Here is a 51,168-nt window from a genome sequence, read left to right on the forward strand (position 1 = left end):
TCGCCGCTGTCGGCTCGGCTATCCCTCGAACTTGTAGCCGAGGCCGCGGACCGTGATCAGGTAGCGCGGGTCCGCCGGATCGGGCTCGACCTTCGAGCGCAGCCGCTTGACGTGCACGTCCAGCGTCTTGGTGTCGCCGACGTAGTCCGCGCCCCACACCCGGTCGATGAGCTGCCCGCGGGTCAGCACCCGGCCGACATTGCGCAGCAGGTACTCCAGCAGGTCGAACTCCTTGAGCGGGAGGTTGACGTCGACACCGTCGACGGTCACCACGTGGCGCTCCACGTCCATCCGCACCGGCCCAGCCGCCAGCACCTGTGGCTGCAGCTCCTCCGCCTCGCCGCGGCGGCGCAACACCGCGCGCACCCGCGCGATCAGCTCCCGCGCCGAGTACGGCTTCGTGACGTAGTCGTCAGCGCCGAGCTCCAGGCCCACGACCTTGTCGATCTCGCTGTCCCGGGCAGTCACCATGATCACCGGCACCGACGAGCGCTGGCGGAGCTGCTTGCACACATCGGTGCCGCTCATACCGGGCAGCATCAGGTCGAGCAGCACGATGTCCGCGCCGTTGCGGTCGAATTCGTCCAACGCCTCCGGCCCGTTCGCGGCGACTGCCGCCGTGAAGCCCTCCTTGCGCAGCAGGAAAGCAAGCGGGTCGGCGAAGGACTCCTCGTCCTCCACGATCAGCACCCTGGTCACCGGACTCCTCCCGTTTCGACGGTTGCGACCCCGTCCGCACTTTCAGTCCCGGAGCGGGCGGCACTGCCCGCCGCGCGGTCCGCTGATGTCACCGGCTCTGCTGTGGCCGGATGGCCGTCGGTCGTGCCGTGCCTGGGCACGCGAAGTGTGAAGGTGGAGCCCGTACCGGTGCGACTCCACAGCTTGACCTCGCCGCCGTGGTTCGCGGCGACGTGCTTGACGATGGCCAGGCCCAGCCCGGTGCCACCGGTGGCGCGAGACCTCGCCGGATCCACCCGGAAGAACCGCTCGAACACCCGCTCGTGGTACTCGGGTTCGATCCCGATGCCCCGGTCGGTGACCGCGATCTCCACGAAGTCGCCGGACAGCCGACGGCTGATCGACACCGGGCTGCCCGGCGGCGAGTACGACGCAGCGTTGTTGATCAGGTTGCTCAGCGCGGTCACCAGCAGGGTCCGATCACCGTCCAGCAGGTAGCCGGTGGGCTCGTCAACGGCGATCTCGATCCCGGCCGACTCGGCGGCCAGTCGGCAACGGCCCAGCGCCTCCTCGACCACGGCGTCGACGTCGACCGTGGTCAGCTCGGGCAGCCGCTCGGCGCCCTGCAGCCGGGACAGCGCGATCAGCTCGGAGACCAGCGTCCCGAGCCGGGTCGACTCGTGCAGGATCTTGGTAGAGAACCGCCGCACCTCGCCGGCGTCGTCGGCGGCGTCCAGCACCGCCTCGGCGAGCAGCGCGAGCGCCCCGACCGGGGTCTTCAGCTCGTGGCTGACGTTCGCGACGAAGTCGCGGCGGGTGGCCTCCAGGCGCACCGAATCGGACTCGTCGGCGGCGTCGACGACGGCGAAGCCGTCGCCGAGCGGGCGTACCTCGCCGAGCACCGCGGCCGGACCGCGACCGCGCAGCGCAGTGCCTGCTCGGTTAAGCGGGGAAAGGTCGACGGGCACCGACTCACCGGCCAGCAGGGCCCGTTCGGCGGCCTTGCGGGCACGGGGGTCGGCCTGGTGGTCGCGGATGAGCCCGAGTTCGTCGGCCCGCGGGTTGTGCAGCACGACGTCGCCGAACTTGTTGAGCACGACCACCCCACTGTCGCTGGTGTGCACCAGCCGCTGGAGCAGTTCGGCGACGGTCGGGCCTTCGGGCCTGGCGCGACGCCGGGATTCCCGAGCTGCGACGAAGCCGCCGACCGCGCCCAGTACGAGCGCGCCGATGATCAGGGCGGTACAGCCCAATGCGGTCACGTCAGCATCGTAAGCAAGCCGGGGTGGGGAAAGGCCAGTCTACGAGGGCATTCAGTGATACCCGCGACACGAAAAGGGGGCTTCTTCACCTCTGCTTCACCCCCTGCTGGGAGCCAGTTCACGTACCGCCCGGTCGACCGTCGCGCTCCGTTCGCCACCCCGGCGAATTCTCGCCACCCGTCACCCATCTAGGTGCGGAAAGAAGGGCACCCGCGATCCGGTTGATCGGTCGCGGGTGCTCCTCATCGCAGAACCGCTCGGGTCAGCGGCCCTGGTTGGCGACGGCTGCCGCGGCGGTGGCGGCGGCCTCCGGGTCGAGGTAGGTGCCGCCCGGGTTGGTGGGCTTCAAGTCGGTGTCGAGGTCGTAGCGCAGCGGGATGCCGGTGGGGATGTTCAGGCCCGCGATGTCGTTGTCGGAGATGCCGTCCAGGTGCTTGACCAGGGCGCGCAGCGAGTTGCCGTGCGCGGCGACCAGCACCGTCCGGCCGGTCCGCAGGTCCGGCACGATCGCCGACTCCCAGTACGGCAGCAGCCGGGCCACCACATCCTTCAGGCACTCGGTGCGCGGGAGGCCTGCGCCGAGGTCGGCGTAGCGCGGGTCGGCGTCCTGGCTGAACTCGCTGCCAAGCTCGATCTCCGGCGGCGGCGTGTCGTAGGAGCGGCGCCAGAGCATGAACTGCTCCTCGCCGTAGGCCTCCAGGGTCTGCTTCTTGTTCTTGCCCTGCAGCGCGCCGTAGTGGCGCTCGTTGAGTCGCCAGTCGCGGCGGACCGGGATCCAGTGCCGGTCCGCGACGTCGAGGGCTATGTTCGCCGTCGAGATGGCTCGCCGCAGCAGCGAGGTGTGCAGCACGTCCGGCAGCACCCCGCTCTCGCGCAGCAGCACACCGCCGCGCTTCGCCTCGGTCTCGCCCTTCTCCGACAGCGGGACGTCCACCCAGCCGGTGAACAGGTTCTCGGCGTTCCACGTGCTCTCACCGTGCCGCAGCAGCACCAGGGTCGCAGTCATAACCCCAGGCTATATAAGCCCTGTTTCCAGACTTGTCCTGCGTGGCCGCCGCCTCAGTCCAGGACGGCGTCGAGGGTGATCGTGATCCCGGTGAGGGCCGCCGAGACCGGGCAGATCTCCTTGGCCTTCAGGGCCGCCTGGTGGAACACATCCGCGTCAATGCTCGGTACCTTCGCCCGCACGGTGAGCGCGATCCCGGTGATGGCGAAGCCTTCGCCGCGCGGACCGAAGCCGACCTCGGCGCTGGTATCGATCCGCTCCGGCGGAGTGCCTGCCGCGGTGAGCAGACCGGACAACTGCATCGAGTAGCAGGCCGAGTGGGCCGCGGCTATCAGCTCCTCGGGGCTGGTGCGCCCGTCGGGGTCCTCGGCGCGGGACGCCCAGGTGACCGGGAACTCGCCGACGTTGGACGAGTCGAGGGTGACGGTGCCGGAACCGTTCTTGAGGTCTCCGGTCCACTGCGTGGTGGCGTTGCGATCGGTCATCTCGCCGCTCCTCATCGGGTGCGCGGAGGCCGCTCCCCTCCGCCGCGTACACCCTCCCGCAGCGCGCAGCGACCCGCAGTTTTCGTTGTGCGCTTCACCCGACAGTTATGTGATCACCGCAGGTCCGTGACACGAAAGTGGCGACAATCACCCACGTTCACGAAACGAAGGCCTTTCGACTCCTATGCGTTACTTTTCGCTGAAAACATCACACGAATGGAGGAATGCGGCGGTCTTGTGGCCGCTGCCGGACTCTGCGAAGTTGTCAACGCTCTCCTTGATCGGCTCCCACGCACTCCCCGATCTCGCGAGAGCGTCCGCGCGGCTCACATCCCCCAAAGAGCCGCGCCCCGCCGGGCCCAGGGTGTCCCCCGCCCACCGGCCCGCAGCGGGACCCCCACGCGGGGCGGCTCGTGCTCGTGACTCCCCCTCTCTCCCGAGCCGCCCCGCGCGGTCCCTCTTTTTAGGCCAGGACCCGTGAGTGGTTTTTGGGGCTATCGCGCCGAGAAACGCGCACGGGACTTACCGGCTCTGGTCAGATGCTGGGCCCGCGGAGGCCCTTTCGGCGGCGGCGCAGGAGCCAGGCCGCCGTTCCCGGTACCGCGAGCACGGCGGCGAACGGCAGGACCGCTCCGAAGGCCGTCAGCAGGAACGCTCCGATCGACGACAAGGTCCGCCAGCCGCCGAAGAGTCCCGCCACGAAGCCCGTGTCGTCGGCGGCGACCGCGTTCGGGCGCTCCAGCCGCACCGTGACCGTGGCCAGCTCGACCTGGCCGGAAAGGGCCGCCGCGCGCCGTTCGAGGGAGTCCAGTTCGGTTTCCCGCGAGGTCAGCTCGCTCTCGATCGACACGATCTCGTCGACCGTCGCCGCGCGGTCCATCAGTACGCGCAGCCGCTGCACGCTCGTGCGCTGCGAATCGATCCGGCTCCGGGTGTCGACGAGCTGGTCGGTGACGTCCTGGGTCTGCTGGCTGCGCGCCGTGACCCGCCCCAGTCCGGATAGCTCGCCCAGCACCTGGTCCAGCCGCTCCGCCGGAACCCGCACCGTCATCGTCGTGCCCGACCGGTAGGCGTCCTCCTGCTGCAGGCGGAGAGCGATCTTCCGGTTGCACCGAGGGCGACGAAGCCGGTCAGCTCATGCGGATCAGCGGCGATGCCTGGCCCTACGGCCGGTCGTGGAGGGGCTGGACCGGGCCGTCGCGTGCCACCAGATGCCGGAACGGCTGGAGGTTCGCCAGAGACTCGCCGCGCGACTCGCGCCAGCCCCACTCGCGCCGGATGGCGGTGGCGAAGCCGAGCTCCAGCAGGGTGTTGAAGTCTCCGTCGGCGGCCTCCAAGACCTGGCCGAGCACCCTGTCGAGCTCGTCGGTGGTCACCGCGTGCAGGCCGATCCGGCCCACCAGGTAGATGTCGCCGTTGCCGTCGATCGTGTAGTGCACGCCGTAGAGCCGGGCGTTGCGGCGAAGCAGGAACCGGTACACGTCCTCGTGAGCGTCGTCCGGCTGCCTGCACACGAACGCCTCGACGACCAGGGCGTGCTCGGCGACGATGAGCCAGCAGTTGGTCTGCAGCTTCTTGCTGCCGGGCAGGGTCACGAAGAACCGCCCCGCACCCTTCGAGGCGTACTCCAGCCCGCTGGCGTCCAATGTGGACTTTATTATCCCATCGACGCTCACGCCGTCACCTCCCGGATGCGCGACTGCGCGTGGAAGGCCATCTTCGCCTGCGCGTAGGTGTCGAGCAGCGACTCGGTGGTGCGTTCCCACGAGAACCGCGCGGCGTGCGCGGGGGCGTTCGCCGTCAGCCGGGCGCGGAGCTTCGGCGCCAGCACCAGCGAGCCGAGGGCCTCCGCCCACTGCCCGGTGCCGTGCCCGTCCACCAGCAGCCCGGAAACCCCGTCGTCGACCGCGACCGGCAGGCCGCCGACGGCGGCCGCCACCACCGGCGTGCCGCAGGCCTGCGCCTCCAGCGCGACCATCCCGAAGGACTCGTTGTGGCTCGGCACCGCCACGACGTCGGCCGCCCGGTACACGTCGGCCAGCGCGACACCGTTGCGCGGCGGGAGGAACCGCACCACGTCGGTTATGCCCAGCTGCACCGCGAGCTCCTGCAGCGCCCGAGGGCGCTCCAGCCCGCTGCCGGACGGCCCGCCGACCACCAGCACCACCAGGCGATCGCGGATCTCCGGGTGCCGCGCGAGCAGTTCCGCCGTGGCCCGCAGCAGCACGTCCGGGGCCTTCAGCGGCTGGATGCGGCCGACGAAGGCGAGCACCATGGCGTCCGGCGGCAGGTCCAGCCCGGCCCGGACGGCCTGGCGGTCGCCGGGGGTGAAGCATCCGAGGTCGACGCCGGGCGGGATCGTCACGACCTCGTCCGGATCGGCGCCATAGCGGGTGATCAGGTCGGCTGCCTCGAACTCGGTGTTCGCCACCAGCACGTCCGCCTCGGCGACCACCTGCTCCTCGCCGAGCACCCGGACCCGCGGCTCAGGGCTGTCGCCCGCAGCGAGGTTGGCGTTCTTGACCTTGGCGAGAGTGTGCGCGGTGTGCACCAGCGGGACGCCCCAGCGCTCCCGAGCCAGCCAGCCGACCTGCCCGGACAGCCAGTAGTGCGAGTGCACGATGTCGTAGTAGCCGGGTTCGTGGCGGGCTTCCACGCGCAGCGCACCGGCGGCGAAGGCGCACAGCTGCGACGGCAGGTCGTTCTTGTCGAGCCCTTCGAACGGGCCGGCGACCACGTTCCGGACCAGGACCCCGGGGGCAAGCTCCGCGATCGGCGGGATGTCTGAGGAGGTCGCCCTGGTGAAGATCTCGACCTCGGTACCCGCATCGGCCAGCCGCTTGGCGGTCTGCGCGATGTAGACGTTCATGCCCCCGGCGTCGCCGGTGCCCGGCTGCTCCAGCGGGGAGGTGTGCAACGAGAAGACGGCGGCGCGGCGTGGCCGCATGCGTAACGTTCTGGAGGTCATCTGCTGCCCATCGCAAGCCGGTCGGCCCGAAGTTTTCGGACGCACGTCAACCCCGACACCCGCCGTGGCGGAAACATTCCCGCCACGGTGCCGAAACCACGACATTCGCGGGCGGTGGTGGTCACACCGCTCACGACCCCGTCCGGGCCGACGCTCGACGCTACCGCCCTGGGGCCGCCAAACCGCACGGCCCGTCGGCCCCGGGTGGCGCTACTCACACCGCCGTCGACCGGCCCGTGAGCGTTTCTGGGGGCTATCGCACCCACAAACGCTCACGGGCACCCACCTGCTGAAACCTCGCGTCAGAGCGCCGACTTCTTGGTCCACTGGTCCCAGCTGAGGAGCCAGTCGTAGACGTCGAACTGCGGCGGCATCGAACTGGCCGAACCCGTCACCTCGATCGGGTCGCCGATCAGCGCGCTGTCGTAGTACGCCTTCGCATCCGCCGCGCTGAGGTTGATGCAGCCATGCGAGTTGTTGACCTTGCCGAGCGCGGCCGCGTTCTCCTGGTTCTCGTGGATGAACTCGCCGTGGTTCGAGAAGCGAGCCGCCCAGGTCTTGCGCACGTCGTGGTACCCGTACCGGGGGTTGTCCATGATCTCCACCGGGTTCTTCTGCATGACCATGAAGATGCCGTTGGGGGTGTTCCGGCCCGGGTCGTACTCCTCGCCGTAGCTCGCCGCGTAATTGGCCACCTGCTGGCCGTTCCGGATCACGACCAGCCGGTGGGTGCCCACGGCGGCCTTCACGATCTGCGACCGGCCGATGTCGAAGTCGGTGCTCAGGTCCGCCAGCCCGTACGCGCCGTCGCCGTAGGACTGGCCGTAGAGCTTGGCGTTCACGCTGACGTGGGTGTGCGCCGGCCAGTACTCCTTCGGCCGCCAGTCGACCTGCCGGTCCGACAGCCACGCCCAGGAGCCCTCCACCGGCACCGAGGTCTGCACAGTCAGCGCGCGCTGGATCGCCGCCTTGTCCTTGACCGGCTCGTCGAACTTCACGCTGATCGGCATCGCGATGCCGACCTCGGCGTTGTCCGTCGGGTTGATCGTGGCGCGGATCGTCTTCTTCGGCTGCAGCGTGCTGAACTGGCCCTGCACCGGCACCTGCTGGCCGTCCTCGCCGATGGCCTGGCCCGACCAGGAGTAGCTCTTGCCGTAGCCGAGCGACTCGGTGGCCTGCCAGGTCCTGCCGTCCTTGGACAGCTCGCCGGCGACCTGCTTGCCGTCGGCGTTGGTCAACGCGATGGAGTCGAACTTGCCGCGGTCCACGGTGACCTTGATCGGCGCCGTCGGGTTGACCTCGCCCGCACCGGCGCCCGGTTCGAAGGTCACCTTGGCTACCGGGTCCGCGGGTTCCTGATCCTGCGGCGCGGGCGAACCGCAGCCCGAAATCAGCAGCAGTGCAGCCAAAGCCCCCGCCAGCGCAGCCCACAGCGACCGCAGCTTGGAACCACTCACCTTCTGACCCCGATCCCTTCTGAAATTGCCGCACGCCCGTCCGTTTGCCCCGAACGCAAGGACGGTCGTCGAAAAATGACCCCTCGTACCCAGAGACGCTCGAGGGGCGGAAAAGATGTCCTGATCCCCCAGTGTGTCGTGTCACATCGTGGGGCGAACGAGAGCCCCCGCCGAACCGCCGTCCACGTGCGCCGGCCGGACGTGGTCGGATGGGAGCGGGCAATCGGCCGTTTCCAGGAGGAAGAAGACGTGAGCACAAACTCTGCAGTTCGCTGGGCCGTGGTCACCGGGGCGAGCTCCGGCATCGGCGCGGCCACCGCGCGCCAACTCGCCGCCGCCGGTTTCCGCGTGGTGCTGGGCGCCCGGCGGCTCGACCGGCTGACCGAGCTGGCCGAGGAGATCGGCGGCACCGCGCTGCCACTGGACATCACCGACCCGGACTCGGTGGCGGCGTTTGTCGCACAGGTGCCGGAATGCCACGTGCTGATCAACAACGCCGGCGGCGCGAAGGGCCTGGCCAAGATCGCCGCCGCCGACGAGGACGACTGGCGCTGGATGTGGGAGACCAACGTGCTCGGCACGCTGCGGGTCACCAAGGCGCTGCTGCCCAAGCTGATCGCCTCCGGCGACGGGCACGTGGTGACGGTGACCTCGGTGGCCGCCTCGCAGGTCTACGACAACGGCGCGGGCTACACCTCGGCCAAGCACGCCCAGGGTGCGCTGCACCGCACGCTCCGCGGCGAGCACCTGGGCGAGCCGGTTCGGTTCACCGAGGTCGCGCCGGGTGCGGTGGAGACGGAGTTCTCCGAGGTGCGCTTCGGCGGCGACAAGGAGCGCGCGGCGACGGTCTACCAAGGCATCACGCCGCTGACCGCCGACGACATCGCGGACATCATCACCTTCGTGGTGACCCGCCCATCGCACGTCAACCTGGACTACATCGAGGTCAAGCCCCGCGACCAGCACTCGGCGACCCGAATGCACCGCCACGAGTGACCCACCAGACCGTCCGCAATTTCAAATTTTCAAATGGAAATCGAAGGGGCGGGTTCAAGGGTTCGTTGCAACTCCGGTCTTCGGTTCTAGGGGTTGTCGCAACACCCGGACTTCGGGGTTGTGATGGGTTTCGAGATCCGTCGAATCCGCCCGACTTGGCAGGTCGAAGGTGCCCTTCACCCGTTCCAGTCTCAGACGCGGATGCGTTGGTATTCGGTGCAGAGTTCCACGTCGAGCTCCGCCAGCACATCGGCGATCGGGCTGGCGAAACCGAACGCGCCATCCCGGCTGCCCGCCACGTGCAGGCCGATGATCCGACCGCCCGGATCGATCACCGCTGCCCCGGCGTCCCCCGGACCGCAGAACCGCAGGTCCGCGGCGGTGATGCGGATCTGCTCCCGCAGCACCCGGACGCCCAGGGCTTCGCCGTGGTCAAGTCGCACGGTCGCATCGACCGAGGTGATGATGCCGACCGTCACGCCGGTGCCGAAGCCGTTCTTGCGGACCCGCTCGCCCGGGTAGGCCGTGGCGTGCCCGGTGACCGGCCCGATGCCGTCGACCACGCACGACGTCTCCGAACCGGGCGCGATGGCGACCGCGGCCGCGTCGACCCGGCCGGACAGCGCCGCCCGCGCCAGCTCGGTGTGCATCCAGCCGCCCTCCGGGTCGGCCATCCGGTCGCCCACCGCCCAGGCGTCGTCCAGACAACCCACGTCGAAGGTGGTCAGCCCCATCGGCACCACCGTCGGCGAGGTGCCGGTGACGATCGCCCCGAGCGTGCCGATCCGGCGGTACTCGCCGGCGTTCGACACCGCGGGCGGCGACAGGTGGACGGCGCGGCACGGCACGATCCCGCTGCCGCCACGCACCACCCCGGCGCGCTCGCTGCGCGGCTGGCACGACGCCAGCGGCTTGTCACGGGCGCAGTGGATGTGCTGCAGGACCGGCTGCTCCTCGATGACGTCCGTCGGGATGCCGAAGATGTCACTCGGGACGCAGGTGCCCGCGCCCAGCTGCTCGCGCGGAATCTTGCGGATCACCGACACCACGATGACCTGCTGACCGGTGGGCTCTCCTGCGCGGTGCTGCACACCGATGTCCACGGCAGTCACCCCGGGCAGGTCCAGGAGCTGGTCCTCGACCGCCCGCTTGATCGGACGTATGACCGCCCGGTCTCTAAGCTCCCTGATGCTCAGCATGGTGGCCCCCTCCACCTACACCATTTAACACTCAGGGTTACGCATCAGTCACGAAGAGTCACTCTTACGGCCGTTCGGCTCTTCGGCTGCTACAGCGAACAGTCCACCAACACAGGCTCGGGTGCCAGCGAAACGCCGAAGGCCACGCGTACTCCGTCCCGAACTTCACGCGCAAGAAGTAGCAGGTCGCGGGTCGTCGCGGCGCCGCGGTTGGTCAGCGCGAGGGTGTGCTTGGTTGACAACCTCACCCGACCGACGGGGCCCGGATGCCCCTTGGCGAACCCAGCCCGCTCGATCAACCACGCCGCGGACAGCTTGGTCCGGCCGTCGTCCCCCGGGTACTGCGGAATCCGCTGGTCGGGACCGACCTTGGCGACGATGCGGGCCAGCACCTCGGGCAGCTCGTCGGCGCCGACGATCGGGTTCGTGAAGAACGAGCCGGCGCTCCAGGTGTCGTGGTCGGCCGGGTCGAGCACCATGCCCTTGCCGCGCCGCAGCGCCAGGACCGCTTCGCGGGCGCTGGCCACGTCGACCTGCCAGCCGGGTTCAGCGTCGAGCGCACGTGCGAGCTCGGCGTAGCGGATCGGGGCCGACCGGCCGCCGTCGCGCAGCAGGAACCGCGCGCGCAGCACGACCGCGACGTCGCTGTGCTTGAGCACGCTGTTCCGGTAGGTCAGCCCGAGCTCGCTGGCCGGGACCGTGCGCACGCGTCCGGTACTGCGGTCCAGCAGGTCGACCGAGACCAGCAGCTCGGAAACCTCGACGCCGTAGGCGCCGACGTTCTGCACCGGCGTCGCCCCGGTCAGGCCGGGGATGCCGGACAGGCATTCGAGCCCGCCCAGTCCCTGGCGGACCGTGTCGGCCACGACCTCGTCCCAGTCCTCGCCAGCCTCCGCGGTGAGCTGCACCAGCCCGTCGCCGACGCCGTCGTACTGGCGTCCCTTGGTCGCGATCCGCACCACGTGCCCGGCGAAACCCTCGTCCGCCACCACGACGTTCGAACCTCCACCGAGTACCAGCAGCCGCTGCCCGGCCGAATCGGCGGCCCGCACCGCGGCGGTCAGCTCTTCGGGGCGGCGGGCGATCATCAGTTCCGTCGCCGGGCCGCCCAGCCGCAGCGTGGTGTAGTCGGCCAGCGGCAGGTCACCACCGCGTTCACCGGCGTGCGCGCCCGACAACAGAGTGTCGTCGCGCACTTCTTCGGCACCGGACGTGGAGGGGTTCACGGTTGCCAACGGTAACCTCCGCTGCATGGCACGCCGCATCGAGCACCGGAGCACCTCCGAGTGGCCCGCCGCCCGGGTGTACGAGGCGCTGATCGACATCGATTACCTCACCGACCGGCTGGCGGAGATCGGCGGCTCGAACGCGGCGCTGCTCCAGCACGTCACCACCGAGGACGGCGCCCGGTTCCAGGTGCGCCAGGGGGCGCACGCCGACGCGTTGCCGTCGGTGGCCCGCACCGTCGTCGGCGATGATCTGAAGATCGACCGCAGCGAGTCGTGGCGGCGACGGGAGGACGGGAGCTACACCGGCGAGATCGCCGCCGAGATCGCCGGAGCGCCCTGCTCGATCACCGGCTCGATGTGGCTGCGCGACCTGGCCGAACCGGCAGGGTCGGCAGTCAGCGAGTTCGTGGTGTCCGGCAGCGTCCGGGTCAACGTGCCGTTCCTGGGCGGCAAGCTGGAAGACCTGATCGTCGACCAGGTGCAGAAGTTGCTGTCCGACGAGGAGAACTTCACCACCGATTGGCTGGCCCGCCGGGGATGAATTCGGTCCCGAAGAAGCGGGCGCCCCGGCTCGCGGCCGGTCGGGCCCGCGCCTTGGGCATGCCCACCCGGGGTACCACCAACCCGAACCGGCTGCGGCGCATCGACCGGTGGATCGCCGGCACCCCGTGGGTCGCTCGCGCGCTGCGCGACGCCGCCGAGCCGGTCGTCATCGACCTCGGCTACGGCGCCAGCCCGGTGACCACCGTGGAACTGGCAGCACGGCTCAGGGCGCTGCGCCCGGACGCGCGGGTGGTGGGGCTGGAGATCGACCCGGACCGGGTCGCGGCCGGCAAGCTCGTCGCGGACCCGCCTGCGCTGGAGTTCCGCCGCGGCGGGTTCGAGCTGGCCGGGCTGGCCGCCGGGGTACGCGACTTCCCCGGACCCGCGCTGGTGCGGGCGCTGAACGTGCTGCGCCAGTACACCGAGCCCGAGGCGTGGAAGGCGTGGGACGAGCTGTGCTCCCGGCTCGCGCCGGACGGGTTGCTGGTGGAGGGCACCTGCGACGAGATCGGGCGGCGCTGCTGCTGGGTGACGTTGGACCGGGGCGGGCCGCGGACCCTGACGCTCGCCTGCCGGCCGGCCGACATCGAACGGCCTTCGGACCTCGCCGAGCGGCTGCCCAAGACCTTGATCCACCGCAACGTGCCGGGCGAGAAGGTGCACGCGATGCTGGGCGAGCTAGACATGTGCTGGGCGAAGGCGGCCCCGATGGCACCGTTCGGGCCGCGCACCCGGTGGGCGCACGCCGCGCAGTTGTTCGCGGAGCTGGGCTGGCCGGTGCTGGACCGGCGGCGGCGGTGGCGGTGGGGGGAACTCACCGTCGACTGGGCCGCGATCGCGCCCTGAAAATTCTCGTCCGATCACGCTCGGAGCTTTTACGGTTGAGGCATGGATAGCGACTTCCACCTCCGCGCGTTCCAGGACCAGGCGGCCGCGTTCCGCAGCGCCGTCATGCAGGCCGGTCCCGACGCCGAGGTGTCGACCTGCCCGGGCTGGGACGTCCGGAAGCTCGTGCGGCACCTCGCCCGGGTGTACGCGATGGCGCGCCTCTCGCTGGCTCTGGGGCCGGACAGCGACCGGCCGCAACCCCCACGTCCGCCCGCGGAGTTCGACGACGCGCTGGCCTGGTGGGAAGACCAGCTGGCGGCGCTGCGTCACGAACTGTCCATTTCGGACCCCGATCGCCCGGTGCGGGCGTTCTTCCCCGGCGGCACGGCGCGTACCTGGGCCCGGCGGATGGCGCATGAGACGGCGATCCACCGGCTCGACGCGGAGCACGCGCTCGCCAGGCTCGGCCCGGACCACGTGCACGAGCTGATCTTCGATCCGGAGCTGGCCGCCGACGGCATCGACGAGCTGCTAACCGTGTTGCTGCAGGTGCCTAGCTGGGCGGAGCGGGAGAGCAAGGGGAGGGTGCTCTACCACGCTCCCGACGCGGGCCGCGCGTGGTTGGTCGAGTACCGGCCGGGCCTGCCGCCGCTGGCCGGGGCGCCGACGGACGCCGCACTGGAGGTCGACGCGACCGTGGCGGGCACCGCAGACGCGGTGTACCGGCGGGCCTGGGGCCGCCCGAGCACGGCCCTGGTCACCGGTGACGCCGCCCTCGCGGCCCTCACCTCCGGTCTCTGACATCGCACTCTGGAGCACCGTTTCCGCTGCTGTAGTACGTGAATGCTTGGCTGCTATAGAGCTATAGAGCGTGTGTTGAGAACTTGTTGTGCGTGTACCTGGCTTCGCTGGTGTGAAGCGAACGGACTGTCCGTTCGCGTCAATAGACGGGATGAATGGAATGTCCGTTCGCTCATACCGGCTATGCCCTGGATAGTTCGGGGCTCCCCGGCCGATGAAGGCACCCGACGAGCCTGGGCGCTTCACAGACTGTCAACAGACACGAGCGGCCCCACAACAACGTCGCGCCACATCCAAACCAGCCACTCCAGCGCACGAAAGCACTCATAGCACCTGACCAGGTGAAACAGTGCGTCCCAGCGGGTGTGCCACGGTGCGGCCGGTTTCCGGCACGGCCTTTGCTACCTGCGATAATGACCGACCGTGAGCCCTTCCGAACGTCGTTTCGTCATCAGCCTGGGATGCCCGGACCGCACCGGGATCGTCGCCCGCATCGCGACCTTCATCGCCGAGCACGGCGGTTGGATCGTCGAGGCCGGCTACCACACCGACACCAACACCGGCTGGTTCTTCACGCGACAGGAGGTCCTGGCGGACTCGCTGCCGTTCGGCATCGACGAGCTGCGGCGCCGCTTCACCACCGTCGCCGAGGAACTCGGCAGCCGCACCGACTGGCGGGTCACCGACACCGGCGAGCGACGGCGCGTGGTGATCCTGGTGTCGAAGGAAGGTCACTGCCTGCACGACCTGCTCGGCCGTATCGGCTCCGGCGAGCTCGACGTCGATCTGCGCGCGGTGATCGGCAACCACCCAGATCTCGGCCCGATCACCGAGGCGCACGGCATCCCGTTCCACCACGTGCCGTTCCCCAAGGCCCCCGAGGCGAAGGCCGCGGCGTTCCAGGAGGTCCGGAAGCTGGTGGACGACCACGACCCGAACGCGATCGTGCTCGCCCGCTTCATGCAGGTGCTGCCGCCCGAGCTGTGCGAAGTATGGGCCGGTCGGGCGCTGAACATCCACCACAGCTTCCTGCCGTCGTTCGCCGGAGCCCGCCCGTACCACCAGGCCTACGAGCGCGGCGTGAAGCTCATCGGCGCGACCTGCCACTACGTGACCGCGGAGCTCGACGCCGGCCCGATCGTCGAGCAGGACGTGATCCGCGTCGACCACACCGACGACGTGTCCGACATGGTCCGCAAGGGTCGCGACGCCGAGAAGCTCGTGCTGGCCAGGGGTTTGCGCGCGCACCTCGAAGACCGGGTCTTGGTCCACGGCCGCCGCACCGTCGTCTTCTGATGCGGTGGCCGGGCGCGCTGGGAGGGGGAGGCTCGCCGCCCGGCCACCGGGGTGGGCCGCTGCGGCGGGGTCGGGGGATGGGGGCACCGCAGCGGCCCGTTCTTGGGGGGGTTGATCAGGTGCGCAGGTGGTGTCGGCCGGTGGGCTCGTCGGGGTCGCGCGTCGGGAACGTCGGTATCGGCGGAGGCTCCCGTTCGGCGCGGCGTTCGGCTTCGACGTCGGCGATCAGGTGCCAGACGGTGTACCCACCTTCGCCGCCTCCGGCGTGTTGGGCTGCGGACAGCGAGAACCCGGGCACCGGAACGCGACTGACCAGCATGGCCAGGATCAGCAGGTTGAAGAGGACGAAAGTGGCCAGTTGAAGCCAGAACATAAGGATTTCCTTCCGAAATCTGTAGCGGTCTCAGGTAAATCAGGCACGGTCACGATCGGCGAGGATGCGCCAGCAGCGCATGCACGACTCCTCGCGAATCCAGTCCACTTCGGACCGATCGTGCAACTCCGCCGCGTCGGCTTCCACCCTGCAGTAGGCAGTGACGGTCTCTCCGGACGCAGCTTTCTTCGCAGCGATGGGGAAAGCGTGCCGACCACCGGTAACCGGCCGCCAGATGTAGGTCAGGTACTCGCTCATGGAGCTCTCCAAGCAACGGGCTTGATCACTGGGAACCGTACTAGGATTCCCAGTTGAGTTCCTAGCGTCGGTCATGATGTTCGCCGGATAGAGGGAAGGCACACTGATGCGCATGACCAGCAACGACCCAGGTCCGCTCGTGCAACGCCTCGTTCTCGGAGCCGAGTTGCGAGAACTCCGCGAGAGCTTCGGCCTGTCTGCCGACGAAGCTGCGGTTCAGCTCGGCTGGTATCGGAACAAGATCAGCAAGATCGAGACCGGCGAAAGCAAGCTGTCCCATAAGGACGCTCAAGCTCTCGTGGCCCTCTACGGCGCGAAGGACAACGCCGTGGAGAAGGTCCTGGTGCTTGCGAAGGAAGCTCGCCGCAAGGTTCCTCCTACGCGTGTCCCCGACTGGGCGAAGAAGTACGTCAATCTGGAAGCGAACGCATCCGAGATCAAGCTCTTCTTCGGGGACTCGATCCCTGGAGTGCTGCAGACCCGCGATTACGCTCGTGAACTGCTTTCTGCTTCTGTAGTTGTGCCCTCGGTGGACGTGAACGAGATGGCGGAGTCGCGTGCGCGACGGGCTCAGAGGTTCTTCGAACCGGGTGCGCCGTTGCTTTGGGTGGTTCTAGGCGAAGAGGCCATCCGCCGACGAGTAGGCGGGCGACCAGTGCATCGGGACCAGCTGGAGCAGCTTCGATCTCTGGCCGAGCTTGATCACGTCACAATCCAGGTGATCCCGCTGGATAGCGGGGCACATGCGGGCGTCGGCATCGCCTTCACACTGCTCCATCTTGAGCAAGCTAACTCAAGCATCGCGTACATCGAGAGTCTTACGAGTTCCGACTATCTGTCTCGACCTCAACACGTCCGCGCATATAGCCTGGTTTTCGACCGGTTGCGCGTTGCTGCGCTCAGTGACAGAGACACACTGGCCCTGGTCAACCGCGAGATCGAAGCACTTACCAAGGAGTGATCAAAGTTGCGTGGCTCGGACGAGATGATCTGGCGCAAATCTAGCCGCAGCAACGGGGCACAGAACTGCGTCGAAGTGGGCTGGCAGAAGTCCAGCCGTAGCAACGGAACTGGCAACTGCGTCGAGGTCGGGCAGGTTGTTGACCTGGTCGGGATGCGGGATTCGAAACTTGGGGACGCCAGTCCCGTACTGACCGTTTCCCGAGTTCGGTGGGCCGACTTCGTTGCCGCCGTCAAGGGCGGGGGCTTCCAGAGGTCGTGAGTGCGAAAGCGGGTTGGAGCCCGTTTTCGCACTCACGAGCATCACCGGCCTAGGCCCTCGACGAGCTCCGTTCCCGGGAGCTGAGCCAGGATCTCGCCCGGCGTGATGATCTTGCTGCGGCGCAGCCCGCTGCCGACGACCACCGCCGGGGCTTTGGCCACCTCGGGATCCACCAGGATCGGCCAGTCGGCGGGCAGCCCGAACGGCGTGACCCCGCCGTACTCCATGCCGCTGAGACGAACCGCGTCGTCCATCGGCGCGAACGACGCCTTGCGCACGTCGAGCCGCCGCTTGACCACGCCGTTGACGTCGGCGCGGGTGGTGGCCAGCACGACGCACCCGGCGTAGCGCACCTCGCCGGCCCGCTTGCCCGCGACGACCACGCAGTTCGCCGACAGCTCCAGGGGCGACCCGTACTGCTCGCAGAACGCGGCGGTGTCCGCCAGCTCCGGGTCGATCTCGGTGACCCCGACCCGCTCGTCGTCTAGCTCGCGCACCGCCGCCGCAACCGGCTCGGCGAGCAGATCGAGGTGCTCCAGCGCCGAGCTCACGTCCAGCGTTCCGGCTGCCACAGACCAATCAACACCCATGCCCCCGACAATACGAACCCGCCCGAACTCGCCGGATGCGGGTTCAGCGCAGGAAGTCCGCCAGCAGGCGGCGCAGCTCCCGGCGATGCGTGAGCATCGGCACGGACGAGGACAGGATCTCCAGCCGGGCACGGGCAAAGGCCGCAGCCACCGCCTTGGCGACCTCGGCCGGGTGCAGCGGATCGTCGGTGGCGCCGATAACCAGCACCTCCGACCGGACGGCGGCCAGCACGGCGGGGTCCGGGACCGGGACCTGCTCGGGCAGTTCGCGAAGCGCGTCTTCGAGCCGCAGCAAGGCCTCGGCCCGGCGGTCGACGTAGTCGCCGACCTCGATGCCTGCGGGGATGTCCGCGGCGACGATCTCGCGCAGCGCCTCGGGTCCATCGGCGACCGCGGCCGCGAGCCGCTCGAACGCCCAGGTCGCGGCCACCTCGCGAGGCCGGTCCAACGCGGCGGGCAGCAGCAGCGCCAACCGCTCGAACCGGCCCGGATGATCTGCGGCGATGCGGGTCAACGCGCCCGCGCCGAGCGAGACACCGACGGCGCGGGTCGCCTCGGCCTCATCAGCCACGGCGAGGACGTCTGCCGCGACCGAGGCGTAGTTCCAGTAGCTCGGGAGCGCATCCGGGGCGCTGCCGTGGCCCGGCAGCGTGATCACGACGCGCGTTCCCGGAAGGCCGGAGGCCGGAATGCGCGCTTCGCCTTCGGTCGCGCCCAGCCCGTGCACGACGAGGGTCACCGGGGACCCGCGGCCGTGCGCCGCCCAGCGAGCCCCCACTACCAGGACCGTCCCTGAATTTCCTTCACCTTCGGCCGGACGTCGACGATGTAGACCAGCGAAGCGACCAGCCCAGCGATCCAGATGATCGTGTACGGGCCCTGCATGCTGAAGATCAGCACCAGTGCCGCGGCACCCGTGATGCCCATCCAGGCCAGCTTGTTCAGCTTGTCTACGGCGGTGAAAGCGTCCGCGCGCTGCAGCGCCGCGTGCGCGAAAGCGAATACCCCGACCGGGATGCCCGCAATCCAGATGATCGTCAGGATCCAAAGCGCCAGCTCCACGTCGTCTACCCTACGTGGTCGCCGGGACCGCGGGCATCCGGTCGGACGGTCAGCTTTCGGTGGACTTGCTGGTTGAGGGCTTCTTCGCGGCGGCCGACTTGGTCGTGGTCTTGCGCGCAGTGGTCTCCGTGGCCGTGGTGCTCTTCGCCGCAGGCTTGGCGGCGGGCTCGTCCGCGGCCTTGGGGGCGGCCTTGGGCTCCTCGGCGGACTCTTCATCGGTCTTGCCGAACGGGCGACTGACCTTGCCGAGCACGTCGTCGGCCAGGTCGCGGACCTCGTCGACGGTCTCCTCGACCTTGCCCTGTGCCGTCCCGACCTGGTCCCAGACCTTCTTGACCTGCGGCTGGTCCTGCAGCCGGTGCAGCGTCTCCTCGCCGCGCTCGGCCAGGTAGTCGTAGAGCTGCTTCGCGGTCTGGCTGTAGGCGTCGACGCGCTTGCGCAGCTCGGCCGGGTCGAACTTGTCGCGCAGTTCGCCGAGGTCGCCCGGCAGTTCCTGGCGCGCGGCCTCGGCGCGCTCGTTGAGCTGGCTGCGGACCTTGTTGACCGCCTCCAGCAGGGCGTGGGCAGCGAGGTCGCCGGCGCCGAGCGCGGCGAGCAGCGGGGTGCGGGCCTGCTCGACGGCTTCACCGAGGGCCTGCGCGGCCTGCTCGCGCACCTTGGTCACGTCTTCGGTCTTCGGGAATGCCGGCATGGCGGTTACTCCTCGGGTTGCTCGGTGTCCCCGTCCGCCGCGGTTTCGCGTTCCCGCCGGAACGAGGCGTAGATGTCCAGAAGCACTTGTTTCTGCCGCTCGCTGAGCTCTTGGTCGGCGAGGATCGCGTCCACCACCGGCCCGCTCTCGCGGCGCTCCAAGATCCCGGCCTGCACGTAGAGCGCTTCGGCGGAGATCCGCAGCCCGTTGGCGATCTGCTGCAAGATCTCCGCGCTCGGCTTGCGCAGCCCGCGTTCCACCTGACTCAGGTACGGGTTCGACACGCCGGCGAGCTTCGCCAGCTGCCGCAACGAGATCTGGGCGTTGTTGCGTTGCGCCCGGATGTAGCTGCCGAGGTCGCTGACCGCTTGGTTGACGGCCTTGTTGACGGCTTTGTCCACACGATCCATCGGGCTAGCACCTCCGGTCACCAACCACGATAACCACGAGTGCTAGCTCCTGCAAGCGGGCTGCTTGCAGGCTGACCGGAGAGTCCGATCACTCCTTGCAGGCGCACATGCAGAACGGGTGACCATCTGGGTCGGCGTAGACGCGGAAGCTCGCGCCCTGCTGGTCGGGCGGCTGCGGCAGCGGCGTCGCACCCGCCGCGATCGCCCGCTCGTGCCCCTCCGCGAGCGTCTGCACCCTGATGTCCAGGTGCATCATCTGCGGCACATCCCGACTCGGCCAGGTCGGCGGGCGGTAGCCCGGGTCGCGCTGGAAGGCCAGTGGCGCGCCGCCGGCCGGGTCCACGAGCTCGACCCAGTGGTCATCGGACTCGGGGTCGAGCTCCCAGCCCAGCAACCGCCCGTAGAAGCCGGCCAGCGCCCGCGGGTCCGGGCAGTCGATCGCGAAGGCGGCCAATCGCAAGGTCGTCGTCATCGTCATTCCTCTCGTGATCAGTTGAAGCAACCGCGCGGAGCCGGACCGGAGTCCACCGCAGCGCCGGGCCGCAGCGCCTCCGTCGCCGAGGCCCATCAGTGGCGAACCGGTCGAGCCGCTCCTGGCGGAGCCTGCCCCCTTGCGCGGCACCCGGTCGATCTCGGCACCCGGTCGATCTCGGCACCCTGGAGCGCCCGCACGGTCGGCTCGCCGCTGCTCGCGGAGTACCCGAACGGATCGATCCGGATCGGATTCATCTCCACAACCCTAACCTGTCAAACAAGATTGCAGGTTACTAACCGGTGTTGTGATTATGTTGGTTATATCAACCCGGCACAACCCCCTATTGACTTACGATGGTGTTCGTGAACAGCAGAGCTGTCGCTCCGGAGGTGGATCGCCCGTCGTCCCCGGACGGCGTCGAACTCGACTTCGACCACGACATCGCGCTGGTCTTGGCCTTCCTGAACACCTGCGACGCCGAGAAGGGCACCGAGACCCTCGACGATCCCGGGCAGTGGCAGCAGTGGTGCATCGACCAGGACCTCGGCAAAGCCCCCGGCGTAGATGCGGCGCGCGAGATCCGTGACGCCATGCGCACAACGGTGTCCTGCGGTGTCCGACCGCATGCGGTGTTCGAAACGGCCTGGCCCGTGCAGGTCCGGTTGCACAACGGCATTCCGACGTTGACCGGCGGCGACGCGATCGGCAGCGTGCTCGTCGCGGCGGCCCGCCTAGTGCACACCGGGCGGTGGGATCGGATCAAGATCTGCCCGGCCGACGACTGCCTCTGGGCGTTCTACGACCGCTCCCGCAACCGCTCCCGGACCTGGTGCTCTATGCGCGTGTGCGGCAACCGCGAGAAGGCCCGCTCCTGGCGGGAACGCCACACCACCGCCTGAACAGCGAAAACGACCCGCTCGCCGCGGGGCGAACGGGCCATTTTCCTCGGGTGAGGCCGGTTCGTAGAGCCTGTTGGTGAATGGTCTGGGTGGGTGGTCGCTTAGCGGAACCTGAGAGGTTCCCTGGACTGCGGGTGCCCCTCCTGATGTATGCCCAATACGCGGCGGAGGGGCCGTCCTCGCCAGAAAACCTCTCAGAACCCGCCGACAGTCGTCTTGGCAAGGTGAATGCAAGCGGCTGCGCCGCTTCCAAAGGCGCGGACAGCATTCGCCGACAGGCTCTCAGAGCAGCAGCTGAGAGAAGGTGTAGATCAGCAGGCCGGCGAGGGCACCGACGACGGTGCCGTTGATGCGGATGAACTGCAGGTCCCGGCCGACCTGGAGCTCGATCTTGCGGGACGTCTCCTGCGCGTCCCAGCGCTCCACGGTCTCCGTGATCAGCGTGGTCAGCTCGTCGCGGTAGTTGGACACCACGTAGACCACGGCGCCCTCCAGCCAACCGTCGACCTTGGATTGCAGTTCCGGCTCCTCGACCAACCGGCGGCCGAGCGAGCGCAGTCCTTCGCGCACCCGGACCCGGAGCTCGCTCGACGGGTCTTCTGCGGCGTCCAGCAGCATCTTCTTCGCCGTGCCCCACGCCGAGGAGACGAGGTTCTGCACCTCCGGGTGCTCCAGCACCTGCTGCTGGATCTGCTCTGCCTTGGCCATCGTCTTCGGGTCGTGTTGCAGGTCGGCCGCAAACTCCACCAGGAACCGGTCGACGGCCTTGCGCATCGGGTGCTCCGGGTCGGTCTTGACCGCCCACGCGAACGACAGCACCTCGACGTAGATCTTGTCGGCCACGATGGTGTCGAAGAACTTCGGCGACCATGACGGCGCGCGCTGGCTGACCACCCGCAGCACCGTTTCGTGGTTGTCCCGCACCCAGTCGTAGGCCCGGTCGCAGATCAGGTCGACGAGCTTGTGGTGCGAGCCGTCGGCGAAGACCTGCGAGAGAATCCGGCCCAGCGGTGGCCCCCAGGGCTGCGAAAGCACCTTGCGCACGACCGCCTGTTCCAGCACGGCCTGCACGTCCTCGTCCCGCAGCACCTGCACGACGCCGCGCACCGCGGTGGCCAGCTCCGAGGTGACCCGCTCCGCGTGGTCGGCGTCGTCGAGCCAGCCGCCGAGCCGGCGGCTGACCTCCGCACGGCGCAGCTTGTCCCGAACCACCTGCTCGGCCAGGAAGTTCGAGCCGACGAAGTCACCGAGACTGCGGCCGATCATGTCCTTGCGGGTCGGGATGATCGCGGTGTGCGGGATCGGCAGGCCCAGCGGCCGCCGGAACAGCGCGGTGACCGCGAACCAGTCCGCCAGCGCGCCGACCATGCCTGCCTCGGCGGCGGCCCGCACGTACCCCACCCAGGCACCGGCGCCAGCGTTGTCCTGCCAGCTGGCGATCACGTAGATCAGGGTCGCGACCAGCAGGAATCCGCCGGCCACCGCCTTCATCCGCCGCAGACCACGGCGCTTGTCACTGTCGGAAACGGCTGTCGGCTGCACATACCGATTGTGGCAGCGTCCGGAAACCACCGAAGCCGCCCCGAACCGGACATCCCGGAAACCGTCCGCCCCGGCCACCTCGCACCGGCCCACCGGGACGAGCGATGCGCAGATGGGATGACGCGATCAACAGTCCCTTCCAACCCTTCCAAACACGCGCATGACCGCCACCGTGACGCGGAACGCTGCACGTCAGAGGCAGCCGCAAGCGGGCACGGCCGCTTGGCTCGTCCGCGCAACTCGCACCGTCAGGGGGTTCGCAGAGGTCGCCTGGCGAGGACAGCCCCGGTCCACGCACAAGCCCGGACTGTGAGGTTCCGCTACCGGAACCGGCCATTTAGGTGAGTCTGGAAACGGCCACGAATCGACTACCCTCTGGAGGCGTGCGTAGTCCTGCCCTCACCAGCCGGTTGCGGCCCTTCACGTCCACGATCTTCGCCGAGATCACCGAGCTCGCCAGGCGGACCGGTGCGGTCAACCTCGGTCAGGGCTTCCCGGACACCGATGGCCCCGAGGGCATGCTGCGCGTCGCGCAGGAGGCGATCGCCAACGGCGTCAACCAGTACCCGCCGGGCCCCGGTGAACCGGACCTGCGGGCCGCGATCTCCGAGCACCGCCTGGCGCGCTACGGCGTCGAGCACCGGCCCGAGGACGAGGTGCTGGTCACCGTCGGTGCGACCGAGGCGCTGACCGCCGCGATGCTCGCCCTGGTCGAGCCCGGCGACGAGGTCGTGCTAATCGAGCCGTACTACGACTCCTACCCGGTCGCCGTCGCGATGGCCGGCGGGGTGCGCCGGACCGTCTCGCTGCGGCAGGGCCCCGACCACCGCTTCGAGCTCGATGTCGAGGCGCTGCGCGCCGCCGTCGGGCCGCAGACCCGCGCCCTGGTGCTGAACTCACCGCACAACCCGACCGGCACCGTGTTCACCGATGCCGAACTCGCCGTGATCGCCGAGGTTTGCCGCGAGAACGACGTGATCGCCATCACCGACGAGGTCTACGAGCACCTGATCTTCGACGGCCGCGAGCACCACCCGCTGGCCACCCTGCCCGGCATGGCCGAGCGGACGCTGTCGATCTCCAGCGTCGGCAAGAGCTTCAGCGCCACCGGCTGGAAGATCGGCTGGATCTGCGGTCCGGCCGAGCTCGTCGCCGCCGTGCGCGCAGCGAAGCAGTTCATGACCTTCGTCGGCGGCGCACCGTTCCAACCTGCGGTCGCACACGCCCTGCGCAACGAGCTCGACTGGGTCGAGCGGTTGCGCAAGGACCTGCAGCGCAAGCGGGACCGACTCTCCGAGGGCTTGGCCGAGGCTGGCTTCGACGTGCTCGCCAGTGAGGGCACCTACTTCGTCTGCACCGACGTCCGGCCACTCGGCTTCGAGAACGGCGCCGAACTGTGCCGTTCGCTGCCGGAACGGATCGGGCTCGCCGCGATCCCGGTGCAGGTCTTCTGCGACAACCCGGAAGACGCCAAGCACCTGGTGCGGTTCGCCTTCTGCAAGCGCGACGAGGTCCTGGACGAAGCGATCCGCCGCCTCCACAAGCTCCGCTGACGCGACCGAAGTACCTCCCGGCTGCGCCCTTGGCCGTAGCCACGCTGAAGAGCGGTAGCCACGCCGTAGCCACGCGGCATGGGTAGGTCGCCCGACGTCCTGCGGCGGTGCCCGGGCGCGGCTCCGATTCGCAGTGCGCGCGGGCTTCCCGATCAGGCAAGTGCGGGTGAGCGCCTCAGCTCAGGTGGCCGGTTGCTGTCATCGATCACCTCCGTAACCGAGGCAGACGAATCCGGCTTCGCCGTGTTCCGCTTGAGCCCCGGCCAGCGCCGCAGCCGCCGGGCGGCCCTCGCGGAGCGCTCGGTGCAGCGACACCATCACGCTGGCCGTGCGCTCGTCCGGGACCGGCACCACGCTGGCGATCACCGTCGCGGTGCCGCGCCCGAGGAAGGTCGTCGCCAGGCCGCTGAGCTGATCGCCTCGGCTGACCGCCGACCGACCCACGTCGCAGGCCGAGAGCACCACCGTCGTCGGGCCGCGGTGCAGCCGGTCCAGGTCGTAGGCGTACAGCGGACCGTCGGCGAGGTCGAGGCAGGACAGCAGCGGTTGGTCGTCCCGGAACCGGCCGTGCGCGGCGATGTGCACGACCCCCGCTCCGTCCACAGTGGATAGCACTCGCTTCGAGGTGGCGTCGGCGCCGACCAGCAGCCGCCCGCCCGCGACCGCGTGCAGCCCTTGGACCTCCCGCTCGGCGTGGTCCAGGCCCGGGCCTGCCACCCACACCGGCGCACCGACCCGATCCGCGGACCGGGCATCCGATGCACCGCGCAGCCAGCACCGCAGCGACGGGCTCACGGTCACGCTGCGCCCACGGCACGCGGGCAACGCCGCCCACGGCAGCACATGCAGGCACCCCGTCGGGATCACGACGAGCGACCGGCCTCGTTCGAGCGCCGGCAGCACCGGCGCGAGCAGCTGCGCCTGCAACTCCTCGGCCGCGCGGCGGACACCCGTCTCGAAGATCGGCGCTGCGTGCCGCGCGACGCCCATCGCCTGCCGCGCGAGCAGGTGCCGAAGGCGGGCCGTGTGGGCCTCCGCGTTCGCCACCGGGCCCAGCACGTGCAGCCGAACATCACCGTCCACAATGGATATCGCGAACAGCCGATCACCGCGGGCGAAGAGGCTGAGCAGCACGGAATCGCCGAGCTCCGCGATGACGTCATCGACGCCTCCCGGCACCCGCAGCCCGCTGGTGCGACCTCCCACCAGCATCGCGCGGTGACGCACCTGCTCTTCCAGCTCGGCGATCGTCCCCAACGCCCGCTTCGGATCACGGCTGCCCTGCGCTTCCAGCACCGCAGCGCGCAGCCGCACCAATGCCGAGTTCAGCCTCGGATCCGCCGGTGGCTGCAGCACCCGACGGTGCAGCGCGCTGCACCGCGACCGCTCCGTCCAGCGCAGCACCAATCGCGGATCGCCGACTCGCAGTGCGGCACCAATCGCGGTGTCACCCAGTTCGGCCGCCAAACCGAGCGCATGCACGCGAAGTTCGAAGGCCGCCATGCCAGCCGCCTGGCCGTCCATGGCCTGCAACCCACCCCGGCACGCCTCGAACACCCGATCCGGATCCGCGTCCTGATCGGCGAGCAAGGCCGCGGCCAGCCACCCCAACGCACGGTGCTGCGGAGGCGCCGCGACCTCGTCGCGCAGCGGAACGCACAACGCGAGGAGCTTGCGGGACAACGTGCGCATCCCGGCTTGTGCAGCGCACCGACCAGCCGTGAGCCGCAACTCTGCCGCAGGCCCGATCCACCCGGACTCTTCGCACGCGGCAGCCGCTCGCCGCGCTGCTCCGAGCGCGTAGCGCGAGCACTGCCCGCCGCGCAGCTTCGCCTGCCACCCGATGGCCGTCGCCAAGGCCGCCCATGCTCGCCGTCGCTGCGCGCGAAACAGCTGTCGTGCGCTACCGGCGGCCTCCGCAGCGGCGACCACGTCGCCGGCCCGGAGTGCGCAACCGGCCAGCGCCAACCTGGTTTCGGCGAGCTGACCGGCCCGGCCGCAGGCGACCAGCCGGTCGGCCGCCTGCTCCATCGTCGCCCGCGCCTCGCCGATCAACCCGGCCGCCGCCAGTGCCTCCGCCCGGTCCACCAGCGCTTCCGGGTTCGACTTGACGTCCAGCCCGGCGGCAACCGCCTCCTCGAACAGCCGCAGCGCCCGCGGCAGATCACCGGCCCGGAACGCGACGCAACCGCGGTTGTGCCGGCAGGCCGCCGCCCGCGCGGTTCGGCCGTCCGAGGCGAAACCCTGTTCTGCGGCGGCCAGATCCGCCTCCGCAGCGGTCAACCTGTTCGTGTACAGGTTCGCCAGCCCTCGCCCCAGCAGGGCGTTCGCCATCCAGCGCCGATCGTCATCCGCCGACAGGCTCCGCAACGCCCAGGTCAGCTCCGCTCGCGCCTCGCAATGCTGACCGCCCTGGCAGTGCAGGAGTCCGCGCAGGCAAGCCGCCCGCGCCCGGTCCGCCGCGGGCAGCAGCGGCTCGGCCGCCACCAGGTGCGCCCAGCTCTCACCGGTCGCGCCTCGCTCCAACTCGATCCACGCGAGCGTCAGCCGCAGCTGCGCGGCCCGCTCCGGTTTCGCGGCGCGGTTCGCAGCGGCCAGCCCGAGGCGGGCGTGCCGCCGCGCCTGCCGGACCCGGCCGCGCTCCACCGCTGCCACCGCCGCGATGTGCCGGGCAAGCACCCGGAGTTCGGCGTCGCCGGTGTCCGACAGCAGTTGCTCTGCCTTGCGCATGGCCATCTCCGGAGCTGCGTCGGCGTTGTCCCGCCACCACAGCGCCGCGGTGATCGCATCCGGCGGTGCCACCGCCGTCCCGGCGCTCAACAGACCAACCAATCGGCAACGGCGGGCACCGACCGAACCGGTCGGAACACCACGCTGAGCGGACCGCGAGGCACGTCGGCCACCCGGAAAGCGCCGTGCTCGTCCAGGGAACCCGTGCATTCCCCGGCGGGATGGCGAAGCACGACCTCGCCGACCGGCGGCGCCTGACCCGCCCGGTTGAGCACCATCCCAGACGCCCGGTACAGGCCGTCCACGGTCGGGACCAGGTCGACCTCCAACACCCGTCCGGGCATCGCGAAGGTCAGCACCCGCGGCTCCGGCTGCCCGGACCGGACCCTGGCCAGCGACTCCGCCGAGTCGCCGACGAGCTTCAACACCACCGGGTCCTCGATCGGCGAGCGCCGGGCCATGGCCGCGTACGCGCCCGCGAGGGCCTGCTCAGGAATGGGGTCGCAGGACTGGAACAGGTCGCGCAACCCACGCAGCTCCGCAGGAATCCGCTGGTTCATCCCGCCACCTCCTCCGGCACCTCGGCGGCCAGCATGCGTCGCCGCAACTCCGCCAGGCAGCGGCTCTTCTTCGGCCCGATCGTCCCGCGCGGCATCCCCAGGGCCTGGCTGACCTGCGCATAACTCGTCTCCGGCGCGACCGCCAGCACCCGCAGCAACTGCTGGCAGCGCTGCGGCAACTGGGCGAACGACTGCGCCAACCGCGAATTCGTCATCGCCCGCAGCACCTTGTGCTCCGGATCCTCGGCGTAGTCCGGCGGCCCGAGGTCGCCGGAATCCAGCCCGACCGGCGATTCCCGTTGCCGCGCCCGGCGCAATCGCATCGACTCCCGCCGCGCGGTGGTCACCAGCCATCCGGACAACGACTCCGGTTCGCGCAGCCGCCCCATGTTCTCCGCCAGCAGCAACCAGGTTGCCTGGTAGATGTCCTCGGCGTCCGCGGTGTTCGCGGTGAACGCCCGCGACACGCCCCAGACCACCGGCGCGTTGCGATCCACCAACTCCTGCCACGCCCGCTGATCACCGGCCGCCGCGCGGCGAAGCAGCACCGCGGACGTCCCGTCCTCCCCGATCTCGTGCACGACCAAGCACCTCTCACCGTTCGCGATCTTCGTCCTCCCGCGTAATAAGAGGAACGAGAGGTGCTTACAGATTCACTTCGCGCCAATTACCGCTCGAACGGGTAATGCCCACGGGCAAGATCGCTTGCCTCGTCCGGATCGCGGCCCTCACACAAGGCATTCGCAACGGCCGCAGCCACCTGCGGCGCGGCGAAGGACGTTCCGCTCCAACGCGCATAGCCGAACCGACGCCCACCACCGGGGACCAGCCGCACGAAGCTACTCGCCACGTCCACCCCGGTCGCAGCGGCATCGACTCCAATCAGCGGCGCCTAAAGCAGTACGAACGATGGCTCGACGACAACGGGCCTACGACGGCGTGTTGCGGGAGAAGCTGCGCCGCGACCAGTTCATCGCCAAGGGCAAAGGCATGGCCTTCCACATCTTCCAGTACGCCCCGAACCGGTGGACAGCGCACGGCCGTTACTACTGGCGGTGGTGACCGCGAAAACGGAAGCGCCCGCCCGGTACCAGGACTACCGGGCGGGCGCTTCTTTGTTGTGGGTCAGGCGTCGAACCTGCCGCCCTTGATCGCGGCGACGAACGCCGACCACTGGTCGGTGGTGGTTGTGAAGTATCCGGCGGCGCGGTTCTTGGTGTCGCGGATGGCGGCGCCGTCCCCGAAGCTGCCGACCTCGACACAAGCGGAGCCGTTCTGTGAGCGGCTGGACTTCCGCCAGTTATCCGGCTCGTGCTGTACCGTCATGTTGCGCATCCATTCTGTTGATCAGATCGGCGATGAGCCCGGATGTGGCGTCTGGGCTCATCGCAACTTCTTCCACCCTCGCCGCCGCTTCTTGGTATGCGGCGACGTCGGCAGCTTCGTGGAGGAACAAGGCTGATCGCCGAGTCTCCAGTTGCACCACCGGTGCGTTGTCCGCGCCGCGCTCGACGATGACGAATGCACCCTCAAGCCCGGGATGCCAACCCGCACCCACCGGCACTACCCGCAGGTCGACCGTGGGCCACTCGGCGACATGGAGCAGCCAGCGCAGCTGTTCGCGCATCACATGGTGGCCGCCGATCATGCGGTAAAGCGCGCTCTCGTCAACGAACGCAACCAGGCGGGCTGGCCTGTCGGTTCGCGTAATGGCGTCCCTCCGGCCGAGCCGAACCGCGACGCGGGTCTCCACGTCGATGTCAGGGATGCCGCCAGCGGTCATGATCGCCCGCGCGTAATCCCCGGTCTGCAGCAAACCGGGAATGAGCATCGCCGAGACATCGGTTATCGCGGTTGCATCGCGCTCGATCTCGAGCAACGCGGCGATTTGCCGTTGCTGCTCGGGCAGGCTGGTCGCCACCCAATGCGAACCGTCGGTGTCGCGGGCCAGCTCGACAAGCTCTTCGCGGATTCCGTTGTCCGCACCGAGGGCTGAAAGCACCGTCGCGACATCGACCGGCCGTGGCGAGCGTTCACCCTTCTCCCAACGCCCGATGGTCGTGTGGGACAGACCTAGCTTGTCCGCCAGTTGGCGCGCGCTGAGTCCGGCATCCTCACGAGCACGCCGAAGCTCGGAGCCGATCGCCACTGCTTTGGGTGTGGTGCCAGCCATGTGCCACAGGATAGCGGCACCGTGGGTAGCGGAGAGTTCCACCGAACGGTGCATTGTGCCAACTGGCACCACTGATCCATTGTTACTGGTGCCAGTTGGCACTTCTGGGGCCAGCTGGGTAGGACGCTACCGAACGGAGGCGATCATGCCCTACCGACCCCACCCATTCAGCTGGACACCTAGCGAGGGCCTGCGGCACGCAACGAGTGACGAGCACCCGGCCGGCGGATGGCGTGACGACGACAAGGTCACGACGTTGTGCGACCGGCCAATCCGCGTCGACACAAGCGAACTCGCCTGGCTTTAGGACACGTGCCCGGACTGCAACGCGGCGGCGCACGTGCTCGCCCAATGCCCCATGCCGCCGGCGGCGGGTGCGCGATGAGCCCCGAGCACGCCCACATCGGGCGCATGATCCGCGCAACGGTGTTCATGCTCGGCTACGCCGCCGACGACGTCGAGCGCGGCCTATGGAGCGACGACGAAATCCGGCAACTCGGCGACCAGCTCGCGATGGTGACCGCTGCACTGCGCGGTGACCGAAAGCCGCCGGAACCACTTGTGATCGACCAATCGGAGGCAATGCGGTGATCGCCGCGATGGTCGCGAGCGGCCTGCTCGGCGTTAGCGGGCTCGCGCTGTGGGCGACGTTCTACTACGCCCCGGCACGCCACGCTGGTAGCGGCGAGGGTGCGTTGACGGTCGCCTACCTGGTTGCGCGGGTAGATGCGGAGACGCGCGGTAATGGTCGGCACCGGCTGCGCGAGCCGCGCACCGTGCAGATGCGCGGAGATCTGGCCGACGCGCTCGCCCTCGAGGAAACCCGGCACCTGCCACTAATCGAGTCAGGTTTGCCGGTCGATGACCGGGAAGCGATGGCACGGCACCCCGGAATGCTGCGGCGGCTGCTCGCCGCGCTGCTGCAGCTATAGGCCCGGTGGGAATGCCGCAGCCAATCCCGGCCGGTGTTCCCACCGCAACCATGTGCCTGCGCCGTCGCCTACAGGTCGGCCAGGTACACGGATGGTCAGGCGACGGAAGCCCCCCGACGTCGTCTGACCATCCACCCCAGCTCCCGGCGCGGCACGGCCAACCCCGACTCCGACACGGGCAGCCGTGGCGGGATCGACGCGCGGCAGGTGCCGCAACCGATCCCATCCGCGCCGGGGATCCACTCTCCAGAGAGGTTCTGGATGCCGCTCACCGACATGTTCGCGGGTACTGCCCGCGCCCGATCCCCACCGCCGCAAGAATGAGCAACCCGCGACACCGAGAGGAAGACGCCAACATGCAGCAAACGACCGTGATGCTCGACCATCCCGGGTGGATCGCCACCAGCGACGGGCACGCCCGCGCCGTCCGCACTGCGTCAGGGGTGTTCGCCATCATGTGCCGGGAGTCCGGGGACGGCGGGCATTCCGTGGACGTGGGGCCGGTCGGCGGCGCGGTGGCTACTGCGCCGGTCCTCGATGTCATGGACCCCGCCGATCTGGTTGGCACCGACCCGGTCGCCGACGGGCTGCGGGCGGCGGGCAGGGTCTCCCGGCTTCGCAATCCGGATCTGTGGGATGCGATCGCGACGTCGATTGTGCGGCAGGTGATCCGGGCGGGCCAAGCCCGCAAGCTGTACCGGGAGTTCAGCCGCGTCCACGGCGAGCACATCGACACACCTGCCGGTGAGGTGCTGCTGTTCCCTACTCCTGCCGTCGTCCTCTCGCTCCCGGATGACGAGTTCGCCCGCCTGGGTCTGGCGTTCAAGCGGCGCCCGCTGCGCGCTGCGGCCGAGGCGTACACGGAGTTCGGCAGCAAGTGGGCCGAGCTCACCGCGGCCGACCTCGCCGCCGAAATCCAGACCGTGCCGCGCATCGGCCCTTGGACGGCCGGCGCCACGGTCGCCGACGTGACCAACGACTACGCCCTGTATCCGTTCGCCGACCTTGCCGTCCGCACCTGGGCGAAACGCCTCGCACCCGGGCGATCCTGGCCCGACGACGAATCGCAGTTCGCGCGAGTGTGGCAAGAGTTGGCGGGAGATCAGTTGTCCGAACGGACACTGCTCACGCTCGCTTGGGGAGTTCGTCATGCCACTGGAGTCGCCTTGTGACCCCGTAGTCGGTGCCTATTTCGGGCGCCGCATCGACGCACTTTTTGTCAACGCGCCGCTGCGCGACTACAGCAAACGCCCACGTGTCAACGACTTCACGCTGCCCGTGCTCGGCATGGGCTACATCGCCACCTACGCCGCCCACCGCGGCATGAACGTCGGGGTACTCGACGCCGAAGCCCACGGGTTCGGAATCGGCCGAACCGCCCAGCTCATCAACGACCTCGCGCCCCGCTGGGTCGGGTTCAACCTGCTGGCTCCCACCTACGAGATCAGCGCACAGCTGGCCGCCGCCCTCGACCCCACAATCAAGATCATGCTCGGCGGGCATCAGGCCAAGGCGATGCCGACCGAGATCCTGCGTGATCCTCGGATGGCTCGCTGCGAAGCGCTCGTGCTCGGTGAAGCCGAAACCCGCGTCGCCGAACTACTCGAAGACCACCGCCGCCGCAGCACGCTGCCCGGCGTCATGTGGCTCGACCCCGTGATGAAAACCCCGGTGACCGGCGGGCAACCCGGAACGGGCCACCACCTGGCCCCGGACATCAACCGGCTGCCGTTCGTCGACCGCGCCTTCCTCACGCAGGATCCGCACTTCGAGGCCAACCGCTGGGAGGCCAACATGGTCGGCGCCCGCGGTTGCCCGTACAACTGCTCGTTCTGCGGTGCGGCGGTCTCGGCGAACCCGGACACCAGCATCCGAACCCGCGAGCCCGACAACATCCTGGAAGAGATGGACCTGTTGCGCGGTACCGGGGTCACCGCGTTTCGGTTCGTCGATGACCTCTTCCTCGGCGCGCGGCGGGTGATCGACACGATGATGACCGCGTTCACCGCCGAGCGCGTCGGTGACTGGGCGGTCTGGGACGCCACCGGGCGGATCAACGTGCTGCACCGGGCCAGCGACACCACGCTGGACACCCTCGCCCGCAACGGACTTCGGGAAGTCGCGCTCGGTGTGGAGTCCGGTAATCCGCGTGTCCTGGCCGCCATCGACAAGCGGATCACCCCGGACATGGCCACCACCGTGGTGCGGCGGCTTACCGAGCGCGGCATCAATGTCAAGGGCTATTTCATCCTCGGCTTCCCCGGTGAGACCGAGGCAGAGATCACCGACACCGTCCAGCTGGTCCACCAGCTCTGGGACCTCACTGATTCGTTGCCCGGTCGGTTCCGCGCCTCGGCGTTCGAGTACCGGCCCTATCCGGGAACTCCCGACTGGGCCCGGCTCATGAAATCCGGCCGCTACACCGCCGCGCAGCTGCTCAACTACTCCGCCGTCGACCTCACCAGTGGAGGCGCTGACGAAGCGATGCGCGAGCGCGACGAGTTCAACTTCTCCGTCAACGTCCAGCTCTCCGAAGCCTCGATCGACTACGTCCGCCACAACCTGGTCAACCTCACCCAGGCCCAGCACGAACGGAAGGTGCACGCATGAGGCCACAGCAGCCCGGAATGCTGGTCACCGTCGACGGGCTCGGCGGTGCCGGCAAGTCCACCCTCGTCCAGCTCGTCACCGAACGGCTCACGGAGCGCGGCTACCCGGTCCACGCCACCACCGAACCGTCCCGCGCACCCCTCGGCGAGATCGCCCGGTACGGCACCAACACCTACCACGGCCTCGCTCTGGCGTGCCTGGTAGCCGCCGACCGTTATCACCACCTCGACAGCGAGATCCGGCCACAGCTGCGCGGCGGTTTCATCGTGCTGTGCGACCGGTACATGGCATCATCCTTGGTTTTGCAGCGGATGGACGGCGTACCAGCCGATTACGTCCAGGCACTCAACGTCCACGCTGATATCCCCGACCTGGCTGTGGTGCTCACCGCCGACCCTGCCGTCACTGCGGAGCGGATCCGCGTTCGCGGCTCGCACGGCCGGTTCGAGAACGGCCTGAACACGAGCAGGACCGAAGCGGAGCTCTACCAAGACGCGATCACACGCTTGGATGAACTGGGCTGGCCGCTCTGGTTACTCGACACCAGCGCCGTGGCACCTGAGGCGCTCGCCGAGCAGGTCACAGCACGCATCACCGAGCTAGCGGATGACCGCAGCGCCTCGGCGGCTACGGCGTAGGCTCCCACCGATCCCGGGGCCGCGGCGTTCCCGCTCAGCCCCGGGATCGGCCCGTAGACCGCGATCCGTGAGGACCTGCCGGATGCCCCATCGCACCATCATCGACGTGCACGTGCTGCTCGTACGCCACGGCAGCGAGGTCCTGTTGACCCAGCGGCGCGGCAACTACGGCGACGGCATGTGGCACCTGCCGTCAGGCAAGGTCGATGCCGCAGAATCCGTTCTCACCGCAGCAGTGAGGGAAGCGGACGAGGAAGTCGGCGTGCTGATCGACCCCGCTGCGCTTCGGCACGTCCACACCATCCACGTCAACGACTCCGGCGTCGAACCCCGGTTGGGCGTGTTCTTCGAAGCCACGCGGTGGATCGGCGAGCCCGTCAACCAGGAACCGGACAAGTGCCACACCATCGCATGGTTCGATCTCGACCAGCTCCCCGAGGCACTCATCCCGTACCCTGCCGCCGGCATCCATGCCTACCGCGACGGGATCCCGTTCAGCGTGATGGGTTGGAACCAACCAGCACTAACCGCACCGTAAGGCGGGGTCGGGCCAGCCACGTTCACGGCAAATAGCGATTAAAGACTGAACAGTGTTCTAATCCAGGTGTGTCTCCCTACACCGACCGGAGACGCAGAGAACGCCCCCGCCGAGCTGACCAGGAGAAGTGGCCAGCTCTGGCGGGGGCGTTGCGCTACCGGGCGTCTTGGTAGCTGGGTGGGGTGTTGCTACCGAGCAGAACGCGGGTCGCCCACGGCGGTAAATGCGGCTCCACCTTGCGAAGTCCGGCGTAGACCGCGGCGAGCACGATCGGTACTACCAGGGTCAGCCCGGCGTCGCCGAGCGGATCGGTAAGCCAGTCTGGGGCGCCGGCGGTCACCAGCCACGCCACGAGCGCCGACCATGCCGCGGGCACGACGGTGCGTAGCCACGAGCGCAGTTGATCAGACATGTTCGCCACCCCGCACGTTCACATCGACGTTGATGGTCGCGTCGGCGATGGTCCGGCGCACCGTTTCGTCGATGCGGGTGACGAGCTCGTCGGCGTCGAATTCGCTGCCGGTGACTGCGGCAGCCAGCGTGCGGATCGCCCCGGACTGGGCGGCGAGCAGGGCGCGATTCTGGAAGCCGTAGGCGTCGCCGTTGAAGGCTGCGTCCGCGATGCTGAGCTCGACCTCGGATCCGGCTACCCGCGACACGTGCAGTTCGCGCCACAGCACATCGACGATAGCTCGCTTGGCGTCCTCATAGGACACAGCATCCTCCACAACGTTCGGGGCGGTGGTGGTGTTGAAACTGGGCAGGTTCCACGGGCGGTCGTCGTCGCACAGCTCGGCAACCACGCTGATGTGGAAGTGCTTGCGGTGCGGGTTCGCGCCGGTGTAGGGCATCCACTTCCACGGGTTGTTTCCCGGACGTGAGTCGAGGATCAACCCATTGGCGATGAGGTATTTGATCCTCGGGTCGCGGCTCGCAGCGAGCTCGTCGGTGATCCGGTCAATGTCCATGCCGTGGGCCAGGTCGTGGGTGAAGTCGCCGGCGGTGACCACGCCGATGCCGCCGACGACGTGCCACGGGTTGTGGTCACTGCTGCGGGAGGCAAGCGCGGCGTCGCCGATGCTGCCGTCGGATGCCTTGCTGCGGCCGGGGAATGCGGTGTTGAGCTGCTCGCGCAGGGTTTCCAGCGAGCGTGCTACGCGCCAGGTCATGCGATCACATCCCAAACCCTTCACCATCCACGCGGGCAGCGACGCCGGATATGTCGACTGACGCACCGACTACGACACCAACAGCTACACCGTCACCGAACCGCCGACCGACGTCGCGACCGGAGTCCGTGGCATGCTGCGTGAACTCGGCCTGGTCTATGGCGCGTTCGACTTCGTCATCGGCGCGGACGGCAAATGGACGCTGCTTGAGCTGAATCCCACTGGCCAATACGGATTTCTGGAGCACCACACCGGAGTAGATCTGACCGGCCAACTGGCCGATCTCCTGACGAAGGGACAGCCGTGACCACGACGATAGACCTCAAATGGCCGGTGCACGCGCGGCGCCTGGCAGATCAGTTGCAGCAGGCGGGCGACATCCGATCCGCCGCTTGGCATTCGGCAGTCGCAGATCGCCGCCCAGGACGGCGCGGACGGTCTGCCCGACCACGCGCCCTACGACCGAATAACTCACCGCCACCACCATTGGATCCTGGCCACTGGTCGAGCACGGGCCGACGCCGCTGTGGCCAATCGTCGAACGGGCCCATGAGCTCTGGCGCGACCTCGGCAGCCCCAGTTGGTCGCGGCTGGGTCTCACCGTCACTGCGGATACCCAATGGGTGTGGATCAACGAACCACACGGCAAACATCAATGGAGCCTGACCATCTAACCGCCGCCGGAAACGACGAACACGCCCCGCACCCGGTGAAGGGATGCGGGGGCTGCGGACCAGGCGGCGGGAACGACCGTGCGAAGCCACGCGGTGAGCTGGTCGGGCATCAGGCAGCGTCCTTTCCGGCGAGGCGCTGCCCCAGCTCGGTGACGATCGCCTCGGCCTGCTCGACGTTGTCCTCGCCGAGCGCGGCGCGCACGGACTCGGCCACGACCGAGCCAACGACGTCGGCCAGCACCGGGCGCAGCGAGGAGACGACTGCGGCCCGGGTCGGTCTTGCCCGCGGCGGCGAACAGCGGGGAAGTCGGAAGATCAAACCGTTGTTGTCGCGGATCGCGTCGACCGCAGACACCCGAACCTTGCTGCCGGGGTAGCGGCTGGGCTGCGCAGCTAGCAGCGCGTCGTGCAGGTCCACCAGCATCGCGACCACGGTCCGCGGGCCGGTGAGCGTGCCCCAGCCGGACGGCTTGCCGTCCTCCACGGGCCCATGAGCTCGGCGTCGAAGTGCTTACAGATTCACTTCGCGCCAATCACCGCTCGAACGGGTAATGCCGACAGGCAAGATCGCGTGCCTCGTCCGGATCGCGACCCTCACGCAAGGCATTCGCAACGGCCGCAGCCACCTGCGGCGCGGCGAAGGACGTTCCGCTCCAACGCGCATAGCCGAACCGACGCCCACCACCGGGGACCAGCCGCACGAAGCTACTCGCCACGTCCACCCCGGTCGCAGCGGCATCGACTCCAATCAGCGGCGCCTAAAGCAGTACGAACGGTGGCTCGACGACAACGGGCCTACGACGGCGTGTTGCGGGAGAAGCTGCGCCGCGACCAGTTCATAGCCAAGGGCAAGGGCATGGCCTTCCACATCTTCCAGTGCGCCCCGAACCGGTGGACAGTGCACGGCCGTTACTACTGGCGGTGGTGACCGCGAAAACGGAAGCGCCCGCCCGGTACCAGGACTACCGGGCGGGCGCTTCTTTGTTGTGGGTCAGGCGTCGAACCTGCCGCCCTTGATCGCGGCGACGAACGCCGACCACTGGTCGGTGGTGGTTGTGAAGTATCCGGCGGCGCGGTTCTTCGTGTCACGGACCGCAGCGCCGTCGGCAATGCTGCCGACTTCTACACATGCGGATTGCTGGCCGGAGTAGCTTGCCTTGCGCCAGTTCGTCGGGTGTACCGTCAACTCTGTTCCTCCATCAACTCGGCACTACGGGCGATGAGCTCCACTGAGGCTTCGGGGCTCATCGCCGCTTGCCGGAGGGTATCCCCCGCTTGGGCGTAGTCATGGATATCCCCGTCGTCGTACAGGAACGCAGATGACCGGAAGTGTTCCAGGTTGACGATCGGTGACGCCTTCGGGAACTCGAAAAGGATAAACGCGCCTTCCAGCGCGAGGTGCCAAGCCTGCGTGCTGCTCGGGACGATCTGCACGCAAACGTTTGGTAGCTCGGCCATCTTTGCGATGTGACGCAGTTGGTCGGCCATGACATCTGGCCCACCGATCGGTTGGTACAGCACGTGCTCGGCGATTACAGCATCGAACCGCACCGGGTTGCGGCGCGTCAGGACGTCCCGCCGGCCGACGCGCATCGTCACCCACGTCTCGAGCTCGTGAGCTGGCAGACCCGACATGATGGTGCGGGCGTAGTCGGAGGTTTGCAGCAGACCAGGGATCAGCATCGGAGCGACCTCGATGATCCGCGACGCAGTCCGCTCGAACTCGATCAGGGTGGTTAGCTCCGTGCGGGTGCCGCTCGCACCAGCAAGGAGCCAGTTGGGTTCGGCGGCGTCGCGCGCCATCTCGACCAGTCGGTCACGCACGGCAGCACCGGCGCCAACCGCCGTGAGGATGCTCGCCACATCTTCGGGGCTGGGCACCCGATCCCCGGTCTCGTAGCGTGACAGCGACGCGTTCGAGATTGTTGCCAGCGACGCAACCTTGCGCTGACTGAGCCCTGCCGCCTCGCGGGCTTCGCGCAGCTCAGCGCCGAGGGCGCGTGCCTTCGGTGTCTTCCCAGTGTTTCCGGCCACGCTGCGATCGTATCCGGGTTTGGGACCAAAACTCGATCACCTTATTGGGGAATTGCTCCCGTGTTACCGCAGCGGGATGCTGATCGGTAACACTCACTAGCAACGGGGGCGCCATGTACCGACCGCATCCTTTTAGCTGGGTTCCGGCGGATGGCCAGCGGCACGCGAGCATCGACGCACGGCCGGGCGGTGGCTACCCGACCGGTGTGTGTGTGGCGACGCTGTGCGGTCACCAGCTGATCGCGGACAACACCGACCGCGCGTGGCTGTGGGAAACCTGCCCGGACTGCAACGCGGCGGCGCACGTGCTCGCCGAGGTCCCGATGCCGCCGGCGGCGGGTGCGCGATGAGCGCCGAGCACGCCCACATCGGGCGCATGATCCGCGCAACGGTGTTCATGCTCGGCTACGCCGCCGACGACGTCGAGCGCGGTCTATGGAGTGACGACGAAATCCGGCAACTCGGCGACCAGCTCGCGATGGTGACCGCTGCGCTGCGCGGTGACGGAAAGCCGCCGGAACCGCTTGTTATCGACATATCGGAGGCAAAGCGATGATCGCCGCGTTGATCGCAAGCGGCCTGCTCGGCGTCGGCGGGCTCGCGCTGTGGGCGACGTTCTACTACGCCCCGGCACAGCACGCCGGTAGCGGCGAGGGTGCGCTGACGGTCGCCTATCTGGTCGCGCGGGTGGAGGCCGAGACGCGCGGACATGGCCGGCATCGGCTCCGCGAGCCGGTCGTCATGCGCGGCGATCTGGCCGATGCGCTCGCCCTCGAGGAAACCCGGCACCTGCCACTAATCGAGTCAGGTTTGCCGGTCGATGACCGGGAAGCGATGGCACGACACCCCGGAATGCTGCGACGGCTGCTCACCGCCCTGCAAAGCCCGTAGACCCGGCTCGGTGCCGTGAATCCCCCGACCGGCACCGGACCGTTCGGCGGGGGTGCATCGCCCCTCGGTGCATCCCCGCCGATTCCAAACTCCCCGGCGCGGGGCAGCCACCCGGAACTCGTGTTGTGGCTAATTAGTGGGGTTCGACGCGCGGCAACGGCGCCGCACCCGATCCCACCCGTGCCGGGGGCACCCACCCGGCTACACGGTGCCGCACCCGAACGGCCCTGGTGACCCAACCAGCGGTTCCCAGAAATGGGGCCGGGTGGGAAGAACGACAGTACAAGGAAAGGAACAGATCGTGACTACGTTCATTGACGATCCGCTCGCTTCGGCAAGCGGCCGTTTCGCAGGCGCGCCGCACACCGACGGTGAGACGGTGGAGGTTGTTGACGAGGCTGCGCGGCCGTTCGGCTTGCGAGTGACCCAGGATCGCCCGTTGCCGATTCGCCCGGACTTCGATTACTGCCACACCCAGCAGGTGGCGGTGGACGTGGACGGTTCGGGTGTGCCGTTGGTCGAGCGCATGGATAAGGACTGGAAGACCAAGGCCAGCAGCGACGGCGACGAAGGGCCGGAAGAGCACTACGACTGGGAAGAACTATAAGCAATGACGGTTGTCATCTTCGCTGACGAGGCAGACGCCCCGGTGGACGCCGTGGTGCAAACCCTCACACAGCGAGGGGTGACGGTGTTCCGCGCCAACACGAGCTGGTTCCCGGACCGGCTCGTGCTTGACGCGGAACTCCGCGCTTCCCGCTGGGTAGGGCATCTGGCCACAGAGCACCGCAGCGTGGCGCTGGAGGACATCCGCTCGATCTGGTACTGCTCGCCGACTCCATTCCAGTTTCCGCCTGGAATGGCGTCGCAATGGCGAACCCACGCGGCACGGGAAGCGAAGTTCGGCTTCGGCGGTGTGCTGTCCGCGCTGCCGGTGTTGTGGGTCAACCACCCGAACCGGGCGGCCGATGCGATGTATAAGCCGCTTCAACTGGTCACGGCCGCCGCGTGCGGCCTTATCGTGCCGGACACGTTGGTGACGAACGCGCCGACCGCGGTACGCCGCTTCGCCGAGAACACCACGACCGGGGTGGTGCAGAAGTCGTTCGCGGCGAACACGCTGACCGAAGACGACAAGCTCAAGATCGCCTTTACCCGCAGGCTCGACGAGGCGGCGTTGCGTGATCTCGGCGGCATCGGGCTGACCGCCCACCAGATCCAGCAGTGGGTCGACAAGGACTATGAGGCGCGGGTGGTCGTAGTCGGGGATCAGGTGTTCACCATCGCCATCCACGCGGATTCCCCGGCCGCGTATGTGGACTGGCGCGCCGACTTCGACGCGCTGCGGTACGAATGGATACCCACACCGCCCGAGGTGGACACCGGCGTGCGGATGTATATGGACGCCTTCGGCCTGGCCTACGCCGCGTTCGACTTCAGCGTGGACCGCGCCGGGAACTGGGTTTTCCTTGAGTCCAATGGCGCAGGTCGGTATGGATGGTTGGAAGCTCGGACCGGCGCGCCGATCACCGAGGCGCTTGCCGACCTTCTCCAGACGGGAAAGGAGGAAACGACACGTGATCGACTGGAAGCCGAAGGCCCGCGGCCTCGCGGATGCGCTGGTGCAGCAGGGCAAGCTCACGTCCCCCGAATGGCGGGCGGCGGTCGAGGGCACACCTCGGCATGAATTTGTCCCGGCGTACTACGTCCACGAGGGGGGCGGTTGGCAGCTGGCAGAGACCAGCACACCCGCCGGTCGCGAGGCGTGGTTGAGCCTGGTGTATTCGAACGCGGTCCTGATCACCGCGCTGTCTGAGGGCGATGCGGGGCAGGTGGTGCGGTCCTCGTCGTCACAGCCTGGGCTGATGACGCGAATGCTCGAAGCGCTCGACGTGCACGACGGACAGCGGGTGCTGGAAATCGGGACAGGCACCGGATACAACGCTGCGCTGTTGTCCCACCGGCTCGGCGACGACCGGGTGTTCAGTGTCGATGTCGACGATGACCTGGTGGAGGCGGCCCGCTCCCGCCTGGCGGCTATCGGTTACCAACCGACGTTGGTCACGGTCGATGGCGCGGGCGGTTTGCCGGAGCATGCCCCGTTCGACCGGATCATTGCGACCTGTTCGGTTCCCGCCGTGCCTTGGGCGTGGGTCGAGCAGACCCGGCCCGGCGGTCTGATCCTCACGGACGTGAAACCAGCGGTTAACGCGGGAAGCCTCGCGTTGCTGCGGCGAACGGATGAGGGTGCCGAAGGACGATTCGACCGAACCTATGCGGCGTTCATGGGGCTGCGGAAACAGGGCGAGGCATACACCAGCGTCTCCCGGCCACGCGACCGCTCCGATGCTGCGGAGCGCAAAACCACCATCTCACCGGAGACCTTGCAGAACCTCGTCGTCTGGTTTCTCGTGGCGCTCGAAATCGGGGCCGGTGTGTCCTGCGGCTACACCGGAAGCGATCCGGTGCGGGCCCCGACCGCCGCGTGGATCGCAACGGCCGACCGATCCTGGGCGGAAATCGACCTGGAACCCGACGGCGGAGCGTACCGAGTCCGCGAAGGCGGACCGCGGCCACTGTGGAAGACCGTCGAAAACGCATATACCACGTGGGTACAGCGCGAACGGCCCGGATGGGAGCGGTTCGGGCTCACCGTGACACCGACCGAGCAGTACGTTTGGCTCGATGAACCCCACGGCACGCACCGCTGGCCGATCCACACCTGACCCGGAAACGACAAACGCGCCCCCGCACCCGACCGGTGAACCGGAAGGATGCGGGGGCGATCGTGTTTGGTTCCCGGCCGCGACCAGGGGGTGGTGTGGCGGCCGGGCATTGGCGAGGCTACTCGACGGTCGAGCGCGAGTCCATGTAGGTCGGCCTGCGGGCGGAGCCGAGCAGTATCCGCGCGATTAGTGCGGATAGCCGTGGTTCGGCCCAGCGCAGCAGCGTGTAGACGGCGGCGAGCACGATCGGTACTACCAGGGTCGGCCCGGCGTCGCCGAGCGGATCGGTGATCCAGTCTGGGGCGCCGGCGGTCACCAGCCACGCCACGAGCGCCGACCATGCCGCGGGCACGACGGTGCGTAGCCACGAGCGCAGTTGATCAGACATGTTCGCCACCCCGCACGTTCACATCGACGTTGATGGTCGCGTCGGCGATGGTCCGGCGCACCGTTTCGTCGATGCGGGTGACGAGCTCGTCGGCGTCGAATTCGCTGCCGGTGACTGCGGCGGCCAGCGTGCGGATCGCCCCGGACTGGGCGGCGAGCAGGGCGCGATTCTGGAAGCCGTAGGCGTCGCCGTTGAAGGCTGCGTCCGCGATGCTGAGCTCGACCTCGGATCCGGCTACCCGCGACACGTGCAGTTCGCGCCACAGCACATCGACGATAGCTCGCTTGGCGTCCTCATAGGACACAGCATCCTCCACAACGTTCGGGGCGGTGGTGGTGTTGAAACTGGGCAGGTTCCACGGGCGGTCGTCGTCGCACAGCTCGGCAACCACGCTGATGTGGAAGTGCTTGCGGTGCGGGTTCGCGCCGGTGTAGGGCATCCACTTCCACGGGTTGTTTCCCGGACGTGAGTCGAGGATCAACCCATTGGCGATGAGGTATTTGATCCTCGGGTCGCGGCTCGCAGCGAGCTCGTCGGTGATCCGGTCAATGTCCATGCCGTGGGCCAGGTCGTGGGTGAAGTCGCCGGCGGTGACCACGCCGATGCCGCCGACGACGTGCCACGGGTTGTGGTCACTGCTGCGGGAGGCAAGCGCGGCGTCGCCGATGCTGCCGTCGGATGCCTTGCTGCGGCCGGGGAATGCGGTGTTGAGCTGCTCGCGCAGGGTTTCCAGCGAGCGTGCTACGCGCCAGGTCATGCGATCACATCCCAAACCCTTCACCATCCACGCGGGCAGCGACGCCGGATATGTCGACTGACGCACCGACTACGACACCAACAGCTACACCGTCACCGAACCGCCGACCGACGTCGCGACCGGAGTCCGTGGCATGCTGCGTGAACTCGGCCTGGTCTATGGCGCGTTCGACTTCGTCATCGGCGCGGACGGCAAATGGACGCTGCTTGAGCTGAATCCCACTGGCCAATACGGATTTCTGGAGCACCACACCGGAGTAGATCTGACCGGCCAACTGGCCGATCTCCTGACGAAGGGACAGCCGTGACCACGACGATAGACCTCAAATGGCCGGTGCACGCGCGGCGCCTGGCAGATCAGTTGCAGCAGGCGGGCGACATCCGATCCGCCGCTTGGCATTCGGCAGTCGCAGATCGCCGCCCAGGACGGCGCGGACGGTCTGCCCGACCACGCGCCCTACGACCGAATAACTCACCGCCACCACCATTGGATCCTGGCCACTGGTCGAGCACGGGCCGACGCCGCTGTGGCCAATCGTCGAACGGGCCCATGAGCTCTGGCGCGACCTCGGCAGCCCCAGTTGGTCGCGGCTGGGTCTCACCGTCACTGCGGATACCCAATGGGTGTGGATCAACGAACCACACGGCAAACATCAATGGAGCCTGACCATCTAACCGCCGCCGGAAACGACGAACACGCCCCGCACCCGGTGAAGGGATGCGGGGGCGCGGCGGGAACGACCGTGCGAAGCCACGCGGTGAGCTGGTCGGGCATCAGGCAGCGTCCTTTCCGGCGAGGCGCTGCCCCAGCTCGGTGACGATCGCCTCGGCCTGCTCGGCGTTGTCCTCGCCGAGCGCGGCGCGCACGGGCTCGGCCACGACCGGGCCAACGACGTCGGCCAGCACCGGGCGCAGCGAGGAGACGACCTTCGCGGGATCAGCCTGGCCAGCGGCGTTGATCATCGGCCGAACGCCGCAACGAACGCAGCCCTGCCGCGACGGTGTAGTCGTCGGTGAACCCGAGCGAAGAAAGCACCCGGCGCGCCCGGATCACCACGCCCGGCACATGTTGCAGCACCACACCGCTGACGAACGTGCCGTGCCCCGCCTGGCGGTCCTGACCGGCGTCGCCGTCGGCGTCCAATTCCTCCGGCACGGCCTCGAACCAGGGCCGATCCCCGAACCACGGATGCGGCCCGGGGACCACGGCGTGGGAGCCGGTCGCCGGTGAGCCGTGGGTGCCGCGCCTGGCGGTGCTTGTCGACCAGTCGTCGGGGCCTCGTTCATCGCCAAAGGCAAGGGTATGGCCTTCCACATCTTCCAATACAGCCCGACCCGATGGACGGCACACGGTAGCTACTACTGGAGATAGTGACCGTAGCCGCGGTCATGTCCAGCGGTAGGTCGAAAAGAGGGCCCGCCCGGTAACAGGACTACCGGGCGGGCGCTTCCCTATGCAGGGTCAGCCTTTGAAACGGCCGGCCTTGATCGCATCCACGAACGCCGACCACTGGCCCGCCGTCGTGGTGAAGTAGCCGGCGGCGCGATCCTTGGTGTCGCGCACCGCGGCACCATCGGCAACACGCCCGACCTCCACACAGGTGCTTGTGTGCGGCCACCAGCTGATCGCCGACAACACCGAACTCGCATGGCTGTGGGACACGTGCCCGGACTGCAACGCGGCAGCGCACGTGCTCGCCGGGGTCCCGATGCCGCCGGCGGTGGGTGCGCGATGAGCGCGCAGGTGCAACCGCAGTTGCACGAGTTGTTGGTGCGTGCCTCGGCTGTGCTGGAGGTCCTCGCCGACGACGTGCGCGAGCAGACCGTCGCCGACGAGCAGTACACCGAAACCGCGGCGCTGCTCCACGAGATTGCCGAGCTGCTGCGGGACCAGAGCGCGACCTACGTTCCGCCGCGCGTGATCGACGGCGAGAGGACAGGTCGATGATCGCCGCGTTGGTCGCGACAAGCCTGCTCGGCGTCGGTGTGCTCGCGCTGTGGGCGACGTTCTACTACGCCCCGGCACAGCACGCCGGTAGCGGCGAGGGTGCGTTGACGGTCGCCTACCTGGTCGCGCGGGTGGAGGCCGAGATGCGCGGACATGGCCGGCATCGGCTCCGCGAGCCGCGGATCGTCCAGATACGTGGAGATCTGGCCGATGCGCTCGCCGTCGAGGAAACCCGGCACCTGCCACTAATCGAGTCTGGATTGCCGGTCGATGACCGCGAGGCGATGGCCCGTCATCCAGGAATGATGCGCCGTCTCCTGGCCGCGCTACACAACCTCTCCCTCTGACTCGGTGGGGACGTCGCAGTCGATCCACGGCCGACGTTCCCGCCGCAACCACGTGCCTGCGCCGTTACCGACAGGTCGGCCAGGTACACGGATGGTCAGGCGACGGAGGCCCCCCGGCGTCGTCTGACCATCCACCCCAGCTCCCCGGCGCGGAACGGCCGACCGACCCGACATGGCGGCCGTAGCTGGGACGACGAGCGGCAGTGCGCCGCAACCGACTCCACCACGCCGGGGGACCTGCCACGCTATCCGGCGCGGCGAACTTCAAGAGGAGGGCGAAGTGTCGGCGGTCGGTGATCTCGATCAGGCATTGGCGCAGGTGGTTGATCGGATCACGGCCGCCCTCGGCCTTCTCACCGCCGCACAGGACGCCTGCGACGAAGCCGGTGAAGTCCTGGGGTTCGCACTGGAAGGCACCGCCGACCCGGCGGCACTGGAAGTCCTCGCGGCGGTGGAGCCGACCAGCGACGAGTTGATCCACGCCTACCAGGCGGCAACCTGCGTGATCGAGCTGATCACCACCTACCGCCGAGGTCTGGAAATCCAGCAGGCCGTCGACTCCACCCCGCCCAGCGCCGCACACCCCTCAACCGCGGGCCGGGTACCTACAGACGCCGCCCACGACCGACGGTGGGTCGAGCAGGCGCGCAACCGACTACCCCGCTGGGAAGGCGGACAGACGACAGGCTTCGGCTACGACCGCGACGGCACCGAGTTCCGCATCACCAGCGGCCTGGAAGACATCTCGGAGAGCGCGCGTCTGATCCTGCACAACAGCGATCGGTTCACACCCCACTCGGATCGAGGCGCGCCGACGATGATCACCCACGTGGAGACCAAATACGCCCAGATGATGCGCGAAGCCGGGCAGACGTACGGCGTGATCGTGCTGAACAATGCGGTCTGCAACATGGACACCGGATGTGGCGCGGCGGTGCGTGCCATCCTGCCCCTCGGCTCGGTCCTGGTGGTGTGGCAGCCAGGCGCTACGAAACCGATTGAGATTCACGGAGAAGCCAGACCATGACCGCAACGGACACAGCGACCGTGATTACCGTCGTGTTCCACTCCGAATTCCACTACGCGGGCACTCTTGAAGAGGTCGACGCGCTGGTGCGGCGGATCGTCGAGGATCCGCCGCGGCCGGTCTGCGCGGTCTATGTGTGGGACCGGCCGTGCCGCGGGCACTTCGAGCCTGGCGGCCCCGCGTTTCCCACCGGACGCCTACGAGTGTCTACTTCGCCGACCGGCTGGGGCGCGCTCAACTACGTCGACCGGGACAGGCCGGACGGCGACCTGGTCGACTCCTACAACCCCGACGCTGGACCGGACACCGCGGTCCTGCCGCTGGACACCGACGGGATTGACTTCCCGGCCTCGGCGTCCCTGCCTCTGGAGAGGGTGCGCGAGGCCATCGCCGAGTACTGCCGTACCGGGGCGCGGCCGACGTGCGTGCAGTGGCAACCCGGCGAGTGGTACTGACCCGAAAACGACGAATGCGCCCCCGCATCCGGCCGGGCGAACCGGAAGGATGCGGGGGCGCTCGCATTTGGACCCGGCCACGACCAATGGGGGATGATGCGGTGGCCGGGCAACGGGATGCTACTCGGCGGCCGGGCGCGAGTAAACGGGCCGTGTGGGGCGGTGGCTGGTCCAGTGCACCGGACCGGTGGTGTTCGTCTGCGCGGCGGCGCATGCTGGACAACCGGGAGGAAATATCGCCGGGAGGAGGTGTCATGGTGACCGCAGGAAACCCCTACGCCGACCGGCGTGCACGCCTTGAACCACTCCGCACCCAATGGACCGAAGAACTGAAACACACCAGCGACCAGAACCACGCCGCCACCCTGCGCCTGATCGATCTTGCCGTGGCACTGGACCGGCTGGACTCACGAGCCCATCACGAAGAGCAATCTGGGCAGTGAATGGCGCCCGATCTAGACCATCCCTCAGCAGGGCGCCGCACAGAATCGCCCCTGCATCTGACCGACGAACCGGAAGGATGGGGGGCGGTCTCATCCACGCGAAGACGTGGGGCCCGCTGTCACATCGCCAGCGTCACCCTCCGTCGCGGCCGGCGGGTAGGTGGGCGGCGTGTTCGAACCGAGCAGAACTCAAGTCAGCATCGGCGACATGTGCGGCTCCGCTTTGCGCAGCAACGCGTAGACCGCGCCGAGCACGAGAGGCACGACCAGTGTCGGCCCGGCGTCGCCGAGCGGATCGGTGAGCCAGTCGGGGGCCCGACGTTGATCAGTCAGGCGATCAGTGCGGACCAGGCGGCGGGGAATGATCGTGCGAAGCCACGCGGTGAGCTGGTCGGACATCAGGCAGATCAGGCAGCGTCCTTTCCGGCGAGGCGCTGCGCCAGCTCGGTGACGATCGCCTCGGCCTGGTCCTGGTTGTCTGCGCCGAGCGCGGCGCGGACGGACTCGGCCATGACCGGGCCAACGACGTCGGCGAGCACCGGGCGCAGCGCGGAGACGACTGCGGCCCGGTCGGTCTTGCCGCGGCGGCGATCAGCGGGGAAGTCGGAAGATCAAACCGTTGTTGTTGCGGATCGCGTCGACCGAAGACACCCGAACCTTGCTGCCGGGGTAGCGGCTGGGCTGCGCAGCTAGCAGCGCGTCGTGCAGGTCCACCAGCATCGCGACCACGGTCCGCGGGCCGGTGAGCGTGCCCCAGCCGGACGGCTTGCCGTCCTCCACGGGCCCATGAGCTCGGCGTCGAGGTGCTTACAGATTTACTTCGCTTACCGCTCGAACGGGTAATGCCCACGGGCAAGATCGCGTGCCTCGTCCGGATCGCGACCCTCACGCAAGGCATTCGCAACGGCGGCAGCCACCTGCGGCGCGGCGAAGGACGTTCCGCTCCAACGCGCATAGCCGAACCGACGCCCACCACCGGGGACCAGCCGCACGAAGCTACTCGCCACGTCCACCCCGGTCGCGGCGGCATCGACCCAAGTCCCGGAATTGGAGAACCCGGCGACCGCGCCGTCGTCACCGGTCGCCGCCACCGCGATCACCGACGGCAGCGCGGCAGGCCAGAAAGGCCTGCTCTGAGCGTGATTCCCGGCCGCCGCGACCACGACGGTGCCACGCCAGTTGCGCAGTTCGCCGCGCAAGATCGGAGGGCACCCGTCATCCGCGGTGTGACATCCGGCCGTCAGCACGACGACACCGATGCGTTCGCCGCGGGCCTCGGCCGAACGCCGCAACGAACGCAGCCCTGCCGCGACGGTGTAGTCGTCGGTGAACCCGAGCGAAGAAAGCACCCGGCGCGCCCGGATCACCACGCCCGGCGCATGTTGCAGCACCACACCGCTGACGAACGTGCCGTGCCCCGCCTGGCGGTCCTGACCGGCGTCGCCGTCGGCGTCCAATTCCTCCGGCACGGCCTCGAACCAGGGCCGATCCCGGAACCACGGATGCGGATCGAACCCCGTGTCGAGCACGCCGACCACGACCGGCGGATCCCACTGCCCCACCGGCGGTTCCGGGAGCACCGGCCCGGGCAGCGCATCCGCCCCGGTCCCGAACATCACTGGCGTGCCGAACATGACCGGACAACCGAAGTGCACGTGGTTGACGGCGACGCTGGCCTCCCGGGCGAGGTCGACGCACCGGTCCCGCTCCGCGCCGCGCAACCGAACCCTGGCCAGCAGCAACTCGTCGTCGTGCTGCACATAGTCGACCCAACGGCGGTACCGGTCGAGCACCGGATCCAGGACGCTGGCCGGCGCGATCAGCTCGCCCCGCCGCACCAGGCACTCGCCGCTCCCACCGGGATCGTGCAGCAGCAGATCATGCCCATAGGCAGCCCACACCTGCTGGAGTTCGCCTACGCTGAGCCGAATTTCAGCTTCTTGATCCACAACGGACACTGTGCCGGGCGGCCCGTCCGTCCACAGCGGACACGCCGCCGTCGGTAGCCGACTCACCCGTCCGACGGCGCGTGAGATCTTTCCCACTAGCCCGATTGCGTGGAGAATGCAAGACCAACCACCGATCTCGTCGCTGTAGGTGGCCCGAAACGGCCACCGCAGGTGGTTGAATGCCCATACCGCGCCGATCACCCCCGGCGCGCCCGACGCCGACGCCGCGCACTGCCGCGCGGACCCGACCGACAGGCGGTGGTAACCGTGACAGGAACCTGCGCGCAGCGCGGTCCCTGGTCGCGGCTCAGCGCGCTCGCGGTACGGGCCGCGTTCATCGGCGGCCTGAGCATCGCCGGATGGCTCGGTGCGGCAGCAGCGGCCGATGCCCTTGAACTGCCCGAGAACGACCACCTCCGGGTCGAGGTGGAGCAAATCGTCCTCGACCCGATGGCGAACCCCGTCCCCGCGAACCCCGCCCCCGCGTGGCCCGAACTCGACCCGGTCGCGCGGCCCGTGGTCGAGAAACCCGAGATCGAACCGCCCCGCATCGAGGCCCCGGCGCCGCCGAACGCCGACCCCGATCAGCCCGCCGCGGTCACCGACGAAAATGACAGCGCCCCGCCGGTGCCGCCGCCACCCCCGCTGCCGGTCCAGCAGCGCACGGCCGCGCCGACCAGCAACGACCAGGCCGCGCCGCGCCCGAAGCAGTCCCCGGTCCCCGATGCGACCGTTCGGATCATCCCGAAGCCGAGGGGCCCGGACGAGTCAGCCCCGTCCCGCGTCACCCCGCCAACCGAACCGGCACCGGAGCCTCCGGTGTCCCCCGCACCGGCCACTACGCTGTCCGCAGGATCGACCTCCTGGGGCGGCGGGCTACGCGGCCTGCTGGTGATCCTGCCGGCCGACCCGAGCCCGTCCGGACCGGTGTCCACCGGCGTCGACAACCGGGAAACCCGGCCGACGACCGGCATCTTGTCCTTCGAACCATCGACATCGCCCGACTGACGCTGCGCCGAGCCGCTGCGGCGGCAATGCTGGGAAACATCCGCACCCACCAGCTCCGAGCCGGCCGTCTGCGCCCGGCCGGATCGGAATCGGGGGCGCCCCGGCCCATCCCCGGCAACGTCAATGACCAGACGCAACGCCGAGGACCGGGCCCGGTCCCCAAAGCCCCGGTGCCGCAATGCCCCTGCGGCACCGGGGCGGCGCCCGAAACCGCCCGTCGGCACGACGAGGGGCCGTGCCGACGGGCGGCCCGCCGTTTTAGAGGTAGCGCAAATTGTGTGGTGAGGTGGGCGTCAGGCAAGCGGCGAAGCCGCTTGCCGCCCCTTCACAACTTGCACCGCCTCGGGTTCTCAGGCTGTGCCCGCCCCGTCGGGGTTCTTGGCGAGGCCAGCCCCAATGCCGCGTATCAGACATTTACGAGTGGGGCTTCCGGAGTCCAGACGGCGTCCGGGGTTCCGCCACCCGCACCGCCACACAAGCCAATTTGCGCACACCTGTTCTCAGGCGATCGGCGCCGTCAGGATGGTGTTGCCGGGGCCTTCGGGCACCGATGCCGTCGCCGCGGTGAGGCGGCGGATCGCCTCTTCCAGCTGGTCGCCCGGCAACGTGTACGGCACTCGCATCCAGCGCTCCAGCGACCCGTACACCGAGAAACGCGCCCCCGGTGCCACCCGCACACCGTGCTGCTCCGCGGCCACCGAAAGCCGGCTGCTGACCGGTGCTCCGATGTCGCACCACAGGGCCAGGCCACCGTCGGGGACGCGGAAGCGCCAATGCGGCAGGTGCTCGCGCAATGCCGCGATGAGGCAGTCGCGGCGCTCGATCGACTCGACGCGCCGGCGCTCCAGCACCTGGTCGGCGTCCTGCAGCAGCTCCGCCAGAGCCAGCTGTTCGAGGATCGGGCTGCCGAGGTCCATCGCGGCGCGGCCGATCACCATGCGCTGCACGAAGTCCTCGGACGCGCGGATCCAGCCGAGCCGGAGGCCACCCCAGAACGACTTGCTGGCCGACCCGACGAGGATTGCCCGATCGGTGAACGCGGCCATCGGTAGCGGCGCTTCGGCGCCGGTGAGGTCGATCTCGGCGAGCGTCTCGTCGATGACCGCTGTTGTGCAGGTGCGGGCCAGCGCCCTGGCGAGCTGGGCCCGGCCGCCCGCATCCAGCCGGACGCCGGTCGGGTTGTGGAAGTCCGGGATCAGGTACGCCAGCCGCGGTGATGTCTGCCGCAGGCTGGCGGCGAGCAGCTCCACGTCCCAGCCGTCCTCGACCATCGGCACCGCGACGGGGGTCGCGTTGAGGCCGCGGATCGCCTCCAGCGCGTTCGGGTAAGTCGGGTGCTCGACGAGCAC

71 protein-coding genes (1 of these 71 only partly in view) are annotated in these 51,168 nt (G+C 68.8%); 32 read left to right on the forward strand and 39 right to left on the reverse strand.

Annotated features, from left to right (window positions below; translation table 11 throughout):
* Window positions 1-18 precede the first annotated feature (18 nt).
* The 8 genes from ACRXBZ_RS17170 to ACRXBZ_RS17205 form a co-directional block, all read right to left on the reverse strand.
* Window positions 19-699 (reverse strand): response regulator transcription factor, encoded by a 681-nt coding sequence (locus ACRXBZ_RS17170; protein ID WP_168585612.1) that lies wholly within the window; start codon window positions 697-699, stop codon window positions 19-21.
* The gene (locus ACRXBZ_RS17175; RefSeq protein WP_433879946.1) at window positions 696-1,940 is read right to left on the reverse strand and encodes a sensor histidine kinase; all 1,245 of its coding nucleotides are present in this window, start codon (window positions 1,938-1,940) and stop codon (window positions 696-698) included. The genes ACRXBZ_RS17170 and ACRXBZ_RS17175 overlap by 4 nt, the downstream gene beginning before the upstream one ends.
* 262 nt (window positions 1,941-2,202) lie before the next feature.
* Window positions 2,203-2,946: a phosphoglyceromutase gene (locus ACRXBZ_RS17180; protein WP_433879947.1), complete on the reverse strand. Its 744-nt coding sequence runs from the start codon at window positions 2,944-2,946 to the stop codon at window positions 2,203-2,205.
* A gap of 53 nt (window positions 2,947-2,999) precedes the next feature.
* On the reverse strand, window positions 3,000-3,431 hold the full coding sequence (locus tag ACRXBZ_RS17185; RefSeq protein ID WP_433879948.1) for an OsmC family protein: 432 nt from the start codon (window positions 3,429-3,431) through the stop codon (window positions 3,000-3,002).
* A gap of 535 nt (window positions 3,432-3,966) precedes the next feature.
* The gene (locus tag ACRXBZ_RS17190; RefSeq protein WP_433883904.1) at window positions 3,967-4,530 is read right to left on the reverse strand and encodes a DUF4349 domain-containing protein; all 564 of its coding nucleotides are present in this window, start codon (window positions 4,528-4,530) and stop codon (window positions 3,967-3,969) included.
* Between the two features lie 64 nt (window positions 4,531-4,594).
* The gene (locus ACRXBZ_RS17195; RefSeq protein WP_433879949.1) at window positions 4,595-5,107 is read right to left on the reverse strand and encodes a type III secretion system chaperone family protein; all 513 of its coding nucleotides are present in this window, start codon (window positions 5,105-5,107) and stop codon (window positions 4,595-4,597) included.
* Complete coding sequence (gene mshA, locus ACRXBZ_RS17200; protein ID WP_433879950.1) at window positions 5,104-6,399, reverse strand: D-inositol-3-phosphate glycosyltransferase; 1,296 nt, start codon at window positions 6,397-6,399, stop codon at window positions 5,104-5,106. Before mshA ends, ACRXBZ_RS17195 begins: the two co-directional genes overlap by 4 nt.
* A 302-nt stretch (window positions 6,400-6,701) precedes the next feature.
* Complete coding sequence (locus tag ACRXBZ_RS17205; RefSeq protein ID WP_433879951.1) at window positions 6,702-7,856, reverse strand: L,D-transpeptidase; 1,155 nt, start codon at window positions 7,854-7,856, stop codon at window positions 6,702-6,704.
* Window positions 7,857-8,105: 249 nt separating this feature from the next.
* On the opposite strand from ACRXBZ_RS17205, the gene ACRXBZ_RS17210 reads away from it, so the two are divergent.
* Window positions 8,106-8,852 (forward strand): SDR family NAD(P)-dependent oxidoreductase, encoded by a 747-nt coding sequence (locus tag ACRXBZ_RS17210; RefSeq protein WP_433879952.1) that lies wholly within the window; start codon window positions 8,106-8,108, stop codon window positions 8,850-8,852.
* A 191-nt stretch (window positions 8,853-9,043) separates the two neighbouring features.
* Here ACRXBZ_RS17210 and ACRXBZ_RS17215 read toward each other — a convergent pair whose 3' ends face one another.
* The gene (locus ACRXBZ_RS17215; protein WP_433879953.1) at window positions 9,044-10,051 is read right to left on the reverse strand and encodes a chymotrypsin family serine protease; all 1,008 of its coding nucleotides are present in this window, start codon (window positions 10,049-10,051) and stop codon (window positions 9,044-9,046) included.
* 89 nt (window positions 10,052-10,140) lie between these two features.
* On the reverse strand, window positions 10,141-11,316 hold the full coding sequence (locus tag ACRXBZ_RS17220) for a UDP-N-acetylmuramate dehydrogenase (RefSeq protein ID WP_433879954.1): 1,176 nt from the start codon (window positions 11,314-11,316) through the stop codon (window positions 10,141-10,143).
* On the opposite strand from ACRXBZ_RS17220, the gene ACRXBZ_RS17225 reads away from it, so the two are divergent.
* The 4 genes from ACRXBZ_RS17225 to purU all read left to right on the forward strand — a co-directional run bounded on the left by ACRXBZ_RS17225 (window position 11,303) and on the right by purU (window position 14,748).
* On the forward strand, window positions 11,303-11,821 hold the full coding sequence (locus ACRXBZ_RS17225) for a DUF2505 domain-containing protein (protein WP_168585621.1): 519 nt from the start codon (window positions 11,303-11,305) through the stop codon (window positions 11,819-11,821). The genes ACRXBZ_RS17220 and ACRXBZ_RS17225 overlap by 14 nt on opposite strands.
* Window positions 11,818-12,669, forward strand: coding sequence for an O-methyltransferase (locus tag ACRXBZ_RS17230; protein ID WP_433879955.1), 852 nt, complete (start codon window positions 11,818-11,820; stop codon window positions 12,667-12,669). Before ACRXBZ_RS17225 ends, ACRXBZ_RS17230 begins: the two co-directional genes overlap by 4 nt.
* Before the next feature lie 42 nt (window positions 12,670-12,711).
* Window positions 12,712-13,452: a maleylpyruvate isomerase family mycothiol-dependent enzyme gene (locus ACRXBZ_RS17235; RefSeq protein WP_433879956.1), complete on the forward strand. Its 741-nt coding sequence runs from the start codon at window positions 12,712-12,714 to the stop codon at window positions 13,450-13,452.
* A 423-nt stretch (window positions 13,453-13,875) separates the two neighbouring features.
* A complete protein-coding gene (gene purU / locus ACRXBZ_RS17240; protein WP_168585624.1) occupies window positions 13,876-14,748 on the forward strand; it encodes a formyltetrahydrofolate deformylase in 873 nt (290 codons plus the stop codon).
* Between the two features lie 115 nt (window positions 14,749-14,863).
* On the opposite strand, the gene ACRXBZ_RS17245 is transcribed toward purU, so the two are convergent.
* A complete protein-coding gene (locus tag ACRXBZ_RS17245) occupies window positions 14,864-15,121 on the reverse strand; it encodes a flagellar basal body-associated FliL family protein (protein ID WP_433879957.1) in 258 nt (85 codons plus the stop codon).
* 39 nt (window positions 15,122-15,160) lie between these two features.
* Window positions 15,161-15,379, reverse strand: a complete 219-nt coding sequence (locus tag ACRXBZ_RS17250; protein ID WP_168585626.1) for an HC3 family zinc finger protein — start codon at window positions 15,377-15,379, stop codon at window positions 15,161-15,163.
* A 112-nt stretch (window positions 15,380-15,491) separates the two neighbouring features.
* Between ACRXBZ_RS17250 and ACRXBZ_RS17255 the strand changes: the two genes are divergently transcribed.
* Together ACRXBZ_RS17255 and ACRXBZ_RS17260 are read left to right on the forward strand one after the other, a co-directional pair.
* A complete protein-coding gene (locus ACRXBZ_RS17255; protein WP_433879958.1) occupies window positions 15,492-16,340 on the forward strand; it encodes a helix-turn-helix domain-containing protein in 849 nt (282 codons plus the stop codon).
* Between the two features lie 6 nt (window positions 16,341-16,346).
* The gene (locus ACRXBZ_RS17260; RefSeq protein ID WP_433879959.1) at window positions 16,347-16,601 is read left to right on the forward strand and encodes a DUF397 domain-containing protein; all 255 of its coding nucleotides are present in this window, start codon (window positions 16,347-16,349) and stop codon (window positions 16,599-16,601) included.
* 41 nt (window positions 16,602-16,642) lie between these two features.
* Here ACRXBZ_RS17260 and ACRXBZ_RS17265 read toward each other — a convergent pair whose 3' ends face one another.
* From ACRXBZ_RS17265 to ACRXBZ_RS17290, 6 genes are all read right to left on the reverse strand, one after another.
* On the reverse strand, window positions 16,643-17,191 hold the full coding sequence (locus ACRXBZ_RS17265; protein WP_433879960.1) for a YbaK/EbsC family protein: 549 nt from the start codon (window positions 17,189-17,191) through the stop codon (window positions 16,643-16,645).
* A 43-nt stretch (window positions 17,192-17,234) separates the two neighbouring features.
* Complete coding sequence (locus ACRXBZ_RS17270; protein ID WP_433879961.1) at window positions 17,235-17,969, reverse strand: alpha/beta fold hydrolase; 735 nt, start codon at window positions 17,967-17,969, stop codon at window positions 17,235-17,237.
* Window positions 17,969-18,253, reverse strand: a complete 285-nt coding sequence (locus ACRXBZ_RS17275) for a DUF2516 family protein (RefSeq protein ID WP_168585630.1) — start codon at window positions 18,251-18,253, stop codon at window positions 17,969-17,971. Before ACRXBZ_RS17275 ends, ACRXBZ_RS17270 begins: the two co-directional genes overlap by 1 nt.
* A 49-nt stretch (window positions 18,254-18,302) precedes the next feature.
* The gene (locus ACRXBZ_RS17280; RefSeq protein ID WP_433879962.1) at window positions 18,303-18,944 is read right to left on the reverse strand and encodes a hypothetical protein; all 642 of its coding nucleotides are present in this window, start codon (window positions 18,942-18,944) and stop codon (window positions 18,303-18,305) included.
* A gap of 5 nt (window positions 18,945-18,949) precedes the next feature.
* The gene (locus ACRXBZ_RS17285) at window positions 18,950-19,354 is read right to left on the reverse strand and encodes a helix-turn-helix domain-containing protein (protein WP_433879963.1); all 405 of its coding nucleotides are present in this window, start codon (window positions 19,352-19,354) and stop codon (window positions 18,950-18,952) included.
* An 88-nt stretch (window positions 19,355-19,442) separates the two neighbouring features.
* Entirely contained in the window at window positions 19,443-19,826 is a 384-nt protein-coding gene (locus ACRXBZ_RS17290) for a VOC family protein (protein ID WP_433879964.1), read from the reverse strand.
* 356 nt (window positions 19,827-20,182) lie between these two features.
* Here ACRXBZ_RS17290 and ACRXBZ_RS17295 point away from each other — a divergent pair, with 356 nt between their 5' ends.
* Window positions 20,183-20,728 (forward strand): CGNR zinc finger domain-containing protein, encoded by a 546-nt coding sequence (locus ACRXBZ_RS17295; protein ID WP_433879965.1) that lies wholly within the window; start codon window positions 20,183-20,185, stop codon window positions 20,726-20,728.
* A 282-nt stretch (window positions 20,729-21,010) separates the two neighbouring features.
* On the opposite strand, the gene ACRXBZ_RS17300 is transcribed toward ACRXBZ_RS17295, so the two are convergent.
* On the reverse strand, window positions 21,011-22,219 hold the full coding sequence (locus ACRXBZ_RS17300) for a DUF445 domain-containing protein (protein WP_168585636.1): 1,209 nt from the start codon (window positions 22,217-22,219) through the stop codon (window positions 21,011-21,013).
* A 434-nt stretch (window positions 22,220-22,653) separates the two neighbouring features.
* Between ACRXBZ_RS17300 and ACRXBZ_RS17305 the strand changes: the two genes are divergently transcribed.
* Entirely contained in the window at window positions 22,654-23,823 is a 1,170-nt protein-coding gene (locus ACRXBZ_RS17305) for a pyridoxal phosphate-dependent aminotransferase (protein WP_433879966.1), read from the forward strand.
* Window positions 23,824-24,021: 198 nt separating this feature from the next.
* Here the strand turns inward: ACRXBZ_RS17305 and ACRXBZ_RS17310 are convergent, their stop codons facing one another.
* The 3 genes from ACRXBZ_RS17310 to ACRXBZ_RS17320 are packed head-to-tail and all read right to left on the reverse strand — an operon-like array spanning window position 24,022 to window position 27,694.
* The gene (locus ACRXBZ_RS17310) at window positions 24,022-26,643 is read right to left on the reverse strand and encodes a CHAT domain-containing protein (RefSeq protein ID WP_433879967.1); all 2,622 of its coding nucleotides are present in this window, start codon (window positions 26,641-26,643) and stop codon (window positions 24,022-24,024) included.
* Entirely contained in the window at window positions 26,640-27,113 is a 474-nt protein-coding gene (locus ACRXBZ_RS17315; protein ID WP_433879968.1) for a hypothetical protein, read from the reverse strand. Before ACRXBZ_RS17315 ends, ACRXBZ_RS17310 begins: the two co-directional genes overlap by 4 nt.
* A complete protein-coding gene (locus ACRXBZ_RS17320) occupies window positions 27,110-27,694 on the reverse strand; it encodes an RNA polymerase sigma factor (RefSeq protein WP_433879969.1) in 585 nt (194 codons plus the stop codon). The genes ACRXBZ_RS17315 and ACRXBZ_RS17320 overlap by 4 nt, the downstream gene beginning before the upstream one ends.
* A gap of 328 nt (window positions 27,695-28,022) precedes the next feature.
* Between ACRXBZ_RS17320 and ACRXBZ_RS17325 the strand changes: the two genes are divergently transcribed.
* Window positions 28,023-28,175, forward strand: coding sequence for a hypothetical protein (locus ACRXBZ_RS17325; protein ID WP_433879970.1), 153 nt, complete (start codon window positions 28,023-28,025; stop codon window positions 28,173-28,175).
* 63 nt (window positions 28,176-28,238) lie between these two features.
* Here the strand turns inward: ACRXBZ_RS17325 and ACRXBZ_RS17330 are convergent, their stop codons facing one another.
* Together ACRXBZ_RS17330 and ACRXBZ_RS17335 are read right to left on the reverse strand one after the other, a co-directional pair.
* On the reverse strand, window positions 28,239-28,439 hold the full coding sequence (locus ACRXBZ_RS17330; RefSeq protein WP_433879971.1) for a DUF397 domain-containing protein: 201 nt from the start codon (window positions 28,437-28,439) through the stop codon (window positions 28,239-28,241).
* Window positions 28,414-29,340, reverse strand: a complete 927-nt coding sequence (locus tag ACRXBZ_RS17335; RefSeq protein WP_433879972.1) for a helix-turn-helix domain-containing protein — start codon at window positions 29,338-29,340, stop codon at window positions 28,414-28,416. The genes ACRXBZ_RS17330 and ACRXBZ_RS17335 overlap by 26 nt, the downstream gene beginning before the upstream one ends.
* Before the next feature lie 297 nt (window positions 29,341-29,637).
* Between ACRXBZ_RS17335 and ACRXBZ_RS17340 the strand changes: the two genes are divergently transcribed.
* The 6 genes from ACRXBZ_RS17340 to ACRXBZ_RS17365 all read left to right on the forward strand — a co-directional run bounded on the left by ACRXBZ_RS17340 (window position 29,638) and on the right by ACRXBZ_RS17365 (window position 34,004).
* On the forward strand, window positions 29,638-29,877 hold the full coding sequence (locus tag ACRXBZ_RS17340; RefSeq protein WP_433879973.1) for a hypothetical protein: 240 nt from the start codon (window positions 29,638-29,640) through the stop codon (window positions 29,875-29,877).
* Window positions 29,874-30,218: a hypothetical protein gene (locus tag ACRXBZ_RS17345; protein ID WP_433879974.1), complete on the forward strand. Its 345-nt coding sequence runs from the start codon at window positions 29,874-29,876 to the stop codon at window positions 30,216-30,218. The genes ACRXBZ_RS17340 and ACRXBZ_RS17345 overlap by 4 nt, the downstream gene beginning before the upstream one ends.
* Before the next feature lie 356 nt (window positions 30,219-30,574).
* A complete protein-coding gene (locus tag ACRXBZ_RS17350) occupies window positions 30,575-31,390 on the forward strand; it encodes a DNA glycosylase family protein (RefSeq protein WP_433879975.1) in 816 nt (271 codons plus the stop codon).
* Entirely contained in the window at window positions 31,368-32,828 is a 1,461-nt protein-coding gene (locus ACRXBZ_RS17355) for a B12-binding domain-containing radical SAM protein (protein ID WP_433879976.1), read from the forward strand. Before ACRXBZ_RS17350 ends, ACRXBZ_RS17355 begins: the two co-directional genes overlap by 23 nt.
* A complete protein-coding gene (gene tmk / locus ACRXBZ_RS17360) occupies window positions 32,825-33,466 on the forward strand; it encodes a dTMP kinase (protein ID WP_433879977.1) in 642 nt (213 codons plus the stop codon). Before ACRXBZ_RS17355 ends, tmk begins: the two co-directional genes overlap by 4 nt.
* Before the next feature lie 82 nt (window positions 33,467-33,548).
* The gene (locus ACRXBZ_RS17365; protein WP_433879978.1) at window positions 33,549-34,004 is read left to right on the forward strand and encodes an NUDIX hydrolase; all 456 of its coding nucleotides are present in this window, start codon (window positions 33,549-33,551) and stop codon (window positions 34,002-34,004) included.
* A gap of 154 nt (window positions 34,005-34,158) precedes the next feature.
* Here the strand turns inward: ACRXBZ_RS17365 and ACRXBZ_RS17370 are convergent, their stop codons facing one another.
* On the reverse strand, window positions 34,159-34,416 hold the full coding sequence (locus ACRXBZ_RS17370; RefSeq protein WP_433879979.1) for a hypothetical protein: 258 nt from the start codon (window positions 34,414-34,416) through the stop codon (window positions 34,159-34,161).
* Entirely contained in the window at window positions 34,409-35,173 is a 765-nt protein-coding gene (locus ACRXBZ_RS17375) for a hypothetical protein (protein ID WP_433879980.1), read from the reverse strand. Before ACRXBZ_RS17375 ends, ACRXBZ_RS17370 begins: the two co-directional genes overlap by 8 nt.
* A gap of 133 nt (window positions 35,174-35,306) precedes the next feature.
* Between ACRXBZ_RS17375 and ACRXBZ_RS17380 the strand changes: the two genes are divergently transcribed.
* A complete protein-coding gene (locus tag ACRXBZ_RS17380) occupies window positions 35,307-35,480 on the forward strand; it encodes a hypothetical protein (protein ID WP_433879981.1) in 174 nt (57 codons plus the stop codon).
* 476 nt (window positions 35,481-35,956) lie between these two features.
* Here ACRXBZ_RS17380 and ACRXBZ_RS17385 read toward each other — a convergent pair whose 3' ends face one another.
* The gene (locus ACRXBZ_RS17385; protein WP_433879982.1) at window positions 35,957-36,331 is read right to left on the reverse strand and encodes a hypothetical protein; all 375 of its coding nucleotides are present in this window, start codon (window positions 36,329-36,331) and stop codon (window positions 35,957-35,959) included.
* Window positions 36,332-36,622: 291 nt separating this feature from the next.
* Between ACRXBZ_RS17385 and ACRXBZ_RS17395 the strand changes: the two genes are divergently transcribed.
* Window positions 36,623-36,775, forward strand: coding sequence for a hypothetical protein (locus tag ACRXBZ_RS17395; RefSeq protein ID WP_433879984.1), 153 nt, complete (start codon window positions 36,623-36,625; stop codon window positions 36,773-36,775).
* 63 nt (window positions 36,776-36,838) lie between these two features.
* Here the strand turns inward: ACRXBZ_RS17395 and ACRXBZ_RS17400 are convergent, their stop codons facing one another.
* Both ACRXBZ_RS17400 and ACRXBZ_RS17405 read right to left on the reverse strand, forming a co-directional pair.
* The gene (locus ACRXBZ_RS17400) at window positions 36,839-37,033 is read right to left on the reverse strand and encodes a DUF397 domain-containing protein (protein ID WP_433879985.1); all 195 of its coding nucleotides are present in this window, start codon (window positions 37,031-37,033) and stop codon (window positions 36,839-36,841) included.
* Complete coding sequence (locus tag ACRXBZ_RS17405) at window positions 37,030-37,881, reverse strand: helix-turn-helix domain-containing protein (RefSeq protein WP_433879986.1); 852 nt, start codon at window positions 37,879-37,881, stop codon at window positions 37,030-37,032. Before ACRXBZ_RS17405 ends, ACRXBZ_RS17400 begins: the two co-directional genes overlap by 4 nt.
* A gap of 113 nt (window positions 37,882-37,994) precedes the next feature.
* Here ACRXBZ_RS17405 and ACRXBZ_RS17410 point away from each other — a divergent pair, with 113 nt between their 5' ends.
* The 6 genes from ACRXBZ_RS17410 to tgmC all read left to right on the forward strand — a co-directional run bounded on the left by ACRXBZ_RS17410 (window position 37,995) and on the right by tgmC (window position 41,498).
* Entirely contained in the window at window positions 37,995-38,231 is a 237-nt protein-coding gene (locus ACRXBZ_RS17410; protein WP_433879987.1) for an HC3 family zinc finger protein, read from the forward strand.
* Complete coding sequence (locus tag ACRXBZ_RS17415; RefSeq protein ID WP_433879988.1) at window positions 38,228-38,437, forward strand: hypothetical protein; 210 nt, start codon at window positions 38,228-38,230, stop codon at window positions 38,435-38,437. The genes ACRXBZ_RS17410 and ACRXBZ_RS17415 overlap by 4 nt, the downstream gene beginning before the upstream one ends.
* Window positions 38,434-38,772, forward strand: coding sequence for a hypothetical protein (locus tag ACRXBZ_RS17420; protein WP_433879989.1), 339 nt, complete (start codon window positions 38,434-38,436; stop codon window positions 38,770-38,772). Before ACRXBZ_RS17415 ends, ACRXBZ_RS17420 begins: the two co-directional genes overlap by 4 nt.
* A 301-nt stretch (window positions 38,773-39,073) precedes the next feature.
* Window positions 39,074-39,379: a putative ATP-grasp-modified RiPP gene (tgmA, locus tag ACRXBZ_RS17425; protein ID WP_433879990.1), complete on the forward strand. Its 306-nt coding sequence runs from the start codon at window positions 39,074-39,076 to the stop codon at window positions 39,377-39,379.
* A 3-nt stretch (window positions 39,380-39,382) separates the two neighbouring features.
* Window positions 39,383-40,459 (forward strand): ATP-grasp ribosomal peptide maturase, encoded by a 1,077-nt coding sequence (gene tgmB, locus ACRXBZ_RS17430; RefSeq protein WP_433879991.1) that lies wholly within the window; start codon window positions 39,383-39,385, stop codon window positions 40,457-40,459.
* Window positions 40,350-41,498 (forward strand): ATP-grasp peptide maturase system methyltransferase, encoded by a 1,149-nt coding sequence (gene tgmC, locus ACRXBZ_RS17435; protein ID WP_433879992.1) that lies wholly within the window; start codon window positions 40,350-40,352, stop codon window positions 41,496-41,498. Before tgmB ends, tgmC begins: the two co-directional genes overlap by 110 nt.
* Window positions 41,499-41,616: 118 nt before the next feature.
* Here the strand turns inward: tgmC and ACRXBZ_RS17440 are convergent, their stop codons facing one another.
* On the reverse strand, window positions 41,617-41,886 hold the full coding sequence (locus ACRXBZ_RS17440; RefSeq protein WP_433879993.1) for a hypothetical protein: 270 nt from the start codon (window positions 41,884-41,886) through the stop codon (window positions 41,617-41,619).
* Window positions 41,879-42,643 carry a hypothetical protein gene (locus tag ACRXBZ_RS17445; protein WP_433879980.1) on the reverse strand — a complete coding sequence of 255 codons (765 nt, stop codon included), beginning with the start codon at window positions 42,641-42,643 and terminating at the stop codon, window positions 41,879-41,881. Before ACRXBZ_RS17445 ends, ACRXBZ_RS17440 begins: the two co-directional genes overlap by 8 nt.
* 133 nt (window positions 42,644-42,776) lie before the next feature.
* On the opposite strand from ACRXBZ_RS17445, the gene ACRXBZ_RS17450 reads away from it, so the two are divergent.
* Window positions 42,777-42,950, forward strand: coding sequence for a hypothetical protein (locus ACRXBZ_RS17450; RefSeq protein ID WP_433879981.1), 174 nt, complete (start codon window positions 42,777-42,779; stop codon window positions 42,948-42,950).
* Between the two features lie 466 nt (window positions 42,951-43,416).
* On the opposite strand, the gene ACRXBZ_RS17455 is transcribed toward ACRXBZ_RS17450, so the two are convergent.
* From ACRXBZ_RS17455 to ACRXBZ_RS17465, 3 genes are all read right to left on the reverse strand, one after another.
* Entirely contained in the window at window positions 43,417-43,605 is a 189-nt protein-coding gene (locus ACRXBZ_RS17455; protein ID WP_433879994.1) for a hypothetical protein, read from the reverse strand.
* Entirely contained in the window at window positions 43,580-43,798 is a 219-nt protein-coding gene (locus ACRXBZ_RS17460) for a hypothetical protein (protein WP_433879995.1), read from the reverse strand. Before ACRXBZ_RS17460 ends, ACRXBZ_RS17455 begins: the two co-directional genes overlap by 26 nt.
* A 306-nt stretch (window positions 43,799-44,104) precedes the next feature.
* Window positions 44,105-44,281, reverse strand: coding sequence for a DUF397 domain-containing protein (locus ACRXBZ_RS17465; protein WP_433883905.1), 177 nt, complete (start codon window positions 44,279-44,281; stop codon window positions 44,105-44,107).
* Here ACRXBZ_RS17465 and ACRXBZ_RS17470 point away from each other — a divergent pair.
* From ACRXBZ_RS17470 to ACRXBZ_RS17495, 6 genes are all read left to right on the forward strand, one after another.
* Window positions 44,250-44,378, forward strand: a complete 129-nt coding sequence (locus tag ACRXBZ_RS17470) for a hypothetical protein (RefSeq protein ID WP_433884147.1) — start codon at window positions 44,250-44,252, stop codon at window positions 44,376-44,378. The two genes, ACRXBZ_RS17465 and ACRXBZ_RS17470, sit on opposite strands and share 32 nt — an antisense overlap.
* On the forward strand, window positions 44,375-44,590 hold the full coding sequence (locus tag ACRXBZ_RS17475; protein ID WP_433879996.1) for a hypothetical protein: 216 nt from the start codon (window positions 44,375-44,377) through the stop codon (window positions 44,588-44,590). The genes ACRXBZ_RS17470 and ACRXBZ_RS17475 overlap by 4 nt, the downstream gene beginning before the upstream one ends.
* Window positions 44,587-44,937 (forward strand): hypothetical protein, encoded by a 351-nt coding sequence (locus tag ACRXBZ_RS17480; protein ID WP_433879997.1) that lies wholly within the window; start codon window positions 44,587-44,589, stop codon window positions 44,935-44,937. The genes ACRXBZ_RS17475 and ACRXBZ_RS17480 overlap by 4 nt, the downstream gene beginning before the upstream one ends.
* A gap of 280 nt (window positions 44,938-45,217) precedes the next feature.
* Window positions 45,218-45,964 carry a DddA-like double-stranded DNA deaminase toxin gene (locus ACRXBZ_RS17485; protein WP_433879998.1) on the forward strand — a complete coding sequence of 249 codons (747 nt, stop codon included), beginning with the start codon at window positions 45,218-45,220 and terminating at the stop codon, window positions 45,962-45,964.
* On the forward strand, window positions 45,961-46,419 hold the full coding sequence (locus ACRXBZ_RS17490) for an Imm1 family immunity protein (protein ID WP_433879999.1): 459 nt from the start codon (window positions 45,961-45,963) through the stop codon (window positions 46,417-46,419). Before ACRXBZ_RS17485 ends, ACRXBZ_RS17490 begins: the two co-directional genes overlap by 4 nt.
* A gap of 254 nt (window positions 46,420-46,673) precedes the next feature.
* A complete protein-coding gene (locus tag ACRXBZ_RS17495; protein WP_433880000.1) occupies window positions 46,674-46,862 on the forward strand; it encodes a hypothetical protein in 189 nt (62 codons plus the stop codon).
* 189 nt (window positions 46,863-47,051) lie between these two features.
* Here the strand turns inward: ACRXBZ_RS17495 and ACRXBZ_RS17500 are convergent, their stop codons facing one another.
* Genes ACRXBZ_RS17500 through ACRXBZ_RS17515 form a run of 4 tightly spaced genes read right to left on the reverse strand, consistent with a single transcriptional unit; the run spans window position 47,052 to window position 48,811 of the window.
* Window positions 47,052-47,261 (reverse strand): hypothetical protein, encoded by a 210-nt coding sequence (locus ACRXBZ_RS17500; RefSeq protein ID WP_433884148.1) that lies wholly within the window; start codon window positions 47,259-47,261, stop codon window positions 47,052-47,054.
* A gap of 8 nt (window positions 47,262-47,269) precedes the next feature.
* The gene (locus ACRXBZ_RS17505; protein WP_433884149.1) at window positions 47,270-47,401 is read right to left on the reverse strand and encodes a hypothetical protein; all 132 of its coding nucleotides are present in this window, start codon (window positions 47,399-47,401) and stop codon (window positions 47,270-47,272) included.
* Between the two features lie 52 nt (window positions 47,402-47,453).
* Window positions 47,454-47,642 (reverse strand): hypothetical protein, encoded by a 189-nt coding sequence (locus ACRXBZ_RS17510; RefSeq protein ID WP_433884150.1) that lies wholly within the window; start codon window positions 47,640-47,642, stop codon window positions 47,454-47,456.
* A 44-nt stretch (window positions 47,643-47,686) separates the two neighbouring features.
* Window positions 47,687-48,811, reverse strand: a complete 1,125-nt coding sequence (locus tag ACRXBZ_RS17515; protein WP_433880001.1) for a S8 family peptidase — start codon at window positions 48,809-48,811, stop codon at window positions 47,687-47,689.
* 267 nt (window positions 48,812-49,078) lie between these two features.
* Here ACRXBZ_RS17515 and ACRXBZ_RS17520 point away from each other — a divergent pair, with 267 nt between their 5' ends.
* Entirely contained in the window at window positions 49,079-49,819 is a 741-nt protein-coding gene (locus ACRXBZ_RS17520) for a hypothetical protein (protein ID WP_433880002.1), read from the forward strand.
* A 500-nt stretch (window positions 49,820-50,319) separates the two neighbouring features.
* Here the strand turns inward: ACRXBZ_RS17520 and yczR are convergent, their stop codons facing one another.
* Window positions 50,320-51,168, reverse strand: partial view of a MocR-like transcription factor YczR gene (gene yczR / locus ACRXBZ_RS17525; protein WP_433880003.1) — the 3' portion only. Its footprint extends 597 nt past the window's final position; the window shows 849 of its 1,446 coding nt (coding positions 598-1,446); its start codon lies off the right edge, out of view — the gene reads right to left on this strand; it ends in the stop codon at window positions 50,320-50,322.

The organism is Saccharopolyspora hattusasensis (assembly GCF_050972075.1).
In the GTDB taxonomy this organism is placed as follows: Bacteria; Actinomycetota; Actinomycetes; order Mycobacteriales; family Pseudonocardiaceae; genus Saccharopolyspora; species Saccharopolyspora hattusasensis.

Bases quoted from the DNA above. Each gene is read 5' to 3' on its own strand.
- ACRXBZ_RS17180 (WP_433879947.1), bottom strand. From the start codon at position 2,946: ATGACTGCGACCCTGGTGCTGCTGCGGCACGGTGAGAGCACGTGGAAC.
- ACRXBZ_RS17185 (WP_433879948.1), bottom strand. From the start codon at position 3,431: ATGACCGATCGCAACGCCACCACGCAGTGGACCGGAGACCTCAAGAAC.
- mshA (WP_433879950.1), bottom strand. From the start codon at position 6,399: ATGACCTCCAGAACGTTACGCATGCGGCCACGCCGCGCCGCCGTCTTC.
- ACRXBZ_RS17215 (WP_433879953.1), bottom strand. From the start codon at position 10,051: ATGCTGAGCATCAGGGAGCTTAGAGACCGGGCGGTCATACGTCCGATC.
- ACRXBZ_RS17225 (WP_168585621.1), top strand. From the start codon at position 11,303: ATGGCACGCCGCATCGAGCACCGGAGCACCTCCGAGTGGCCCGCCGCC.
- ACRXBZ_RS17220 (WP_433879954.1), bottom strand. From the start codon at position 11,316: ATGCGGCGTGCCATGCAGCGGAGGTTACCGTTGGCAACCGTGAACCCC.
- ACRXBZ_RS17230 (WP_433879955.1), top strand. From the start codon at position 11,818: ATGAATTCGGTCCCGAAGAAGCGGGCGCCCCGGCTCGCGGCCGGTCGG.
- ACRXBZ_RS17235 (WP_433879956.1), top strand. From the start codon at position 12,712: ATGGATAGCGACTTCCACCTCCGCGCGTTCCAGGACCAGGCGGCCGCG.
- ACRXBZ_RS17245 (WP_433879957.1), bottom strand. From the start codon at position 15,121: ATGTTCTGGCTTCAACTGGCCACTTTCGTCCTCTTCAACCTGCTGATC.
- ACRXBZ_RS17250 (WP_168585626.1), bottom strand. From the start codon at position 15,379: ATGAGCGAGTACCTGACCTACATCTGGCGGCCGGTTACCGGTGGTCGG.
- ACRXBZ_RS17255 (WP_433879958.1), top strand. From the start codon at position 15,492: ATGACCAGCAACGACCCAGGTCCGCTCGTGCAACGCCTCGTTCTCGGA.
- ACRXBZ_RS17265 (WP_433879960.1), bottom strand. From the start codon at position 17,191: ATGGGTGTTGATTGGTCTGTGGCAGCCGGAACGCTGGACGTGAGCTCG.
- ACRXBZ_RS17280 (WP_433879962.1), bottom strand. From the start codon at position 18,944: ATGCCGGCATTCCCGAAGACCGAAGACGTGACCAAGGTGCGCGAGCAG.
- ACRXBZ_RS17285 (WP_433879963.1), bottom strand. From the start codon at position 19,354: ATGGATCGTGTGGACAAAGCCGTCAACAAGGCCGTCAACCAAGCGGTC.
- ACRXBZ_RS17290 (WP_433879964.1), bottom strand. From the start codon at position 19,826: ATGACGACGACCTTGCGATTGGCCGCCTTCGCGATCGACTGCCCGGAC.
- ACRXBZ_RS17295 (WP_433879965.1), top strand. From the start codon at position 20,183: ATGGTGTTCGTGAACAGCAGAGCTGTCGCTCCGGAGGTGGATCGCCCG.
- ACRXBZ_RS17300 (WP_168585636.1), bottom strand. From the start codon at position 22,219: ATGAAGGCGGTGGCCGGCGGATTCCTGCTGGTCGCGACCCTGATCTAC.
- ACRXBZ_RS17315 (WP_433879968.1), bottom strand. From the start codon at position 27,113: ATGAACCAGCGGATTCCTGCGGAGCTGCGTGGGTTGCGCGACCTGTTC.
- ACRXBZ_RS17325 (WP_433879970.1), top strand. From the start codon at position 28,023: ATGGCTCGACGACAACGGGCCTACGACGGCGTGTTGCGGGAGAAGCTG.
- ACRXBZ_RS17330 (WP_433879971.1), bottom strand. From the start codon at position 28,439: ATGACGGTACAGCACGAGCCGGATAACTGGCGGAAGTCCAGCCGCTCA.
- ACRXBZ_RS17335 (WP_433879972.1), bottom strand. From the start codon at position 29,340: ATGCACCGTTCGGTGGAACTCTCCGCTACCCACGGTGCCGCTATCCTG.
- ACRXBZ_RS17340 (WP_433879973.1), top strand. From the start codon at position 29,638: ATGCCCCATGCCGCCGGCGGCGGGTGCGCGATGAGCCCCGAGCACGCC.
- ACRXBZ_RS17350 (WP_433879975.1), top strand. From the start codon at position 30,575: ATGCAGCAAACGACCGTGATGCTCGACCATCCCGGGTGGATCGCCACC.
- ACRXBZ_RS17355 (WP_433879976.1), top strand. From the start codon at position 31,368: ATGCCACTGGAGTCGCCTTGTGACCCCGTAGTCGGTGCCTATTTCGGG.
- tmk (WP_433879977.1), top strand. From the start codon at position 32,825: ATGAGGCCACAGCAGCCCGGAATGCTGGTCACCGTCGACGGGCTCGGC.
- ACRXBZ_RS17365 (WP_433879978.1), top strand. From the start codon at position 33,549: ATGCCCCATCGCACCATCATCGACGTGCACGTGCTGCTCGTACGCCAC.
- ACRXBZ_RS17370 (WP_433879979.1), bottom strand. From the start codon at position 34,416: ATGTCTGATCAACTGCGCTCGTGGCTACGCACCGTCGTGCCCGCGGCA.
- ACRXBZ_RS17375 (WP_433879980.1), bottom strand. From the start codon at position 35,173: ATGACCTGGCGCGTAGCACGCTCGCTGGAAACCCTGCGCGAGCAGCTC.
- ACRXBZ_RS17380 (WP_433879981.1), top strand. From the start codon at position 35,307: ATGCTGCGTGAACTCGGCCTGGTCTATGGCGCGTTCGACTTCGTCATC.
- ACRXBZ_RS17410 (WP_433879987.1), top strand. From the start codon at position 37,995: ATGTACCGACCGCATCCTTTTAGCTGGGTTCCGGCGGATGGCCAGCGG.
- ACRXBZ_RS17415 (WP_433879988.1), top strand. From the start codon at position 38,228: ATGAGCGCCGAGCACGCCCACATCGGGCGCATGATCCGCGCAACGGTG.
- ACRXBZ_RS17420 (WP_433879989.1), top strand. From the start codon at position 38,434: ATGATCGCCGCGTTGATCGCAAGCGGCCTGCTCGGCGTCGGCGGGCTC.
- tgmB (WP_433879991.1), top strand. From the start codon at position 39,383: ATGACGGTTGTCATCTTCGCTGACGAGGCAGACGCCCCGGTGGACGCC.
- ACRXBZ_RS17440 (WP_433879993.1), bottom strand. From the start codon at position 41,886: ATGTCTGATCAACTGCGCTCGTGGCTACGCACCGTCGTGCCCGCGGCA.
- ACRXBZ_RS17445 (WP_433879980.1), bottom strand. From the start codon at position 42,643: ATGACCTGGCGCGTAGCACGCTCGCTGGAAACCCTGCGCGAGCAGCTC.
- ACRXBZ_RS17450 (WP_433879981.1), top strand. From the start codon at position 42,777: ATGCTGCGTGAACTCGGCCTGGTCTATGGCGCGTTCGACTTCGTCATC.
- ACRXBZ_RS17455 (WP_433879994.1), bottom strand. From the start codon at position 43,605: ATGATCAACGCCGCTGGCCAGGCTGATCCCGCGAAGGTCGTCTCCTCG.
- ACRXBZ_RS17475 (WP_433879996.1), top strand. From the start codon at position 44,375: ATGAGCGCGCAGGTGCAACCGCAGTTGCACGAGTTGTTGGTGCGTGCC.
- ACRXBZ_RS17480 (WP_433879997.1), top strand. From the start codon at position 44,587: ATGATCGCCGCGTTGGTCGCGACAAGCCTGCTCGGCGTCGGTGTGCTC.
- ACRXBZ_RS17490 (WP_433879999.1), top strand. From the start codon at position 45,961: ATGACCGCAACGGACACAGCGACCGTGATTACCGTCGTGTTCCACTCC.
- ACRXBZ_RS17495 (WP_433880000.1), top strand. From the start codon at position 46,674: ATGGTGACCGCAGGAAACCCCTACGCCGACCGGCGTGCACGCCTTGAA.
- ACRXBZ_RS17500 (WP_433884148.1), bottom strand. From the start codon at position 47,261: ATGTCCGACCAGCTCACCGCGTGGCTTCGCACGATCATTCCCCGCCGC.